This is a genomic window from Novosphingobium sp. LASN5T (assembly GCF_003856955.1).
Classification (GTDB): domain Bacteria; phylum Pseudomonadota; class Alphaproteobacteria; order Sphingomonadales; family Sphingomonadaceae; genus Novosphingobium.
This window is the reverse complement of record NZ_RQSI01000016.1, coordinates 55,513-106,502: the sequence shown is the minus strand read 5'-3', so window position 1 is coordinate 106,502 and position 50,990 is coordinate 55,513. Positions and strand designations below refer to the sequence as shown.

Below are 50,990 nucleotides of genomic sequence, written 5' to 3'. Positions count from 1 at the left end.
TGGCGCCGGTCGCGCCGGTGGTGCCCACGCCGCCTGCGGTGGGGGCGGCGGTGCCGGTGGCCGTGCCCGACGAGGCCCCCGGCGCGGTGGCCGTGGCGGTCATCGTGTTGGCATTGACCGTGCGGGCCGAACCGATGTTGGTCAGCCCGAAATTGTTGCCGTTGAGCGTTCCTGCGAAAATGCCCGGATTGGTCGCGGCCGCGCGGTAAGAAAACAACGTGTTGATATCACCAAAATTCTGGCCGCAGGCGGGATCGTCGGCAACGCTGAAGCACGTCTTCGTCGCCGAGGTGGTAACATCGGACAGTACGGTGGTGCTGTTCGGGTTGGCGAAGGTGATGGTGTGCCTGACGACATCGAGGAAGTAGAACCGGGTCTCTTTCGTCTGCAGGGCCAGCGAATCCGAAAGGAAAGTGGACGAGGCGTTAGCACCGTTGAGGTTGATGGTGCCGGCGGACAGCGTACCGCCGACGTTTTCCACCCGGCTGAATCCGTTGACCGACAGCGAGCCGCCCGAAACGACCTGCGGCGCATAAGACGGCCCCGACAGCCCATTGGCAAACGACTGGACATCGAAGCGGTGCATCTGGCGCCGGAAGATCTGCTCGTCATTGCAGACCGAGGGTGTTGCGTTGGTGCAGCTTCGCGCCCCCACGCTGACCAAGACCGAAGCGTCGGAGGTGGTCTGGGAAGACGTGGTCCGGGTCCAGTCGCCCGGGGTCGAGTTTGTAAAGTTCGTGGTGTTGATCGTGATGTCGCCCGACGCGTTGATCTGGCTATAATTGGCGATCGTACCAACAAAACCATACGTGGGGATGCTGGTCGTCAACGTGATCGAGCCACCGGAATCGATTGATCCGGCAAAGCCCGCCGAGGCGGAGGCGACGTCGCTTGTGCCCTTGTTGATGATCGCGCCGCCAGCCGTGATGTTGACCGCGGTGGCGCCGTAGATTTCGCCCGAGTTGATGACCTGCCCAACCTGGCTGACAAAGGCTGGACGCGCCACGATCGTGGTCGCACCACCCGACGCGATTGCCCCCGTGCTAGACACAACCAGAGGCTGATCGCTGCGCACCTCCAGGTTGAGCCCGCCGCCGCCGTAAATCAGTCCGTTTACCGTCAGCGGACCGAAGGTGGTGAGGCCCGACACCCCGCTGCCGCCCACTAACCTCGAACCCGCCCCCTGCATGGCGAGACTGTCCACCCCGATCAGGAACGAATCCGACGCGGAGATCTGCGCCCCGTCGGCCAATTGCAGCAGCGTTCCGCTCAGACCCGAATCGTTGGGCCGCATGGTGAACAGCCGCGAAGTGCTGCGTCCGCCGGTTTGGAAAACGAACTGGCGAACCTGGTTGGCGAGGATCGTGTCGGCGGACAGCAGGCCAGCATTGATCACCTGCGCGCCACTGCCCGGTGTGGCGAGGGTCAGCGCATCGTTGGCCACGATCTTGCCGCCCGCCGCGTTGCTGATGCCGTTGGTGCCGTTGAGGGCTAGTCCCGTCGCCGCCTCGATATCTCCGGTGCCGCCGTTGGTGATCGTGTCCGCGCTGATAGTGACGGCAGGGAATATCCCGCTCGCTGCTGGCACGAAGTAGATCGCGCCCTGGTTGAGCAACGCGCCCGAAAGCCCGATCGACGACCCCACATCGCCCTGGATCGTTCCCGCGTTGCTGATCGAGGCGATGCCGAGGTCGAGCCGCCCGGCCAGCAGCGTCGAGCCCGCACCGATGCCGAACGCCAGCCCACCCGCCTTGGCATCGAGCATGCCGACCACCTGGAATAGCCCATCGGTCCCGGTCGATCCGCCCGGCCCCGCAGTGAAGCGGTTGTCGAAGGCGATCGCGCGGTTGTCGCCGTTGATCGCGCGCAGCGCCAGGTTGCCGGCGACATAAACCGTGCCGGCGTTGGTCAGGTCGGTGCCGAGCGTTATCGTGCCGTTGTCGGGCGCGAAGACCGCGCCGAGCCGGTTGTCGAGCGAAGCCGCCGTCAAACCCAGCGTGCCACCGGTGAAGACCTTGCCGGTATTGGTCAGCGTGCCAGCGATCGTCAGGGTGGTCGCGCCGCTGCCGGTGACGAAGCGGCCCGCATTGACGAACGAGCCGAGTGTCAGGCTGGCCGCATCGGCGGCGATTGCCGCACCCGCATCGGTCGCAAGCACAGTGGCAGGCCCATCGATGGTCAGGCGGGCCGGCGTGGCTCCTGCGGCGGCCTGTGCGGCGATCACGCCGCTACCTGTCGCGGAAACGGAAAGGGTCGCGCCGGTGCCATGAATCGCGAGGTCGCCCGCGGCGATCACTGTGCCGCTGTTGACGAAGCCGCTGCCCGAAAGGTTGAAAGTGGCGTCCTTGCCGGACTGGATGGCCGAGCTGTTGGCCAAGTTCGCCGCATTGACCAGCAGCGTTCCCGCGCCGTCGGTCGATCCGATCAGCGTGCCCGCATTGTTCAGATCCCCTGCGAGCGTGAATGTGGCGCCCTTGTCAGCCTGGAACACGCTGCCGGCCAGGTTGGTGAACCCAGCGGCGGTGATCGCGGCGGTCCCGCCTTGCGCGTAGATCGTTCCCGCGTTCTGCCCCGCACCGCTGTAGGCCAGCGCCAGGTTGCCGCGGCTCTGGATCGTGCCCGGGTTGTCGAGCGAGGCGAAGCTCCAGTCGAGCCCGTTGCCGAGCACGAGGCCCTGGTTAATCAGTACGGTGCCGCTACCATCTAGCGTGATCCGCCCAGTGGCGGTGGGGCTGGCGGGCGCCGTCTGAATCGTGCCGGTGAGGCGATTGGTAAGCGCGATGCCTGTGCCGGAAAGCGTGATGTCGTCTTGCGCCGAGATCAGGCCAGCGTTGTCGAGCGTGGGTGCGCCACCGGCAAAGGTTAGTGCCAGTTTGCCCAGCGAAACCAGCCGCGCGCCCTGCTGCACCTTGAGCGACCCGAGGGTAAGCGCGGCATTACCGCTGGAGTTGGCCAGGAAGATCCGCCCGGCATCGTCCAGCAGACCCGCGATCGTGATTGCGCCGCCGATTTCCGACTGGATCTGCCCTGCCGAGGCATTGTCCAGATTGCCCGCAGCCAGTGTCAGCGTGGCATTGGCGCCGATCGTTCCGCTATTCGCCAGCGCACCCGAAACGGTCAGTCCGAGATTGCCGTTCGCCACGACCGTGCCCGTGTTGGCCAGGCTGGCGAGCGTGACCGCCACCGTCTGCCCGGTCACTTGGCCTGACTGGTCGGAGAAAGCGGCGTTGGCACCGCTGATTGACAACGCGCTGCCAGATACAATGCGTCCGGCGGCGGAATTGGTGAACGCAGCGGCGTTGCTGCCCGCGATCAGCGAAAGGTTGCCCACCGCCTGCAAAGCGCCACTGTTTGCCAGCATCGTCCTGAGATTGACGGTGAGCTCCCCGTTCGAGGCGAGGCTGCCGCTGTTGGTCAGCGAAGCGGCCGTGACCGTGCCGCTCCCTCCGGTATCGGCCGAGAGCACGAGGTTGCCGCTGTTGGCGAGCGTGCCCGCCACGTTTATCGTGTTCGATCCTGCTGTCGCGCCGATCGCGCCCGCGTTGTCGAGTGACGCAAGCCCAAGCGTCAGCCGATCGGCGGTGAGCACGCCGCCGGCGATGTTTACCAGCGAGAGTGCACCATCGCTCGTCAACGTGACCGGTGCCGCGCCCGTGGCCGCCTGTGCGGCGACCACGCCTGTTGCCGCGTTGGTGAGGATCACCGCATTGGTGCCACCGTGAAGCGCCACACCCCCGACGCCGAGCAGCGTGCCAGCGTTGCGAGAGCCAGCCGTGGCGAGGGTGAGCGAAAGCAGGCCATCGGCCTGCACGATCGCGCCCGCGGCGTTGTCGAGTGCGCCGCCGAGCGTGATTGCGCCGCCGTTGCCCTTGGTGGTGAGGATCGTGCCTGCGTTCTCCAGTGTGCCGCTCGCCGAAAGGGTCACGCCGGTACCAGCCTGGATGCCGCCCGAGGCGCTGTTCGCAACGCTCGCCGCCGTGCCGGTCACCGTGGCCCCCGCGATCAGCACGCCCGAATTGCTGGCCGCGCCGGTGGCGGTGAACGCCAGCGCGCCATTGGCGTTGAGCGCGCCGGCATTGTCGAGCGACGCAAGGGTGAGCGCGATGCCGTTACCGGTCAGCACCGAATTGGCCGCGGTGGTCAAATTGACCGCGGTGCCGCCGATGGTCACAGACTTGCCTGCAGCGGACCCCGCCTGGATGAACGCCTGTCCGGCATTGGTCACCGCCAGCGCGGTGCCGGTGCCGGTGATCGCCAGGTTGCCCTGCGCGAGCAGGTTGCCCGCGTTCGCCAGCGTGGCACCGCCGATCCGCAGCGCGAGATCAGCCTGCGAGACGATCTGCCCGCCGGCCTGGTTGTCGAGCGTGCCTGCGCTGATCGTGCCGCTTCCGCTGGCGTTGGCGAGATATACCGCGCCGGCGTTGACCAGCGCGCCGGTGGCGGACACGCTGCCGCCCATGCCCGATTGCAGCGTGCCCGTGGCAGCGTTGCTCAGCGAACCCGCCGTCACAACCAGCGTGCCGTTGGAGCCGACGGTGGCGCGGTTGGTGAGCGTACCCGTGGTAGCCAGGGTCAATGCGCTGCCGCCAACAACCGTGCCCGCGTTGTCGAGGCTAGCTAGCACCGCGTTGACCGTTGCGCCCGAGATGGCAGCGCCCGCTGCATTGGTTGCCACGGCACCACCGTCGATCGTCAGCCCGCGCGCGGCGCTGGTCGTGCCGTTGTTGGCGAAGCTGGTCGCCAGGTGCAGCGCCAGATCGCGAGAAGCCTGGAGCGTGCCGACGTTGGTCAGACTTCCTACGGTGATCGCAGCATCAGCGGCGGGATCGGTCGCGGCTATGAACAGTCCGGTGTTGGCCAGATTATCGGCGGTCGCGATAGTCCGGGCCGCCTGGACGGTCCCGTCATTGCGCAGCACGGCCGCCTTCATCGTCAGCGAACCGGAGGTGAGCAAGCGCCCGCTAGCGGCGTTGGTGAACGCCTCACCACCGCCGCCGCTGCGATCGGCCAACGTCAGATCGCCTTGCGCAACGATTGTGCCGCTGTTGGCGGATGTGCCGCCGAGCTGAAGCGCGATTCCTCCGGCATTGGCAGCGATCGTGCCCGCATTGTTGAGGCCTGCCCCGGCGCGGACCGTCACCGCGCCGTTGTCGCTGACCACCGTGCCATTGCCTGCACTGCTGACGAAACCCGCGGCATCGAGCGTCAGCGCGCCCGGGCTAGTGACCGCGTAGCCGCCGAGATCGAGATTGCCCGTGCCCGCGGTCAGCGTGAGGGCGCCGCCGTTGCTGTAGACGAACCCGCTGCCGGTGGTAGCCAAGCTGCCGACGAGCCCCGTCAGCGAACCTGCCGCACCATAGCTGGTCCCGCCCAGCGTCGCGGCACCGGCGATGTCGAAGGACATTGCGCCGCCGGCATAGCGCTGGTTGGCGTTGGCCAGCGCGGTGGCGGAAGCGGTATCGGCCAAAGCCGCAGACGTTAGCGACAGGTTGCCAGACGCGATGATCGCGCCACCGGTCAGGGTTGTCTTGCCCGCTGCGGCCAGCGCCAGGTCGCGCCCTGAGGTGAGGCTGGTATCGCTCGCGGTCAGGTCACCGGCGCCAGCAGAACCGGCAGCGATGGCGAGGTCGCGCGCGGCGGAGATACTGGCACGCAATTCGAGATCGCCCGCGGCGGTGATCGTCAAATCGTCTGCCACCGCGGCCGCATCGCCCAGCAGCCGAACGCCGACCCCGGCCTCGGTCGCGATCAGCCGGATGCGGTTGGCGTAGATTCCGCCGACAGCGGTCGAATCGATGGCGTAGTCGGGCGCCGCTCCAACGCCGGCCAGCGCGGAGGCGGTTCGTGCCTGGTAGTCCCAGCGGTGAGCGCCGCCGACGACATCGAGCACCTTCCCGTAAGCCGGCCCGCCAAGCGCGATCTTGCGGCCAAGCAGCGCAGCATAATCGGTCGTCTGGGCATCGAGCCCTGCTCCGGTTAACGCAATCGTCCCACCGGTCACGTCGAAGCCGAGCAATTGTCCTGTGCCGTCGATCCGCGAACGTCCGGTGGTGAGCGTGAACGCGGCAGTGTTGATCACTCCGCACCCGCCGCAGGAGATCCCGTTGGGATTGGCAACGATTACGTCCGCCCTCTGCCCGGCCACCTCCAGGTAGCCGGCGAGCACGGTTGGGTTGGTCGAGGTCACCTCGTTAAGGATCGCCCGGGCCGGCGCGGTGAGGTTGCGGTTGATGTCGACCAGCCCGGCCAGCTGGGTTGTCACCCGGCCTTCGGCATTGGCGTCGGCGGCGGTGGCGTTGTTGAGGACGACGCCCCGGCTGGAAACGTTGAAGGCGTCGTAGGTGTTGACCGAGATCCCCGCCGCATTGGGATTGGCGATCTGCACCACCGGCACCCCGTTATCGGCATTGCGGACCTGGGTGGCGGCGCTGTTCGGCGCCACTTGCGCCAGCAGTTGGCCGCCGGGAGCGGAGACCAGCATTGCTGCCAGCGCCAGCGTGGAGACCGAGCTGGCCGAACGCAGGCGGCGGGAGGGACTGCGGGTTGCCGTCAACGCGCGCATGGTTCGCATCCTAGAACGAGAGTGAGGCCCTGACGAAAGCCAGCGTGCCTTCGTCGGGAAGCGGCCCGCGAGCGATCGCGCGCGACGCGGTGAAATCGAGATTGACCGGCCCGGCGCTGACGCCGACCCCGCCGGAGACGCCCGCGATGGTGCCACTCGGTCCGCCCGGCGAGGCCGAGCCGACAAAGCCTCCATCGAGCCCCAGGTGCGGACGGATCAGCCCGCGCAGCGGGCCGATCTGAACGGGCAGCAGCGCTGTCAGGTCGTTTTGCAGAAAGGCGCCACGATCGGCCACGAGGCTGCCGACGAGAAAGCCGCGGACCGTGAACGGTGATCCGATCACCATCTGCTCGCTGCTGTAGAGCGGATCGAAAGCGTATTGCGCTTCCACCTCGCTCGAGAAGACCAGGCTGGTGCGGCCCGCGGGAAGCGCGATCGAGTAGTAAGCATGCGCGGTAAGCTTGGTGAACTGCGCACGCGGGCCTCCCGGCCCGGTCTGCGCAATCGCGTCATCCAGCGCGCCAAGCGCCTTCAGCCCTTTGACCGCGCCCATGCCGAGCTTCAGCGAGCCGCGTCCCACCAGGATCGACCAGTTGGCATCGAATTCAAGCACGGTAAGCACGCGCGAGCTGACCGGCAGATAGATGCCGTTTATGTAGTTGCGGTTGCGCTTGTTCGTGATTTGCGCCGACAGTTCCACCTTGTTGTGGCTATCGCGGTATACTTGGAGATCGGCGCGGCCAAAGGCGGTGGCGTTGTGCCCTGTCAGCACGAACACCGTACCGCCGCCGGTCACCGTCTGCGAGGTATAGTCCGAATCGTTGTAGCCCCCGCTCAGCGTCAGGGCGTTGCGCGGCACCGAGAACAGCACGCTGTTCGAGCGGGAGTCGCGGTTCGGTCCCCCCGGGAGCACGGTCTGCCGGCGTGAATAGCTGATCAGGTCGTTGATCCCGAGCGCATTGTCCAGGATGACCGTCCCGGTTGCCTGGTTGCGGCCGGTGGAAGGCTGTCCGGTGTTGTCGTAGGATCCGCTGACGTGGAGGCGCGATCCCACGCGGTTGGATATGCGCACCACGCTGTACCCGGGCTGGGATCCCGGCAGGATGTCGAGCGTCGCATGGTTCGAGGCGAGGCGGTTGACCTGGTCGAGCCCCTGTTCGAACACGCGCAGGTTAAAGGCCTTGTTGGCCACATTGCCGAAGGCGCCGGTCATATTGATCGTGCCCTTGGCCTTGTCGTCAAGCACGACCTTCTCGACCTTGCCTTCCACCACATCGAGCACAAGCACGCCCTGCTGCAGGCTTTGCGGCTTGATGTAGACCCGCGTCGTCGGCCGGCTCTTCTCGATGTAGAAGCGGGTGATGTCGGACAACAGGTTCTCGAAGTCGCCAAGCCCGAGACAGCGGCCGATGTAGGGCGCGGTGAGTTCGCGGCGGCGGCCTTCGTCCAGCAGCGGACTATGTTCGAATTCGATCGCCTTGATCTCGCGGCAGGAGCCTTGGCTGGCGACCGCCTTTTCGTGGGTCGGGACCTCGATCACCGTTTGCGGCTGCGGGCTGGTCAGGATGCGGGTGACATCCTGCTGGATCTGTTCCTGCTGCTGGCGCTGCAGGACCTCTCCCTGCCTTGCCGCGTCCACGGGGGGCGCAGGCGGCGCTGCTTGGGCCGCCGCTGGTTCCGCACCAAGGCCCGCGTGCAACGCCAAGGCCAGCCCGAGCGAGCTCAGCGGCCCGCCATTCCCGATCTTAATCCCCCGCATCCACTTCGGATACACCCCGCGACAAGTGCAGGAAATCACGACATTTTGACTGCTGAGGCACTGAGACTAGTCAAAATGTAGGGTGCAATTCCCAGCGCGGGACAGTACTCGCTGGGGAACCGCTCAGGGCCATCGACACTCACCCCGAACTACGAGGCGATCGGGCGAATCCGTTTTGATTGTCCGGACTTGCGTTAGGGAAATTCGAAGGCTTGTCGCCAAACGGATTTTCGATGATGAGGTCGCATCGATGGCGAGGGGGCCGTCGGGGTTACAGTTCGAGCGGGGGCGAGTGTTGTCCAGTCCCAACTTCCTATTGATTGACGACCACGGCTTGTTCAGTTCGGGAGTGGAACTGATTATCCGGCAAGGCTTTCCCGGCGCGCGGCTCGCTTCGTTCGCGGCTCTCGGGATGGCGCTGGAATGGAATGAGGCGATTCCCGACGTCGTGCTGCTCGATATCAATCTGCAAGGCATAAGCGGCATCGAAGCCGTGCCGATGCTGCGGCTGCGGTGGCCCGCCTGCCGCATCGTGTTCGTCACCTCCGAGCAGGACCAGGCGGTGCTGGCGCGCGCTATGGCCAGCGGCGTCGAGGCCATGGTCGCCAAATCCGAATCGCCCGAACGACTTGTCTCGGTCCTGCGGCGGCAGGTGCCTGGAATCCAGCCTGAGGCCACCAGCTCGCCGGACTTCAGTCCGCGCCAGGTTGAAGTGCTGAAACTGCTGAGCCAGGGCCAGTCGAACAAAGCGATCGGCCGGACCCTGGGCCTTTCCGAATTCACCGTGCGCGGGCATGTCCAGCTGATCCTGAAATCGCTTGGCGTAACCAACCGCACTGCCGCGGTGTTTCGCGCGCGGGCGGTGGGTTTGTTGTGACGCCAGGTATCGCTGCGGCTTCGGACCAGGACCTAATGGCTTCCCCGCAACGCGCGGTGCTCGTGGAACAGGTGCGCCTGATCTATGGCGTGCTCGGCCGCTCGTCATGGTCCACCTTGGCGCTATCGCTGTTCGTCGCCTGGGTGCTGCGCCAGTTGGGAATGCCGATTGCGATCTGGCTGGCCACGCAAACGCTGCTCAAGCTGGGCGAGCAGATCGAGATTCGCTGGTTCATTCGTGACGAGGCGATCGCCGCGCATCCCGAGCGAATGGTGCGGCGGCTGATGGTAACCCAGTCTCTCCACGCCGCGGGATGGGGTGCGCTGCTGTGGATTGCCGCGGCCAAGGCGCAGCCCGACCAGTTCATATTCGTGGTCATGGCGATCGGTGGAGTGCTGAGCGGCGGCATCACCTCGTACAGCCCGCTGCCGCGCGTGCACCTGGCTTACATCTGCACGTTCATCGTGGTGGAACTGGTCTCGTTCATGGCTCTTTGGCTGACGGCAGGCAGCAACCCTTACTTTACCTACATGCCGCTGCTGATGATCATCTATTGCCTTGGCACTTATTCCAATACCACGGTGGCGGGGCAAACGTACCAGCGCACCATCGAGCTGAGTTTCCGCAACGCTGAACTTGCCCGCAGCCTCGAGCGCGAGGTGGACCATGCCCGGTGCGCGCAGGTCGAGGCGGACGCCGCCAATGCGGCCAAATCGACCTTCTTGGCTTCGGCCAGCCATGACCTGCGCCAGCCGATTCACGCGCTCGGCCTGTTCCTCGCCTTGCTCGATCGCAGCCGGCTTGACGACTTGCAACGCGACACGATGAATCAGGCTCTTGCCGCCCTACGGGCGTCATCCGAGATGCTCGACGCCCTGCTCGATTTCTCGCGCGCCGAAGCGGGCGTGATTGTTCCGCAATGGCAGTCCTTTGCCATCGGCCCGGTCCTGCGCCAAATCGAGGAAGAGACCGGAAGCACCGCTGACGATCGGCAGTTGTTTTACCGGACGCGCGACAGCGATCTGTGGGTTCGGTCCGACCCGACCCTGGTCAAACTGATCCTGCAAAATTTCGTGACCAATGCGATCCGCTACACGGTCACCGGAGGCCTGCTCGTCGGTTGCCGCCGGCGCGGCACGGTAGTGCGGGTTGAGGTGTGGGACACCGGCATCGGCATTCCCACGGATCACCACGAGGCCATTTTTGCTGACTTTCTGCAATTGTCGAACCCGGAACGTGACCGTCGCAAAGGTCTCGGATTGGGCCTTGCCATCGCGCGCCGGCTCGCAGACCTGATCGGTGCACGGATTACGCTCAGCTCGAAGCCCGGTCAGGGAAGCGTGTTCGGACTCGAGCTTCAGGCAAGTGTGGCGACGTATACTCTCGAAACGCCTCTTCAGCCGACAGCAGTGCCTGCGTTCGGGCGAGCGGGTGGCCGCGTACTGATCCTGGAGGATGACGAGGCAGTGCGCCAAGGCTTGTGCGCCCTGCTTGCCGATGCCGGCTTCGATGCGGTCGGCTGTGAAACCATTGCGCAAGCCTGTGAGGCAGCGCGGCGAGAAGCGCCAGATCTTGCGATCTGCGATTTCCGGCTGCGCAATGGTGAAAACGGGATAGAGGCCACGCACCGGCTCCGCGCTCTAGCGGGCCAGGAACTCCCGGTTCTTTTGATTACCGGCGATACCCATCCCACGCGTCTCGCCGAGGCAGCCCGTGCTGATTTGATCGTGCTGCATAAGCCGGTGCCCGCCGATTTGCTGCTCAAAACGATAGGCAATTCAATTTCAGTTCCTCTTCCAATGCATGCAGCTGCCGAGAACAAATAGTTTAGGGTCGGCATTCGCAGCTCATCAACCCGGGGCTTGCCGCGGCTCTTGGGGAAATAGGCCGGCAGACGCGCCATCTGCGCGTCCGTCAGCCAATACAGATCGCTCATGCTCGGTCTGAACCTATGACCGGTTTCGACGGCGCTGCCCGCAGCTTTGAACGACCGTTATTGCGGCGCTAGCGTTCAGGATGGCCAGAACGCACGCCGCGGACAAATGCGTCGCTGAAGTGGGCAAGGTCGGCCGGGTCAAGATCGGATACCGCCAGAAACTCCAGCCCGTCCATCTGCCAGCGCTTGATACCAAAGCCCGCTTGAGGGGGGACATCGCGCCATGCGGCGGAGGACGATGGGCCAGACCGCACAAACAAATTGATCGTGTGCAAATGCCGCCGATAGACCAGCACCGCCACGTCATGCCCCTCGATCACATCGAGCCGCCCACCGCTCAGCGCGAAGCCGTCGGCCGACAGGTCGGGCACCGGCGGCGCAAAAGCGAGGCGACCGTTGAACCACGGCTTGACCACATGCCGGTCCGACACGGAAACATCCGTAAGATGCCCCGCCTGAAGCGAGCGAATATGGCTGTCCACCAATGCCTGACGCAGCGCTGGCCCCTCGGCGCCGGGCGTGATCAGCCAGAAGGCCAGACTGGCCGCGATCGCCCCCCCGAAGGCTCCGCCCAGCCATGCGCGGACCGGTTGCGACGGCCGCGCGGAGACGGCCAGCCTCACCGTTCGCGCGGAGAGGGCTTTGGGCGCCGCATCGCGCAGCTCCGGCGCGCGCAACAAGCCGCGCAGACGGTCCAGCCTGTCGAACTCGCGACGGCAGGCCGGGCAAAGGCGCAGATGGTCTTCCAACCCGATAACCCCGATGGCATCGAGTTCCCCATCCAGCATGGCGTGCAGCGCAAGGATACGGTCAGGGCAAGCGGCGTCGGTCATGATCGTTTCTCTTGCCTCGTCAGGCGTCCCGGCGCTTCATCAGGCCTGAGCACAAGGTCCGCCAGCATCGAGCGGGCGCGGGCAAGGCGCGACATTACCGTGCCCAGCGGGGCCTGGGTGATGTCGGCGATCTCGCGATAGGACAACTCCTGCAATTCCCGCAGCACGATGGCCTCACGGAAGGGTTCCGGCAATTGCTCGATCAACTTGCGGACCTCGCCCACCGTGACATGGCTCTCCATCGCGCGCATCGCGGCGACATCTTCATGCTCGTCTTCGGGCTCGGCAGGAAGCTCGAAGCGCCGCGCGCGCCGCCAGTCGTGATGGCAACGGCGCAGGATCGCCATGAGCCATGCCTTCTCGTTGCCCCGGCAATCGCTCATCGCTTTCAGGGCACGGGCAAAGGCTTCCTGCACGATATCCTCTGCCGCCGCGGTATCGCGGGTAAGATAGCGCGCGTAAGTGTAGGCGGCATCGAGATGCGGTACGATCGCGGCGCGAAACCGCGCGGCTTGATCGGGCTGCGGACTGTCGAAAGCCGCACCAGGCCTCTGCGGTATGCGCAAGCGGGGAATAGACCGGCGGCTGAACATCGGGAGGCCCTTGGGTCCAGTGCTATTTCTGGCGGGCCAGATAGGCAATGAGATCGGCCCGATCCTGCGACCGGGGCACGGTGTAATACATTTTGGTCCCCGGCACGAAAGCTTGCGGTCCGGCCAGCCAGCGGTCGAGATTCGCGCGCGTCCAGGTTAACCCAGAGGCGCGAAGGGCGCCCGAATAAGCATAGCCGGCGACTGTGCCAGCCCGTCGCCCCACCACGCCGCGATGGCGCGGACCGACATCGTTTTCGTCGAGCGAATGGCATCCCATGCACGCCTGATAGAGATGCATGCCGCGAGCGAAGTCGCCTGCTGTTTCCTTGCGGGCGGCCACCGTATTGTTCGCATACGCCGCTATCGGCAGCAGCGTCAGCAGCACGACCAGGGTTCTGGCTGGAATTTGCCATTTCACTATCGCCCCCTCCCTCAGCCCAGTGCCAGATCGGTGACGGCTATGGGCGCATCCACCATTGTCACGCTCAGCGAGGTCATGCCGATATGGGCAGGCAGTTCGGCGGCGGGCACGACCAAAGGGCCTGGCCCAGCCCCTTGCCCGGGCGCGGGTTGGGGATAGGCGGTGGAGCGTGCCGCGTGGAACAGCAAATGACCTTCCACCTTGCGCTGGATTTGATGGATGTGGCCGTTGAGCGCGGTCACCGAGCCAAAGCGTTGCAGCAGGCTGAAGGCCTCTTCGGCATCGGCGGTGCCCCAGCCCCAGTCCGGGTAGAGGGGCCACAACGGGAAATGCGACATCAGAACAACGGGCATGGAGGCGGACAAGCCCGCAAGATCGGCCTTGAGCCAGTCCAGTTGCGCACGCCCCAGCGTGCCCTGCCCACTGGCACCGAGCAGGGCCGCGTTGACCAGGCCGATGAAATGCACCCCATGCCGGTCGAAACTGAACCAGCCATCCCCGACGATGCCTTTACCGAAATGCGCGTTGAAGGCGCGCGGATCAGCACCGTCGACCATGTCATGCTCGCCCGGCACCGCAAAGACCGGCACGCCGATTTCGGAGAGCAATTGTTGCGCGGAATCGAATTGAGCCGCTGTTGCCAGATGGGTAACATCGCCGGTGTGAAGGACGAAATCCGGCTGTCGGGGCAGCGCCCGGATGCGCGCGATGGTCTGGCGCAGGCTGGCCAGCGGATCGGGATTGGCGGCCTTGGAAAAGCCGATATGGGTATCGCTGATTTGCACAAAGCTGAAGGCCGCAGCGCTGTTGCCGGCGCTGGACGTGCCGTCCAGTACCCGCGAATGGGCGATGCCGCCGCTCAGCGTGAAAAGCGCGCCGGTTCCGGCCCACCCCATGCAACGCAGGGCCTCACGGCGATCAAGAGGGGCAATCGGGGAATCTGCGGTCATTTGAGGGATGCTCCGTCGCTGTTCCCTGTTGAGACGGTGCGGCGGATCGATTTATTCCCATGCCCGCACAAATTCTCGTCATCGCGCCTTGGACGGCTGGAATGCGTTGGGCCAAATGGTTCGGATGTCGCGCGGCATGGCTCTTGCCGCTGAGGTAACCATCATCGGCCTGTAGTTTATTGCGGCATGGGCAGGATGCGCGCCGCATCGAGATGTTCGAGGTGGTGGGCATAGCGCGCCAGTTCAGCCCGTCGCGCCTCCTCGTCCATGCGATTGGGACCATAGACCGCAAACGGCTCCAGCACAGTACAGCCGGTAAAGCCGAAGATGCCGCGATGGATGGGGAACAGGATCTGCTCGACCTCGTCATACAGGCCGTCGGCGCTATAGACCTCGCGCGGGCCGCCAAGGGTAAGCGCACACATGGCGCGCTTGCCGCTGAGCGTGCCAGTGCTGAAATAGCGCCCGCCGCCATAGGCCATGCCACAGGCGAACACCCTGTCGATCCAGCCCTTGAGAATGGCGGGCATTCCCAGCCACCATATCGGAAATTGCAGGATCAGCAGATCACACTCCAGCAGACGGTCGATCTGCTCCTGCACATCAGCAGCGAAGCCGGCCGTGGCGGTGGCATGCAATTCCTCGGCCTGCATCTTCAGACGCGCCGGATCGACCTGACCCAGAAAGTTGCGGCGATCGGAAACGGGATCGAAGCCCATCCGGTAGAGATCCGACACCACCACCTTATGGCCAAGGCTTTGCAAGGTTTGCACCGCCTGTCGAGTCATGGCCGCGTTGTAACTGGTCGGTTCGGGATGGGCGTGAACGATGAGCACTTTCATGCCGGCTGCGCGCTCCAAAGTGCTTGATCGAGCAGGAAACATCCAACTCCGCGCAGGATCGGCAAAAGCAGTCTGGCGGCTGGAACCGGCGGCATTAGGGACAGAGCATGCGGCCGGTGTCCCTGAATTCGGAAACCAGCGTCAGCGCTCCCTCCAAAAGAGAATGGCCCGAGCGCGACGGCGGTGCGGATCGTTGTCATGCTTGTTCTTCCCGATGCGGCAGGGCTATCTCAGCCCGACCATATCCTTCGTTCGCATGCCGAAGGCCCAGGGTTACAGGTGGCCAATTCTGACGACGGGGGGAAGGACCGGATCAAGGAAGGGACGTCTGTCGGCGGCTATCTCCATCCCTGCACCGCAATCCGCCTATCCGGTCATGCGGCGACAATAGCCGCCGGTTATCGCTTCTGCCAAAAGGGAGAAAAGGCCCGCTAGGGGCCGCATCGTCCCTTCCCGCAATTCTTCGCGCGGCAACGCCACGCCAAGCGTGACCACGCCTTCGCGGGTACCCGAAGGTACCCGCTTCTCGCGAACGGCGTGCATCGGCCTCAGGCCGGTTGCAGATTGATCGCATGAGGCTCGGCAGGCGGCAGGCCGGCGCTTTCCGCCTGCGCCATCAGTTCCTGCTTGCGCGCCAGCATCGCGTCGCGCAGTGCCACCAGATCGGCGTCGGCCTTGCGGCACTGGGCGAACATGCCTTCGGCTGGCATCTCCTCCTCGTGGACGTGGTGCTTGATTTCTTCCGACAGCACCTTGACCTTCGCGTCGTAGAAATCGTCGCCGGGCGCCCCGGCCTCGATGTCGTTGATAAGCACTTTGGCACCGTCATGCTCGACATAGGCTTCATCGAGCGTGTCGTCCTCGATCTTCCCCCGGAAGGCGGGATAGAAAATCTCCTCCTCGAGCGCGGTGTGTATCTTGAGCTCGACACAGATCCGGTGTGCGAGTTTCTTCTTCGCACTTGCCCCGCTCGCCCCTTCATATTGTGCGAACAGGTCTTCGACCGTGCGATGGTCTGCCTTCAGTAAGGCGATAGCGTCAGTATAGGTTTGGTCCGGCATACGATGTCTCCTTGCAGACGTGTCAATCGCGGAGCCCGCAGACGCTGGCCAGTTGACCTCCAGCGTCGCGCCAACCGCGGGTATGCGGTTCGGGGTCGCGCACCACCCATGAACAACTCAACCTGGGATGGGTTGCGCGTGAGCGCTCTTCACTAACATGCATCACAGCAAAAATCGGACGACGCGGGATCAGCGGACGCCGAAGCGAGTTCCACTACAGTCCGCGGCGTCTGTGCCCTGGAGCGCCGGATGGCAGCCATGCAGCCAAAGAGACCTCGATATGGTCGCGTGACTCAATTGCAATGGTCTCCGGAAAAGCCGGGGCGGTTCAGATCGGCGGCATAAACCGACCATCGTATGTAGTTGCGCCATCCCTAGTAGAATGGTGGGGCATCGCGACAAGGCGCATCCCGACGTCAGCAAACCTGAACGAGGAAAGCGATGTCCTACACGCCTAGCAACCCGGCCTATGCCGATCCGTCCGACCCTGCGCTTCCCCCGAGCAGCTTCGTGTTCGACAGGAACAAGGCCGCGCTCGTGATCACCGATCCGCAAATCGACTTCTTGGGCGAGAACGGAGCCGCCTATGGGGTTTTTGCCGAGAGCATCGCAGAGCAAGGCACTGTCCCGAACCTGCGTCGACTGATGCTCGCGGCGCGTGACGCCGACATCCCGATCATTATCTCCCCTCACTACTATTATCCGCACGACGATCGGTGGCAGTTCAACGCTCCTGGCGAAAGCCTCATGCACAAGCTGGGCATGTTTAAGCGGCAAGACCCGCTTTCCATCGAGGGCTTCAAAGGCTCCGGCGCCGACTGGCTCCCGGTGCTGAAAGATGTGATCGAGGACGGGCGCACCATCGTGTGCTCGCCGCACAAGATTGCCGGCCCGCAGACCAACGACACGCTCTTCCAGCTACGCAAGGCGGGTGCCACGCAAGTCATCCTTGCAGGCATGGCGGCGAATTTCTGTGTCGAGTCACACCTGCGCGACTTCGCCGAGCACGGATTGGAAGTCGCCGTCGTCCGCGACGCCACCGCCGGCAGCAAGATCCCGGAAGGTGACGCCTACGCGGCCGCCCTCCTCAACTTCCGCTGGTTCGCAAACGCGCTGTGGTCGACCAACGAGGCGGTCTCGATCTTGGGGGCGGCTGCATAAGCGGCTTCCTCGGTCCCGTCTGGCTGCTCCCGCTGTATGCCAACGGTCCGTGTCCACGTCCCTGACCCGGACATCCCCGCCTTCATCGAGCGTTGATGGTCGAGCGCATCATGCCGTTCCAAGCGCTCTCATGATTGAATGCCCCGGAGCGACGCTCCGGGGCATTCTCATATCCTTCTGCCGTTGTGATCGTCCAACTGCGATCAGCGAAGCCACGCAATGACGCTGAGCAGCAACAGGGTTCAGCAGCCGGCATCCATATGCGGTTGGACAAACGGCAGGTCAGACGAGAAGCTGGTCCCTGCGCGTCGATGTCTTTGACGATCGGGGACGTTCGGGCGGCTGCCCATCGCTTCGCCTGCGGAACGGCAGATGTGAAGCCCCATTCCGTTTCCTGCGGCCTTGGTAGTGAAGAACGGATCGAACGGCTTTTCAAGGTCGCCATCGAGGATACCCGGTCCATTATCGAGGATACGGACACAGACCGCCTCACCTTGGACTACCTCTCATGCATGATAGGCCATGGCACAACTTGATCGCGCATCGCGCCGACGCGTTGCCGGCGACTTGCCGCAGTTCCACCGGACGACCCTGTACTGGGAGAACGAGTCCAGTTTCAGGATTTCGCATTCGACGTCCTCCTGCGCGAGATCGCGAGCGGGCAGTTCTCGCATCTCTCCGGCCGGCGTCTTGCGCCCGCCTGTAATGTCGCTCTCTCGCGTCCGCTGCACGACGCATGCCGCTGTCCGGCGACACGTGCGGCGCAAGCCAAGCGTCAGTTTGTGAGAACGTCGGTGCGCTTACGCAGCCTTCGCATAGGTGAATCCGGCATTCTGCAGCTCGACGATGTAGGCGACGACGCTGGGGACCAAAACCACGCCCTCGATGAGATTGTTTGTAAGGTCGGCCGCCACCATGTCCGGGTCCCCGGCGCCCGATTTCGCCACCACTCCGCGGGCGATCGCGTGGATCGAGTCGTGGCAGGCGATCATCACAGCCCCACGCCGTTGCAGGGTCCGGATGCTGTTGTTGCCGACGCCGTAAAAGCCGTCGATCTTTTGTCGATCGTCGGTCGGGGCGACCCCTTCCCGCTCGGCAACGAATGTGTTCGCCGCAAACTTGCCGCCTGCGTTCGCCGCCAGCCCATACCGATCCCACATGCTCTGATCGAACAACGTGAGATGTGCTGTCCCGTGCACCGCCGCGACCGCGAGGAAATCCGGATGCCGGTGGGCGAATACCTGACCATTCAGAGATTCCCGCATCAGGTTCAGCCAAGCCGACGAAATGTCCGACGCCTCCCACATCTGCTTCTTGTCGCCCCGAAAGGATAACAGGATTTCTGAAGCCTCATGATCCCAGTGGTCTGCGTGGTCGATCATGAAAGGGACTTTGTCGAAACCTCGTCGCCTCGGTGCGGCGGCGAGCCTGCGGGCGAGGTCCGCCAATGCGCCAGCCCCGGAGGCCACCGCATCCGGTCGCCGCATGGCATCTTGAGCAAGACTTATCCCAGGAAGTGCCGCAAGCGCAGCTGTGCCTCCCAGGACCGCGAAAGCCCGGCGCCGATCGAGCGATTGTTCCAGCATCGCCGCCGCCTCAGTAAGCGTAGACGTTCGCCGCCTGTCGGGCGACACCGTCCATGAACATCGACATCGCCGCGATCGTGGCAGAGTCTTCGATCCCGTAGCGGGCCGCGAGTGTGTCGAGGTTTGAATAGCCGACCCAGGTGCGACCGCGGGCATCCTCCCAGACGAGCATTCGCAGCGGCAGATCGAGGCCGATCGCCTGGGTCTTGTCCATGAGCTTTGTTCCGACCTTGGGGTTCCCGAACGTGATGACTGTCGTCGGACGAAGCTGGAGATCCACACCTTGCGCGTTTGCGGCGTGGTCGACGGTTGCGAACACCGGCACCTTTGCTTCGGTGAGCGCGTTCCGGATCCGCGAGACCGTCTCGGCCGGACCGTACTTGCTTTCCTGGACGACCATCTGCGCCTGATCCACGCCCGGTCCAAGGTTGGACTTGTATGCCTGAGCGATCTGACGGGCGAGGACAGTAAGGTCGACGCCCTCCTTGTTGGTCAGCAAGGTCACGCACACGAGTTCATCGGAAGCCGTGAAGCGGCTGAGATAGGAACTGAAGCCCGGGGAATCGCCCTTGACCTCCATGAAACCCGGATGATGCGTGAACTCCCAGCCCAGCATCGCCGGAACGACTGTTCCATTAGCCAGCTTGGTCGGCATGTATATTACGTCGCGATCGACCAGCTCCTTGACCAAAGCCGAGCCGGCGAGGCCAATGTCCCACTTGCTGATGTCTTCGGCGGACGACCACAGATCACCGAAGCCGAACAGGTTGGACGACGCCTCCGGCGGCACGGGCATCGCCTGTCCCCCGACGATGCGGTAACCGGTCGCCGGTTCGACCGGGTTGATGAAGGGTTCCTCGGCCTTGAAGCGCGAATGCTGATTGTCGCCCGGATGGGACGCAGGCCGGTCGATCTTCGCCTTAGCCGCGAACTCATCGGCGAACATCGTGCTATCGAGGTGCATCGGGTCGATCTGATGACGTCGAACGAATTCGCGATAGGGCATACCGCTCGCATGCTCGATCGCGAGCGCGAGCAACGCCGCATCCGTTGCGCTCAACGCGACCTGCGTGCCGCTCTTGAAACGGAGCGGTTCAGCGCGAACAAGATCCAGAAGCTCCGTCGGCTTGTATTGCTTCGCGTCGTCGAGGCGGGCTCTGTAATCAGCAATGCCGGAGCTGTGCTGCATGAGTTGCAGGATCGTGATGCGCTGCCACGCGGCAGGCAGGCCTGGCACATGTCGTGAGATGGGGTCGCTAAGGTCGAGCTTGCCCGCTTCCTTCAACTGCATCACCGCCACGGCCGTGAATGCCTGCGTTACCGGTCCGATGTTCCACATCGTCTTGGTCGATGCGAGCTCATCGAGGTCGAGGCTCGTCTTCCCATAACCCGCCGACCGAGGAATGTAGGGTGCCTGAACGATCGCCATCGACAGGCCCGGAAGCTTGTGCTTCTCGATGAAGTCGGCAACCAGCTTGTCGATCGTCTCTCCATAGGTGGCGAGCCGGTAATCACCCCGAACGATCGGCAGCACCGGTGTCGGCGCCGTCTGCGCGAAGGCCATGCTTGAGACCGAGAGAACGGCCGCCGCCGAAAGCATCAGCCGAGTATTTTGTCCGAGACGCATGATCGTCCTTCCCTGCATGTTGTCGGCGCATCCGGCGCCGGGATTCGATGGCAGGACTTTCGCAAGACGCGCTCGGACGAACTATTGGACGCTCGACGGGCCGGATCCACACTTCGGTAGGGTCCACCCTGCCGAGGGTAGGTGATTGTCAATTCACGCTTGGGGACTGCGCGACCGGCTGAGCGCTCGGAAGCAAACGTCCGCGCATCAGCAGGACCAGCGTCCCAATGGCGATGGCGATAACAAGGATGTTGGCCAAAGCGAAGACGACAGGAGCGAGAATAGCGATGGCACCTCCTGAATCGGCTGGCACCAGCTTGACCATGGCTCCGGCAAGCGCCGTCGCTCCGAAGGTGAAAGCCCAGTAACTGGGCCCGAAGGGCTGCTCCGCGATCCACCGTGACAGGCGCAAGAGCAACATCGCCTGAAGAATGCCGTATCCGATCAACATGTGCGCCACGAGGTCAGGGGCGCCTGGACCGACCGCGAGATAGCTAACCGCCCCGACTGCCGGCGGTGCGAGCTGGATGCCGAGTGTCGGACGGATCGGAGCCGGCATCGGCTCAGCTGTGTAAAGGCGCAGAAGCAGGACGGATTCCACCGCGAGCCACGTGAAGAACCCCGCGCCGAACGCAATCTGTCCCCACTCCCGCCACCCCAATGCGGCGGCGACCGTCCCGGTCACGAAGCCGCCGGCAACCATCGGAAGATAGAGCACCGGCGTCGTCGCGGCATCGCTGCGCCCGCCGCGCCAGAGGATGCCGGTGCGCCAGAGTGCGAACAACAACGTGAAACTGGCCCCGAGAATGAAAAGAACTACCGCCAAAGTCCGCGACACCGTCAGAAATCCTTGTGCGATTAACAGCGTGCTCACGCCAGCCAGCCCGATAAAGCAGCACTGCACCGGATGTTCGGCCTCCTGGGCAGCGGAAGCCGGCGCCCACACCCACTTTAGAGCGTACAGGCAACTCACCGACAGCCACGCGGCGAACGCCGCGACAAGGATCCCGTCCGCGACAGTCACCGGCAGGCCCCATACGGCGTGAGCCGCACGCCAAGCGTTAGACAGGCCAGAAAGCCCCAGAACTATGCCGAAGAACGACGCGGGGATGGACGGGTAACCGCCCGAGCGGGACAGCTGCACCATGAGGAATCTCCTTCCAGAAGCTCAGGCCATCTTCGAGCGCTAGCTTCCTACCGCGCGCACAGCCGTGCGCGTCCACTATCGGCTCTCAGGCGTCCGTCTCCAATCTGCACGCTGGTATGGCCCGATCCGCCCCGCTTTTTGACAGACTCATCGGACACCGTCAGGCTCGCAATCACGAGCCTGACGGTGTCCGATGCGGTCGTAAGCCTGGTGTCGTCCATTCACCCCCATCAGCGCCGGTCACAACATCTCGGAAGGTGCCGCCGGAACCCCGCTTACGATTGATGCCCGCTATCGGACGGAGCTTGCCGGGTGCTCGTTGCACCTTGAACAATTTCAAAGAGGCTGCTTTTAATCGCGCAATTAAAATCAATGATTGAGGTTGAGGATGGCGAGCCGCACTCCGCGTGAACTGATCGAGCTCTACTGGACCGAGGTTTGGAATAACCGCAACGCTGACCTTATCCGCGAGCTTTGCTCTGATCCCATCATTCGCCATGATCCCAATAGCACGACTGCCCTTTCGCTCGAAGACCAGATTGCCCGGGTGAAGCAGCAGAGCGAAGCAGCGGAGCCCTATTTTGAACACGAGGTGCTTCTGGCTGACGATACGTATGTCACCTCGGTATGGAACATGCATACCCGCAAAGGTGACAGGGTCGAGCTGTGCGGGATCGAAGTCTTCAAGGCGGTTGACGGCAAGTTCACCGATTGCTGGAACTCAAGCTACGTAGCGGGCCGATGGGGACGCGAAGGTGACGTTTCGGTTCCGCAAAACCTGCCGGCTCCCACGATGATTTCCAGCCTTGATCAAGTGACTCCCGAATGGTTGCAGGCGGTATTCCAGCATGCGGGCATCGACTCTCCGCGGATCTCGCTGAGCCGTTCGGTGCCGATCGGGCACGGCAACCTGTCGGTCACCGGGCGCACTGCGATCACCTACAATGCCAATGCCGAAGAGGGGATCCGGTCGGTCGTTTGCAAGATAACCACCGACATCGCCGCCGCCGCCGATATCGCTGCCACACAAGATGTCTACCGGCGCGAAGCATCGGCTTACGCGTTCTTTGGTGCGCAGACCCCGTTTGCGACACCCCGATGCTATTGGAGCAAGGCCGGGGCTGATGGGCGGACGCTTAACCTTGTGTTGCAGGATCTTTCACAAACAACCCGGGCTGTCAGCCAGGTCGAAGGATGCAGCCCGGCCGAAGCTGTGGCGGTCGGTGCCGAACTCGCCAGGCTCCATACCGCGTACTGGGATCATCCGGACCTGGGCTCGGCCGCGTGGCTGCTCGATCGCAAGCGGGGTGCCAGCCACTCCGCAGACGTCCAGCTTGCGGCGGCGGCAGCCTTCCGCGATCGTTTCGGTAATCGCGTGGCAAGTGGCTGTCTCGATGCGATCGACCATTTCGCGCGGCGGGCTGAGCAAGACATCCTGAACTTGCCGGTGGGCAAAGCGCTGATCCATGGAGAGCCGCGGGTCGATAACGTGCTGTTCGAGGACCTGCCCAGCGGCCCGCGAGCCTGGCTGATCGACTGGCAGTTTGCCTCGCTTGGCAGCCCAATGTTTGATCTGGCCTACTTTCTATCGGGTTCTCTGGAGCCTGCAGACCGACGCGCGGTTGAAGAAGGCATGATCAAGGCGCACCAGGCAGCGATTGCCGTTTGTGATCCGGCATACTCGCTCGATCAAGCCCGCCGGGAATTCAAGGCTTCTCTTCCGATTGCACTCCATTTTTCGGTCGGCGCCGTTCTCGCAATCCCACCGGGAGATTTGGAAGACCGCCTGCTCTCGACTTTAGTCGAACGCAATGTGTCGGCCCTGATTGACTGGGACTGCCTCGCATCTTGAGCCACGGGCCATCATACGGAATGGACGGCCGCTTCAGGGATGTCGCAACAGGAACGCGAGTGTCAGCGGCAGAGGCGGGACCCTGATCGAAAAGAAGGCGCGCCGCGCCGGCATCAGATCGGCAGATGCGGCTTGCCGGTATCGATGGTGATCCAGCGCAGTTCGGTAAATTCGGCAATGCCCGCCTCGCCGCCGAAACGGCCATAGCCGGAAGCCTTGGTGCCACCGAACGGCATCTGCGCCTCGTCATGCACGGTCGGGCCGTTGATATGGCACATGCCCGCCTCGATCCGCTCTGCCACGGTCAGCGCGCGCGCGATGTCGCGGCCGAACACCGACGATGTCAGCCCGTATTCGGTGTCATTGGCGATGCGCACCGCATCGTCATCGTCCTTCGCGCGCAGGATCGTGGTGACCGGACCGAACGATTCCTCGGCATAGATCAGCATGTCAGGCGTCACGTTGACCAGCGCCACGGCGGAAAGCAGCGTGGCGTCGTCGCCCGCCTCGCCCAGCATCGTTGCGCCCTTCCCCACCGCATCCTCGATGAAATGGCGGATGCGCTGCGCCGTGCCGGTATCGATCACCGACCCCAGCGGTGCCGCGCCCTGACGCGGATCGCCGGCGCGCAGGGCCTCCACACGGGTGCGGAACCTCGCGATGAAAGCATCGGCCACGGCCTCATGCACGATGATCCGTTCGGTCGACATGCAGATCTGACCGCTGTTCATGAACGCGCCGAAACCGGCCGAAGCCACCGCTGCATCAAGGTCGGCATCGTCCAGCACGATCATCGGCGCCTTGCCGCCCAGTTCCAGCAGGACCGGCTTCAACTGTTCGGCCGCCAGCGTCGCGATGATCCGGCCCACCTTGGTCGATCCAGTGAAATTGATCCGCCGCACCGCGCGGTGGCGGACCAGCGCGGCCACTACCTCGGCCGCATCGGCCGGGGCATTGGTCACCACGTTGACCACGCCTTCCGGGAAGCCCGCATCGCGGAACACATCGCCGATCAGCCGGTGGGTCGCCGGGCACTGCTCGGATGCCTTGAGCACCACGGTATTGCCGCAGGCAAGCGGGGCGGCCACCGCGCGCACGCCCAGAATCACCGGCGCGTTCCACGGCGCGATGCCCAGCACCACACCGGCCGGGCGGCGCACCGTCATCGCGTGGCAGCCAGGCCGGTCGGAGAGAATCGTCTCGCCCCGCACCATCGTGGTCAATGCCGCCGCCTCGCGCAGCATGCTTGCGGCCAGATGCACGTTGAAGTGCGCCCACCCTGCCGATGCGCCGGTTTCGGCAGCCATCGCGGCGGTAAAGGCTTCCCCGCGCGCCTCCATGATGTCGGCCGCCGCCAGCAGCAGGCGCCGCCGCGCATTCGGCCCTTGCGCGGCCCAGCCGGGAAAGGCCCGTGACGCCGCCTCGGCCGCCGCGATCGCATCTTCCGCACGCCCCGCCGCAGCGCGGCTCGCCACCCCGCCCAGCGGCCCTGCGCGCTCGAACATGGTGCCCGAGGCGGCCGCCACGTCCCGGTTCGCGATCAACAACTTCACGTCCATCTGATCCTCCGGATCGATTGTGGGGAACCGGCGTATGGAGCGCGCCGGCCTTCGGGCTCGTTGCCATAATAGAATTATGTGCTATCTGACAGAATAAAATTCAGACCGAGGATGAACATGACCCAGTATCCCGCGCTCCACATGATGATCGACGGAGAGCGCGTCACCGGCGGCGGACGCAACACGTTTCCCGTCGTCAATCCGGCCACCGGCATGAAACTCGGCGACTTGCCGCTCGCCACGCAGGCCGATCTCGACCGGGCGCTGGATACCGCCGCGCGCGGTTTCGCCCGCTGGCGTCATTCGACCTCACAGGAGCGTGCCGCAGTGCTGGAAGGCGCGGCGCGGCTGATGGAGGAACGGCGCGAGGACCTGGCCCGCATCGCCACCATGGAACAGGGTAAGACGCTGCCCGAAGCCCGCATCGAAGTGATGATGAACGTCGGCCTGTTTCGTTTCTATGCCGGCGAGGTGTTCCGCCTCTATGGCCGCGCGCTCGTGCGTCCGTCGGGGCTGCGCGCAACGGTCATCCACGAACCGGTCGGTCCGGTTGCCGCCTTCGCTCCGTGGAACTTCCCGCTGGGCAATCCGGGGCGCAAGCTGGGGGCGCCGATCGCGGCGGGCTGCTCGGTCATCCTGAAGGCGGCGGAAGAAACCCCTGCCTCCGCGCTGGGCGTGCTGCAGTGCCTCTATGACGCGGGCCTCCCGCAGGAGGTCGCGCAGGCGGTGTTCGGCGAACCGGCGGAAGTTTCGTCCTATCTTCTGCGCTCGCCGGTGATCCGCAAGCTGAGCTTCACCGGATCGACCCAGGTCGGCAAGCTGCTGATCAAGCTCGCCGCCGAAGACCTCAAGCGCACGACCATGGAGCTTGGCGGACATGGCCCGGTGCTGGTGTTCGACGATGTCGATGTCGATCAGGTGCTCGACGCCGTGGTCCCACACAAGTTCCGCAATGCCGGGCAGGTCTGCGTCGCACCGACGCGTTTCATCGTGGAGGAAGGCATCTACGACCGCTTCCTCGAAGGCTTCGTCCGCCGCGCGCAGGCGATCCGCGTCGGCAACGGACTGGAGGACGGCGTACAGATGGGGCCGATGGCCAACGCCCGGCGGCCCGAGGCAATGGAGCGGCTGATCGGCGATGCTGTGCGGGCCGGCGCCACGCTTCACACCGGCGGCGCACGGATCGGCAACCAGGGCTTCTTCTTCGCGCCGACGGTGCTGTCCGACACCCCGCTTTCGGCCGAGATCATGAACGAGGAACCGTTCGGTCCCGTCGCGCTCATCAACCGCTATGCCGGTGAAGAAGCCATGATCGCGGAGGCCAATCGCCTGCCCTACGGCCTTGCCGCTTACTGCTGGACCAGCAACGCCAAGCGGCAGAAGACAATCCAGAACCGGCTCGAAACCGGAATGCTGGCGCTCAACACCACTACCATCGGCGGGGCGGACGCGCCGTTCGGCGGCGTGAAATGGTCGGGCCATGGCCATGAGGACGGCCCGGAAGGCCTGGCCGCCTGCCTCGTCACCAAGACCGTCCACGAAGGCTGATCCAGCCGCTGCAACCGGGATAGACACGATGTCTCACGAACTCAGGACCGGCGGCGACCGCGGCTATCTGCGCATCGCCACCGAAGAAGCCTTCGCCACGCAGGAACAGGTCGATCTGCTGATCCGGCTGGTGAAGGACGGCGAGGCCGACCGGGGCATTACCTCGCTCTGGGGCTTCTACGGCATGAACAGCGACGGTCGCGCGCGCCAGACGCTCGATCGCCTGCTCGATCTTGGCGCGGGACGCATCGCCGACATGGACGCCAGCGGCATCGACGTGGCCGTGCTTTCGCTGACCAGCCCCGGCGTGCAGGCCTACGTCGACGTGGAAGACGCCCGCCGTGTCAGCGCCTCATCCAACGCCCTCCTGGCCGAAGCTGTCGCCGCGCACCCCGACCGCTACGTGGGCATGACCGCGATCGCGCCGCAGGACCCGGAATGGAGCGCGGCGGAAATCCGGCGCGGGGCGGAACTCGGCTTCCGGGGCGTGCTCGTCAACAGCCACACCCATGGCGAATATCTCGATCATCCGAAGTTCGATCCGATCTTCCGCGCGCTGGCCGATACCGGCCATCCGCTCTACATCCACCCCACCACGCCGCCCGACAGCATGATCGGCCCGATGCTCGAAGCCGGGCTGGACGGCGCGGTGTTCGGCTTCGGCGTGGAGACCGGGCTGCATCTGCTCCGCCTCATCACCTCGGGCATTTTCGATCGCTATCCCGATCTCCAGATCATCGTCGGCCATGCGGGAGAAGCGCTGCCCTACTGGCTCTATCGCCTGAATTTCATGCACGGCGCTGGCGTGCGTTCGCAACGCTACGCATGCCTGAAGCCGCTGCGGCACGACCTGTTCCATTACATGCGCAACAACGTGCTGGTGACCACCAGCGGGATGCCGTTCGAACCGGCGATCAAGCTGTGCCTCGATGTCCTGGGTGAAGACCGCGTGATGTACGCGATGGACTATCCCTACCAGTACGTGCCCGAAGAGGTGCGCATCCACGACCTGCTCGACATAGCCGACGGCGCGAAGAAGAAGCTGATGCAGACCAACGCCGAACGCGTATTCCGGCTCTGAAAATCCTGTCGCCTCCGGCGCCCGACGCGGCTCCGGGGGCGGCGGGTCACATGCCGCCGAACCGCTTGCGGAACGCTGCGAAAAGGCCGCCATCGCGCAGCATGGCGAACTGGCTGTCCGACCAGACATCGGCCCGCGCATCCAGGCGGAGCGGTTCGTCCTGCCCCGGCTCGAGGATTTCGACCACCAGCGTCCGGTCCGCCTCCGAAAGCGCTGCAACGCCGCGCAGCGCGATCCTCGCCCCGGCGCTCACGCCCGAAAGATCCGCCTCAACGACTACCGGCAGCACGCCCAGCGCAATCAGATTCGCACGATGGATGCGCTCGAAGCTGCGGGCGATGACCGCGCGAACACCCAGCAGCGCCGTTCCCTTGGCCGCCCAGTCGCGCGCGGAACCAGTGCCGTAGTTCTCGCCCGCCAGCACCACCACGGGCACGCCCAGCGCCGCGAACGCCATGGCCGCGTCATGGATCGCGCATTCCGCCCCGTCTGGCCCGACGGTGCGGTTGCCCGGTACGCTGGCCAGGCGGTTTTCCAGTCGCGCGTTGTCGAACGTGCCCCGCAGCATGACGTGATGGTTCGCCCGCCGGTCGCCATAGCTGCCGAAGCTGCCCTCGGCAGCGCCGGTCGATCGCAGATAGGCGGCGGCCGGCGTATCCGGCGGGATGCGCCCGATAGGGGAGATGTGGTCCGTGGTCACGTTGTCGCCCAGCACCAGCAAGGCGCGTGCATCGACGATGTCCCCCAACAGCCCCGTGCGTGGTTCGTCGAAGAACGGCGGTGGCTGAATGAAGGCGGATAGCGCATCCCAGGGGAATTGCGGTGTGCAAGCAGCGTCCAGCGCTCTCCAGGCTTCCGTGTCGCCAGCTTCGGCAGTGCTATCGCGCCAGTGCGTCATCGCGCGCGCGATCTCATCCGGATCGGGCCATATGTCGCGCAGGAACACCGGCTGGCCGTTCCGGTCATGCCCCAGCGGATCGGCGGAAAGATCGGCATGGAGGTTGCCCGCCAGCGCTCCCGCCACAACCAGCGGCGGCGAGGCGAGATAGTTCGCGCCGACCGCGGGGTGAATGCGGTTCTCGAAATTGCGGTTACCCGAAAGCAGCGAGACCAAAAGGTCCGGCGCGTCCGGTCCGGTCAATGCGGGCTTGAGATCGCCCGAATTGCCGACACAGGTGGTGCAGCCGAAACCCACGACGTGAAAACCCAGCGCGTCGAGCGCGTCCTGCAACCCCGCCCGCCGCAGTAGCGCGGCAATGCGGCGCGAGCCTGGCGCAAGCGAGGTCTTGACCCAACCGGGAACCGACAGCCCTCGTGCGATGGCCTTGCGCGCCACCAGCCCCGCCGTCAGCATCACCTCGGGATTCGCGGTGTTCGTACAACTGGTGATCGCCGCGATGGCCACCGCCCCATTGCCCGGACGGGCACGGTCGACCGGCGGCGCCAGCGCGGGAAACCGGCTTTCGAGACTGGCGCGGACCTCGGACAAGGTCCGCACCTGTTGCGGACGATGCGGCCCCGCCATGACCGGCCGGACCTCGTCCAGCGCGATGGCAAGCGAGCGCGAATAGCGTCGCGCCGGCCCTGTCCCGCGCCATAGCCCCGTTTCCAGCGCATAGGCGCGATAGGCCGCCAGTACGCTGGCATCGCGGCCCATCGTCTCCAGATAGGCCAGCGTTTCCTCGTCCACGGGAAACAGTGCGGCCGTTGCCCCGTATTCAGGGCACATATTGGCGATGGCCGCTCGATCGGGGAGCGAAAGCCAGGAAAGTGCATCGCCATCGAATTCCACGATCTGGTCGATCACACCCTCCGTGCGCAACCGCGCGGCCACGTGCAGGGCGATATCGGTCGCCGTCACGCCAATGGGCCGGGCGCCGGTCAGCATCACTTCGCACACGCGCGGCAGCGGGATCGGCACCGGCGCGCCGAGCGCGGCCAGCTCCGCCTCGATCCCGCCCACGCCCCAGCCAAGCACGCCCAGTGCGTTGACCATAGTGGTGTGGCTGTCCGTACCAATGACCGCCTCCGCCATCCAGCCGCCGGGCATTTCCGGCGCGGGAACGGCACCGTTGGTCAGCATCTCCAGGTTGATCTGGTGGCAGATGCCCTGCCCCGGCGGCACCACGCGGAATTTGGGAAAGGCGTGCTCGGCCCATTTGAAGAAGCGGTAACGCTCACCATTGCGGGCGTATTCGAGCGCCAGATTGCGCGTCGCCGCTTCCGGTGTGCCACTGTAATCCACGCGTACCGAATGATCGATGACCAGATCGATCGGAATCGCGGCGTCGACCTCGCCCGGGGCATGGTCGTGCGCCGCGGCATGATCGCGCAACGCGGCCAGGTCGGCCATCGCCGCGACACCGGCGGTATCCTGCATCAGGATGCGTGCCGGGCGGAACGGCAGTTCCGCCATCGCCTCGCCGCGTTGCAGCCATTCCTCGAACCGCGCGACCAGCGGCGCCGGCTCGGCCTCGTGCGCCAGCACGTTTTCGAGCAGGATGACCAGAGATCGCGGCAAGTGCGCCAGCGCGGCGCTGCGGATGGCGGAAAGCCGCGAAAGCGGCGTCAGGCAGGCATTCATCGGTCGGGCTTTCGCGAAGATCAGGCGAACATCACGACGCGGCGATGCGCGAACGCAGCGCGGCAAGGCTACCGCCGGTCTTGACCTTGCCGGGCAGCGGATGGCCGACGATCTCTTCCGCCAGCCTTGCGCATTCGGACAGTTTTTCCAGATCGACGCCGGTCTCGATACCCATCTCCTCGCACATCAACACGAAATCCTCGGTGCAGATGTTGCCGGCCGCGCCGGCGTGCGCGGCGAACGGGCAACCGCCCAGCCCGGCTACCGCCGCGTCGAAATGCTGCACGCCCATCTGCAGCCCGGCATAGGCATTGGCGAGGCCCAGCCCGCGCGTATCGTGGAGGTGGAGCGAAAGGTCCACGTCTGGGTTGGCGTCCTGCACCATGCCAACCACGCGACGGATGCGTTCGGGCGTGGCCCAGGCCATCGTGTCGCCCAGCCCGATCAGCGAAAGGTCTTCCCCCTGATCGCGCGCGATCGCGCGCATCTCGTTCACCAGCGCGACAATCTTGGCCGGGGCCACGTCGCCTTCGAAATTGCAGCCGAACGCGGCGGTGACGAAGCCGGTGCGCACCGGAATTCCATGCGCCTGATACATCTTCACCAGTGCCGGCTGGGCGGCAAGCTGCTGCTGCGGATCCCGGTTCTGGTTGCGCTTGAGGAAAGCGTCGGACGCGTAGAGCGTCAGCTTGCCCTCCAGATAAAGCCGGCCCGTAGCGATAGCGCGGATCAGCCCCTGCTGGTTCAGCCACAGCCCGGCATAGCGCACCCCATCGCGCGGGGTCATCCCGGCGACGACCGCTTCCGCATCAGCCATGCCCGGCACCTTGCCGGGATGAACGAACGAAGTGACCTGGATATAATCCAGCCCCGTATCCGAAAGCGCATCGACCAGCCGGATCTTTCCCGTGGTCGGAATCAGGCGCTTCTCGATCTGGAAGCCTTCTCGCGGCCCTTCTTCCTTGATAAACACGCGCGAGGGCAGATCGGTCATGTGCTGGTTCCTTCACCGAACATTTGTTTTCGCCGCAAATAGCCATTGACAGATTGAACCGACGTTCTGCTAAATAGAACAACCAATAAGGCTTAGGCGGGGCATCCCAAAATCATGAATTCCAAGGCAGGCGTCGCGGCGGTCGATCGCGCATTCGATATCCTTCACGCCTTCCGGCACGACAAACCGGTCCTCACCCTTGCGGAAATCTCGCGCATTACCGGCCTCTACAAGAGCACCATCCTCAGGCTGATGGGATCGCTCGAAAAGTACGGCTTCGTCTGGCAGCGCGCGGATGGGAGCTATCAGCTCGGCGCAGGCCTGCTGGCCTTGTCCACCGTGTTCCAGGACGCCTTCGACCTGCGGCAGTTCGTCGATCCCGTGCTGGACGATCTGGTGGCGCAGACTGCCGAAGGCGCATCGTTCTTCATCCGCGACGGCGAATACCAGGTCTGCCTGTTCCGCGCCGAAGGGCGCCATACCGTGCGCGACTATTCGATCCGCCAGGGCGACCGGCGCGAACTCAACCGCAGCGCCGCGTCCACCATCCTGCGCGACTATGAAGCAATGCCCTATGCCCCGCTCACACCGGACAATGCCTGCGTCATCTCGATCGGTAGCGTCGATCCGGAAATGGCGGCGGTCGGCGTCCCCGTGTTCGGCGCCGGGCACAAACTGATGGGCGCGATCACGCTTTCCGGCCCCAGCGCGCGCTTCACCGACGATTACGTCGAAAAGCTGCGCCCGATCGCGATCGACGCCGCCGCGCGGCTCTCGATCAATCTGGGCGAAACGCCCGCCCGCTTCGCGCAGGTTCGCGCTGACTGATCCGGCGCAGGGCGACGGAATTTCCGCCGCCACCGCGCCGGACAACAAGCGGGCGCTCAAATCGCGCCTCCGGCCTTCAACGTCTCCAGCACCGCCGTGTCCCGGCCCAGCGCGCCGAATATCTCGGCATTGTCGGCCCCCAGCAAGGGCGGTGCGGAGCGTGCGGCCGGCTGGCTGTCGCCCAGGCTGTAACCTGCGCGGCAGACCTTGACCGTTTCGAGCCCCGGCTGGCCCATGGGGATTTCATGGATCAGGCCGCGCGCCGCGATCTGCGGGTGCGCTAGGATTTCGGGAATGGACAGGATGCGACCGGCGGGAATGCCGTTGGCGTTGAGCAGGTCCTCCCATTCCGCCGCCCCCCGCGCGCCAAGCGCCTCGTCCAGAAGCGCGTTGAGCGCCGCGCGATTGGCCTTGCGCGCCTCGCGCTCGGCAAAGCGCGGATCGGTCTTGAGCGCGGAAAGCCCCACCAGATCGCACAACCGCTCGAACTGTTCCTGCTTGTTCGCCGCGATGTTGATCTGGCCGTCGGCGCATCGGAACGCGCCGGAAGGCGCAGCCGTCGTGTTCTGGTTGCCGATCGGCTGCGCCTCGACACCCGCGATCAGGTAGTTCGATACCGCCCAGCCCATGGCCGAAATCGTCGCATCGAGCATGGCGAGGTCGATATAGGCCCCTTCCCCGCTGTGCTGGCGCCGGAACAGCGCGCTCACCACGGCAAAGGCCGCGGCCAGCCCGCCCAGCGTATCGCACAACGGATAGCCGACGCGCAGCGGCGCGGACTGCGCATCGCCGGTAATGCTCATCACCCCCGACAAGCCTTGCACGATCTGGTCGTAGGCCGGGTTGGCGCTGAGCGGCCCTTCCTGCCCGAAGCCCGAAATCGCGCAATAGACAATGCGCGGGTTAATCGCCCGCACTTCCTCGTAACCGAAGCCCAGCCGATCCATCACGCGCGGCCGGAAGTTCTCGACCACCACGTCCGCCGTCACCAGCAGATCGCGAAACAGTGCCTTGCCGTCCGGATGCTTGAGATCGATCGTCACCGACTTCTTGCCCGCGTTCTGCGCCAGGAACGAGGTGCCGAGCATCATCGCATTGAGCGCCGGGGACGCGCCGAGCTTGCGCGCAAGATCGCCCTCTTTCGGATTCTCGACCTTGATGACCTCCGCACCCAGCATGGCCATCTGATAGGTGGCATAGGGGCCGGACAGCACGTTGGTTAGATCGAGCACCCGCACGCCCGCCAGAAGGTCGGCAGGCGGACGGGCGGCAGAAGCGGCAGCCTCCGTCATGCTCAGATCTCGGCGGTCAGAACGTCGTAGCGATAGAGCCAGTCGTAGCGATCGTTGATCGGATCACGGCTCCATTCGCTTTCCATGTACTTCACCGCGCCTTCCTCGGTCGCCAGCGCGGTTTCGTGGAAGCGGGCGGTGTTTTCCTTGGCCCCGCGCACCATGCGGCTCGTGCGGTCGACGCGCGCGGCCTCGTAGCGCAGCAGGGCTTCTTTCGGATCGTCGTACTGGTCAAGGCAACGGCCCAGCACCACGCCGTCCTCGATCGACATCACCGCACCCTGTGCCAGGAACGGCAGCGTGGCGTGGCAGGCGTCGCCCAGCAGCGTCGAACGGCCCTCGCTCCACTTCTGGCGCGGCGTGCGTTCCATGAACGCCCACTTCATTACCGTCGGCGCGGACCGGATCAGCGTCTGCACGTCCTCGTGCCAGCCGGCGAAATCGTTGGCGCATTCCTCGATGCTGCCCTGCGTATACCAGGATTCGACCTGCCAGTCATTGCGCTCGATCGTGCCGATCATGTTCATCAGCTTGCCGCCGCGCAGCGGATAGTTGACCATGTGGCCCCCTGGCCCGATCCACGTCCAGCCTACCATCTGGCGCATATGTTCGGGCAGACGCTCCATGGGGATCACGGCGCGCCAGGCGATCATGCCGGTGAAATTGGCTTCGTCATCGCCGAACAGGCACTTGCGCACGGTGGATTTCACGCCATCGGCACCGATCAGGATATCGCCTTCCACGGTCTTGCCGCCGGCCAGGTGCAGCGCCACGCCGTCTTCCCGGTTGGTCACGTTCTCTACCGCCGCGCCCAGATGGATCGCTTGGGGCGCCATCGCACGCACCGCATCGACCAGCGTTCCCAGAAGGTCCGGCCGATAGACTGTGAGATAGGGATAGCCGTATTTCTCGATCGCCATCTGGCCCAGATCGAACATCGGCCACGCCCGCCCGGTGTTCCACAGGCGGAATTCCTTGCGGCGCGGCGCGCAGGACGCGGCCTTCAGCGTCTCGAACACGCCCAGCGCATCGAGCGCGCGCGCGCCGTTGGGGCTGATCTGAACGCCCGCGCCCACCTCGCCCAGTTCGGGCGCCTGCTCGTACACCTCGACGTCATAGCCGCGCCGCAGCAGGGAAAGGGCGGCCGCCATGCCGCCGATGCCACCACCGGCGATAAGGATCTTGGGCGATTTGGTCATGCCATGCTCCGGAATGAAAGTTGGTTGCGATGCCGCGCGATCACGGCGTTTCGGTCCTCAGCCAGCCAAGCTTGGCGAGGACGGGTTCATCGGTGACCTGGAGAAGCACCGCATCTTCGGCGGCGTGGTGCGTGAACGGGCGCCACGCCGGAATCGCCACGGTATCCCCGAAGCGCCATTCCATCGTCTGCCCGTCCACCACGGTCGTGCCGTTGCCACGCACGACGGCAAAGATGTTGTTCGCGGTCGTGCGCAGGGACGCGGTTTCTACCCCCGCGGGTATCCGCATCATGCGCAGGGCGATCGTATCGAGCTGCGCCGGCCCCAGCGTCACCGATGCCGGTGTGCCCTCGCCCACCCGCGCCTGCTCCGCATCCAGGGCGGCGAGCGTGTCTTCCCAGCGGAACGCGATCGGCGCTTCGGCCAGTTCGGTCACGTCCGCTTCCAGCCCCGCCGGATGCGGCTGGTAGAACATCGGCTCCATCAGATGCACCAGCGGCACATCGAGGAAATCCATCCAGTAGCAATCCTCGCCGCCGCCATTGGCGTGCGAGTGCCAGGCCCAGTTTGGCGTCAGCAGCACGTCACCTGGCCGCATTTCCACCTGGCTGCCGTCGACCACGGTATAAGTACCGCGCCCTTCAAGGATCAGCCGCAGCGCGTTGGGCGTATGGCGATGGGCGCGGGCGACCTCGCCCGGCCGGATCATCTGGTAAGCCGCCACGATCGTGCGCACCGTGGAATAGACGTTGCCTTCCACGGGGTTGAACATCGTCAGGTTGCGGCGTTCCGCCTGTGCGGTATCGACCAGCCGCCCGGCGCGGTCGAGGATCGGCTTGACCTCGGCATAGCGCCAGACGTGCGGCAGGAAATTACGCCGCGGCTCGGGCCAAAGCGCCGGGAATTTCCGGTGCCAGCCGCCCTCCATGTTCATGCTCGCGAAGGCGCCGTACAGCGCCTCCAGCGAATCCGCTTCCAGAGCCGCCATGGTCAGGCCTGCTTGATGATCGGCGGCACGTAGGGCTGCGCGAAGACTTCGGTCATGCCGAGATCGCCCTGCACCACGTCCACGTTCATTTCGCCGATCTGGTCGATCACGATGCGTATGCGATCACCGTCCACCACGGGACCGACGCCTTCAGGCGTACCGGTCGCGATCACGTCACCGGGATAGAGCGTCATCACCGCCGAGGCGGTTTCGATCATGCCCGGAATATCGAGCACCAGATCGCGCGTATTGGCGGACTGGCGCAGGTCGCCATTGACCCACAGCTTCATGTCGAGCGACGCCGGATCGGGCACTTCGTCGGCGGTCACCACCCAAGGCCCGATCGGGCAGAAGCTGTCGTATGCCTTGCGGAACACGCGCTCCTCGCGCCCGCGCACCACCATGTCGAGCAGGCAGGTGTAGCCGAACACCGCCTCGCGCCAGTTCTCGCGCTGAAGGCCGCGCACTTCCTTGCCGATGATGATGCCCAGTTCGCTTTCGTGGTGCACTTCACGCCCCGGCACCCGCGGCAGCACCACCGGATCGGACGGCCCCGAAAGCGACGAGCACGGCTTCAGGAAGAAGCCCTGGTTGGTCGCACGGTACTGCGCCTGCATTTCGCGCCCATGCGCGTGATAGTTCACCGGATAGGCGATGACCTTGTTCGGCCACGGCACCGGCGTTTCCAGCCGGACATCGGCCAGCGGCTTGCGCGCAGCGGCGGCGAGCGCCGCCTCGATCTTGGGGCGCCGCGCCTCGAAATCACGGATCAGCCGCAGCGGACCGACCGCCGGCCATTCCGCAGGATCGATGCCGCAGACATCGGTGACATCGACGATCTCGTCGCCAAGGCACACCCCGATCCTGCCACCATCAAATCTCGCGAGCCGCATAATCCCTTCTCCGTTCTATTTAACAGAACATCGTTCTTTTATTAACATAGGCAGATGTGAAATCAATTGTATTCGCGCGCTGAGACCGCATTTTTTCGGAATCGGAAGCGTCCCGCCGTTCCCGCTCATCCGGCTCGCCGTCCCGCATCGTGCCGCGGGATTTCCCGAGGCGCGGACACACGACGGGCGCGGACGACATCTGCCTTCCGCGCCCGTTGCCGGAACCCCGCACCGGGGCGGCGGCCTCATCGCCCCCCGGCCTGCCCCATCAGAAACGGGCGCGGAAACGGGCGCCCCACGTGCGGGGCGGCGCGATGTCCTGGCCGTTGTAGTTGGCGATGAACGGATACTGCTGCGTGCCGGTGTACACCGCCTTGTCGCCGATGTTCCGCACGAACAGCTGGACCGAGTACCTGTCCTCGGGCGAACGGTATGTGAGGCTGGCGTTGACCAGCGCATAGGCCGGCGCGCGCGCGTTCTCGACGAATTCCGCACTCAACCAGCGCGACGAGGCAAACGTCATGTCAGGCGCGAACTCGATCTTCGCGCCGTTGGCGAGATCGAAGGTGTGGGTATAACCCACCGTGCCCGACCACTTCGGCGTGCGCGGCAACTGGAAGCCGTTGCAGTTGATGTTCCAGAAGCCGATCTGGGCGTTGCCGCCGGTGATCGCCGTGACATCGCACGCCGTCGAGGCCGACGGATTGCCCGCCCTGTAGTTCCGGTAGCTGAATTCCTTGTACTTGCTCTCGGTGTACTCGATGCCCACCCGCAGGCTGTCGTTGGCGGTCGGACGCAGCGTCACGTCGGCGCTGACGCCCTTGGCCACGGCCTTGCCCGCGTTGAACAGCGAGGAAACCTGCGCGCCGCCGCGATCGAGCTGCGAGAAGTTTTCCTGGCGGTTCTTGTAGTCCATCCAGAACAGTTCGAGGTTGAGCTGCAGCAGCCGGCCGAAGAAGCGGTTCTTCGCGCCGATCGTATAAGCCGTCACGTCCTCGGGCTTGTAGGGATCGATGTCGGCGTTCGACTGGCCGCCCGACTTGAAGCCAGTGACCACGCTGCCGTAGATCATGCTCTGCGGCCCTGCATCGAATTCAAAGCCAGCCTTGTAATTGACCCGATGCGCCGAATAGGTGCCACGCACGTTGGTGCCCGCCGCCGTCTTCAGTTCACAGCTGCCGCCGATCGCCGTGCCGCCATTCGGGCAGGCCAGGCTGCCCGCGATGGCATAGCGATAGCCATCGACGCTCTTGGTTTCGTCGGTGTAACGGATGCCGCCGGTCAGGCGGAAACGGTCGGTCAGCGAATAGGTCGCCTCAGCAAAGGCGGCGTAGGCGCGAGTGTTGAGCGTGGCCACGAAAGCCGTGTCGGACGCGCGGCCAAGGCGGACGGCGTTGAAGCTGTCCTGATCCTCGTTGAAGAAATAGCCGCCCAGCACCCATTTGAGCTTCTCGTTCGCATTGCCGAGACGGACTTCAACCGTTTCCGCATCAGACGTGGAAGGCGCGCCGGTGAAGTAGTTGGTGGTGCTGAAATAGAGCGCCGGCATCACCAGCGAATCCAGCTTGACGTGCTGGTAGGCCGGGATGACGGTCAGCGTGGCCGGGCCAAGGTTCCATTCCAGATGACCGTTGATGCCCCAGATATCGATGTTCTGGTAGGTCTTGCTGGTGTCGAGCGGATAGATGCCCGGAGGCGCGACAACCTTCGAGATCAGGCTGTTCAGCGTGCCATTGATCGATGTCCAGCGATCGGCGGGGATGATCGGCTGGCTGTTGGTCAGGCCTGGCGCGGTTGGCGCGGTCGGCTCATAGACCACCTTGCCGGGACCACGCCCGCCGAGGTGCTGGTAGTTGAAGCCGAGGCGAAGGGTCAGATCCTCGGTCGGCTCCGCCTTCAGTTGCAAGCGGAACGAATGGTGCTTGTCGTCGTCGGTGCCGTCGCTGATGTAACCGTTGCGCGAAACACCCTGGAACGCCGCGCGGATGGCGACCTTGTCGCCCAGTGGGATGTTCAGCGCGCCTTCGGCCGAGAAGCCGTTGTAGTTCTGGAAGCCGGCCGACATGTATCCTTCAAACACGCCCAGCTTGGGCTGCACAGGAAGGATATTCAGCGCGCCGCCGGTGGCGTTGCGGCCATAGAGCGTGCCCTGCGGACCCTTGAGCACTTCGACGCGCTCCAGATCGTAGAACACGCCGGCCACGTACTGGCTGCGCGCGGCGAACACGCCGTCATAGTTCTGCGCAACGGCCGAGTTGCTGTAGGCGGTCGTCGAGAAATCGCCGGCGCCGCGGATGTATATCTGCAGCGAACTGCCGCCTTGCGTAATCTGCACGCCGGGCGAAAGCCGCGCGAGATCGGTGGCCTGCGCCACACCGGCACGCGCCAGCGTCTCGGCCGAAAGCACGTCGATCGAAACGGCGGCCTTCTGCGCGCTTTCCTGACGGAACTGCGCGGTAACGACGATTTCGCCGTCGGACGGTGCCGCTGCCTGATCTTCGGCACCCCCCGCTTCGGCCCCTGATTCCGCGGTCGACGTTTCCGCCATGGCAGCCGTCGGCAGCAGCGCACAGGCTGCAGCGCTCAGCATGAATTTCGTGAAGCAATCGCGTCGACGCATCGATGTCCTCCCCTGATCGTCAGTTATCGGAACAAGTCCGGCAAGCCCTCCGATTCAGAGGTTCTTCCAGACAGAACGACGTTCTTTTAATCCAGAATTGCGGTGCTTGTCAACGCATAGGGCCGGCACAGGCGGCCACCGTCTCTCGATCCTGTTCATCCGATTGATATTGAACGATTCAGGGATGCCGTTTTTGCGGCTTCACAGTCACTGGACAAAGGTTGATCCATCACATAGAACATCGTTCTGTTTTTTTTGCTGCGTGGATCAGGCGCGTAGGCCCAGATTCGCACCAACGGCGCCACGCGGCCTCTGGGAGATGATGAATGACGACTTTTCCTGACGTTCCCGCGTTCACCGGTTTCAACACGCCTTCCCGCGTCGAGGCGGATGTGCATGACCTCAACGTGGTCGGCACGATCCCTGCGGAAATGGACGGCGCGTTCTATCGCGTGCAGCCGGAACATCAGTTCCCGCCCAAGCTGGGCGACGACATCGCGTTCAACGGCGACGGCATGATCTCCATGTTCCGGTTCAAGGACGGCCGGGTGGATTTCACCCAGCGCTGGGCCAAGACCGACAAGTGGAAGCTTGAAAACGAAGCCGGGCGCGCGGTGTTCGGCGCCTATCGCAACCCGCTGACCGACGACGAAGCGGTGAAGGGCAAAATCCGCGGCACGGCGAACACCAATGCCTATATTCACGGTGGCCGGCTCTATGCGCTGAAGGAGGATTCCCCGGCCCTGGTGATGGACGCCGTCACGCTCGAAACCGCCGGCTACACCGATTTCGATGGCAAGATGAAGGGCGAGACCTTCACCGCGCATCCCAAGACCGACCCCGCCACCGGCAATCTCTGCGGCTTCGGCTATGCCTCAAAGGGCATTCTCACCCGCGACATGGCCTACTACGAGATCAGCCCCCAAGGCGAGCTGCTCTACGATGTGTGGTTCGAAACACCCTACTACTGCATGATGCACGATTTCGCGATCACGCCGGACTACGCGCTGTTCTCGGTCATGGGCATGACCAGCAACTGGGATCGCCTGAAAGCCGGCAAGCCGCATTTCGGCTTCGACACCTCTCTGCCGAGCTACCTTGCCGTGATGCCGCGCAGGCCCGGCACCACCGCCGCCGATATCCGCTGGTTCAAGGGCGGAAACTGCTTCACCGCGCACGTCATGAACGCGTTCCAGGAGGGCACCAGGCTGCACCTCGACCTGCCGGTAGCCGCCAACAACATGATGCCGTTCTTCCCCGACATCGACGACGCGCCGTTCGATCCCGTCGCCGGCAGCACGTTCCTGACGCGCTGGACGGTTGATCTCAGCCAGAACGAGGAAGAGTTCAAGGCCGTCCGCCTGTCTGATATGATCGGCGAATTCCCCAAGATCGACGATCGCTTCACCGGCCAGAAGAACCGGTATGGCTGGATGGTCGTGATCGATCCCAGCCAGCCGGTCGAATTGAAGGGCGGCAGTGCCGGCGGCTGGGTGATGAACACACTAGGCTTCGTCGACCTTGAGACTGGCCAGGAACAGAAGTGGTGGGCCGGCCCCGTCTCCAGCATCCAGGAACCGTGCTTCGTGCCCCGTTCGCCCGACGCGGCGGAAGGCGACGGGTGGATCGTGATGGTGTGCAATCGCCTCGAAACCCGCAGCAGCGACCTGCTGATCTTCGACGCCACCGAAATCGCCAAGGGCCCGATCGCCACGATCAACATTCCCGTGCGCCTGCGCTTCGGCCTGCACGGCAACTGGGCGGATGCGGCGCAGATCCACACCCTCAGCGAAGCAGCCTGACAACTCTCCGCCGGAAACAGAAAGGCCCGGGAAGTTCGCTTCCCGGGCCTTCTTCTTTTCGATTCTCCAGTCTGCTGCAGTCAGGGCTTTGCGGCCAATCCGTGGCCGATCATGTCCGCCAGAATGTCCGCCGCCTCGCTCCAGTCGATCGATGCGAGATCGAACCCCATGATTCCCGCGAGCCGCTCGCCATGCGCCTGCGGATACATATAGGCGCCCAGCACCACGTTCATCGCCAGGAAAAAGCGCTTTTCGTCGAGTTGCGGCAGCGCGCGGCGTAGCAGGGCGATCAGGCGCGCGCGGACCGGTGCGGCCAACGGGCGCGTGATGCCACGCGCCTCGTCAGACGGATCGAGCAGCGCCATGCAATAGACGCGATGGCTCTTGCGCAAGGCCGCCTCTTCCCGCGCCAGCGCGGCGCCGAAGAATGCGGCGACGATCGCGCGGACGGTGATGTCCCCGCTCGCCTCGATGGCGTCGAAGCCGGCGTTCTGCGCGGCGTGGATGGGGTCGAAGTGCCGCTTGAACACTTCCTCGAACAAATGGCGCTTGCTGCTCCAGTTCCGGCTCAGCGATGCGAGGCTGGTCCCCGCCTGCGCGGCGATCGCGCGGATCGTGCAGCGGTCATAGCCATTGGCGATGAACTGGTCGTCGGCCGCTTCGAGAAAGCGCTGGCGGCTGGAGCTTTCGCGCGGGGCCTCGTCCGTTGCGGCCTCGATGGCGCGGAGCTGCTCTTCAGACATCGAAGCCAACCCGGCCATAGCGCCCGTCCAGATATGTCAGCGGCACGGTATCATCCCCCAGCATCACGCGCTCCACCAGGCCTTTCACGATGGTATGGCTGCCGAAGGCCTCTGCCTGATCGACAGCGCAGATGATAGTGGCGACGGAGGCCGACACAACCGGCACACCACGCTCCATCCGCCAGGGCATCGTCGCGAAACGCTGGTCGGCCGGCGTCGAGACGAACGTCTGGCAGCCTTCGCGCTGCTCCCATGCCAGAATGTTGACGGCGAACGCCCCCTGCGCCAGCAGCGGCGCGCACAGCGACGCGCCGGTATTGATCGCCAGCAGCATCGACGGCGGCTCCATGCTGAGCGACATGAACGCGGTCATGGCGATGCCATAGGGCGTTCCGGCCGCATCCGCCGTGGTGACCAGCGCCACCCCGCTGGCCAGGCGCCGCATCGCGCCCTTGAACAAGGCGTCGAGCGGCGGTTGCGCCGAGACGTCGGCATGCGATGTCGTGACAGTCATGGTGCGTTCCCCAAAACAGGAAGCGGCCGCCCGTTGCCCGGCGGCCGCTTCCGATGGCATGACGGAGATGCTCCGATCAGCCCGGCAGGATGCCGGACTTCTGCATGAACTCCTGCACCTGGTTCCATTCGTAGTCGCGCTGCGCGATCATGTGGTCGCCAATGCGCGCGCGCGTCTGGCTGGTCAGGTAGAACATTTCGTACAGTTCGATACGGCTGCCCAGCGCCGAACCGGCGAAATCCCAGGCCATTCGCATGATCCGTGCGCGCTCCTCGGCGGCGATGCCGTTGGAGCCGGGCAGATACTTGCGCAGCAAGTCGCCGATCTCGGGATTATCGAACAGCGCCAGCGAAGGCGTGCACAGCAGGTTGTGCGAACCGATCGCGCGAATGATCTGGTTCACGCGCGTCATCCAGCCTGGCATTACGCAGCGCAGCACCGAAAGGTCACGGTGCGGGAAGAACGCGCCTGCGCCCCAGTCGTGGGCCCGTTCCTCGGCGGCATGGATGATCGAGCGGGTCATCGACAGGTACGAATAGATCTCGCCCAACTGCACCGCCACGTCGGGCGCATGCAGACTGTTGGTGACTTTGGCGATGCTGCTGCACAGGTCATAGGCGAATTCAAGCTTCACCATCGCGCGGATGGCCGTCTGCTGCAGCGTGTTGCCCGGCGAGACGCCCTGGTTCAGCGTGTTGTAGACCGTGAGGTCGCCATCGCAGAACAGCCGCTCGTAGGGCACTTCCACATCGTCGAAGATCACGAACGAATCCTGCTCGTCGAAGCGCGATGAGAACGGGGCGTCGGCCACGCTGCGATCGACGCCATAGTGATCGCGGCAGATCTGGATCACGCCCTTGGTGCTGACCGGGATCGAGAAGATCAGCGCATACTGTTCCGCGCCCGAAGGGATCGGGGCCGAGGAATAGACGTAAAGCTCGTCGGCAATCGGGCCGAGCGTCGCCAGCACCTTGCCGCCCCGCACGATCACGCCGTTTTCATTGCGGCCGACTACGCGCAGCGTCAGGTCAGAGTTCATCCCCGCGAGCGGCGGCGCGCCCTTGTCGATATTCGCGTGAACGATGGTGTGCGTCATCGAAAGATCGCCGTCGATGACTTCGCGATGGAAGTTCTTCAGCCGCTCATACCCCTCGGGCTTGCCCTTCGCCCATATGTCCGCGCGCGCGGTGTGCCCCGCCAGCACGACGTTCACATAGTCGGGCGTGCGACCGAGCATGCCGTTGGAATAGCGCGCCAGTCGCTCCAGACCACGATGGCGCACCATCAGGTCTTCCTTCGACTTGGGCAGCATCAGGCTGACGTTCATCTTCTCGCCGGGGCGTTCCGGATCGTCGATGAGGCATTCGTCAGCGTATTCGTTCTGCCAATCGAAATAGCCGGCCATGCCGTTCAGCGAGCCCGCCAGCAACGGGTCTTCCGCGACGCTGACCTTGCCTTCGCCGAGCCAAACCACCCGGCCGTCATTCAAGCCTGCCTTGTACTGGTCGCCAGTCCGGACTGCCATAGCCTCTTCTCCCCAATCGAAAACACATGTATTCACGAATCAACTGGCTAGATGCAAATGAAACATCATTCTGTCAATCAGAACTTTGGCATTGACCAATGCAGGCGGCGAGAGGTAAAAATAGAATGTTATTTTTCATAACAGAATGCGTCTGCGCCCGGCTCCGGCGAAACCGGTCCCGGCCGTAAAACCCCGGGAGATGCGATCCATGCCCATGCAAGCCGTTCCTGCCGTCACGCCCTCCCCCGCGCTGATCGAACGCGCGGCCGACCGCTTCACGCAACTGCTGGGAACCGATGCGGTCCATCGCGAAGGTCGCAATCTCGCCGAATTCCGCGATCCGTTCGAAGGCCCCGCGGCGACGGCACACCAGCCCTCTTTCGTCATCCAGCCGGAAACGGTGGAACAGGTGCAGGCGGCCGTGCGGATCGCCGCCGAACTGGGCGTCCACCTTTGGACATCATCGATGGGCCGCAACTTCGGCTACGGCGGATCGGCGCCTGCCGTCAGCGGCGGCATCGTGCTCAACCTGCGCCGGATGAACCGCATCCTCGACATCGATGCGAAGCAGGGCTTCGCGCTGATCGAACCAGGCGTCACCTTTCACCGGCTTTACGAGGAACTGCGCGCGCAGGACGCCCCGCTGATGATGTCGGTTCCCGATCTCGGATGGGGCAGCATCATCGGCAATGCGCTCGAACACGGCTACGGCTACAACGTCCACGGCGATCATGCCTCGGCGCTGTGCGGGTTGGAGGCTGTGCTGGCCGACGGCACGCTGCTGCGCACCGGTCAAGGCGCGATCAGCAACAGCCCGGTGTGGTCGTGCCATCGACGCGGCTTCGGTCCTTCGCTCGATGAACTGTTCAAGCAATCGAACTTCGGCGTGGTCACCAAGGCCGGCCTGTGGCTGATGCCGCGCCCGGAAACGATCGTCACCGGCACCATCCGCTGCGAGGGTGACGGCGATATCGTGCCGATGATCGACATGCTGCGCCGACTGATGCACGAAGGTGTGCTGCAAGGCGTGCCCATGATCGTCGGCACGCCCGCCGATACCGAAAACGAGGAAGCCGGCAACGGCGCCTTCACCATGCGCAACCTGCGGCAGGTACTGCGCCCGGGCCGCTGGAACGCGCGCATCGGCCTCTATGGCCCCGCCCGCATGGTCGAAGCGCGGCGCGCCCTTCTGGAAGAAGCCTGCGCCACCCTGCCCGGCGCGGTACTGGAACTGCGCACTTATTCCGGCGAGGCCGGCCCGGACGAGGTGGAACCGCGGGACCTGATTTCGGCGGGCATTCCCAATCAAGTCCTGCTCGAACGCCTGCACGGCATTTTCGGCCCGCGCATCGGCCACATGGATTTCTCGCCGGTCCTGCCCTTTACCGGTGAAGCGGCGCTGAAAGCCGAAGCGCTGGTGCGCGAAACGCTGGACCGGTACGGACTGGTCGGCCCGTTCGGCCTGCTGCTGACCGGCCGCAGCATGGTCAGCGCCAGCATGATCCTGTTTGACACCGCGGATGCCGAACAGGTGGAAACCACCCGCAACGCGGTGCGCGAGATGTACGATCGCGCCGCCGAGTGGGGCTGCACCGGCTATCGCGCGCACGTTTCGCTGGTCGACCACGTCGCCGCAAAGTTCGATTTCAACGATCACGCGCTCGGCAAGATCTACGCGCGGCTGAAGCAGGCGTTCGATCCGGCAGGTATCCTTTCGCCCGGCAACCACGGCATCTGGCCCGCCGGCCAGTCATCACGCGATGGCTGACCGGCCATGCCCCCTGTCGGCGGAACTCCGGCCCCTGCGTCGGAGCCTTTTGCCTCCAGTCGGATTGACTCGTCTGCGCACTAAAAATAAAAGAACGATGTTCTGTATGAAAGAACGATCTGCACGACGGATCGTCGGAGACATCACGACCGGCGCGCCACCAGGGCGTCACACGGTGACGAGGAGATAATGATGACGGGTGGGGAGCGGATCGCGATCGCGCAGGTCCGGCGCTATGCGCGCATGAATATCGTGGCCGGTTTCCTGATCTGGGGCATCGCGCTGGCCGGCGTCTCGATGATGATGCCGATCATGTACAACACGATCGCCAAGGACATGGGCTGGAGCGTCGCGCAGACCACCAGCTTCATGGCGATCAAGTCCGCCGTGTCGGCGGTGGGCGGGTTGTTCGCGGGCGGCATGTTCGTGCGCTTCGGTCTCAAGCGCGTATTCATGCCCTCGGTCGTCACGATCGGCATCGCCACCACGCTGCTCTTTTTCGTCCGCAACCTGCCGGTCTACTATGCGCTTGCCGCCGTCTCCGGCTTCGCCTCGATCCTGGCCCTGATTGCCATCCAGGTCACACTCGCACGCTGGTATTCGGCGAGCCTTGGCCGGATCACCGGCATTGCCATGCTGGGCGGCGCCGTTGCCGGCACGGTCGTGCCGATGGCGACGACCCTGGGCCTGCGCCAGCTCGGCTGGCACGCCACCGCCGGAACGGCGGGCCTTATCGTGCTCGTGGTGCTGTCGCTCGCGGTCAACTTCCTCGTCCACGAGACGCCCGAAGCTTACGGTTACACCGCCGACGAACTGGACCCTGGCAAGGCTGCTCCCGGCAAGCCCGGAGTTGCGGGGCAGGCCCCCGATCCGGGGCCGGAGTTTTCCTCGTTCCTGCGCAGCCGCCAGTTCATCCTGCTGATCGTCGCCGCGGCGATGTCGGGCGTGATCAGCAACGGCATCAACGAATACATCCCGCTGTTCATCGAACGCCACACCAGCCTTGGCGCTTATGTCGCGGCGCTGGGTTTCACCATCGTCATCGTGATCTCGGGCCTCGGCAAGATCCTGTTCGGCTGGGTGTTCGATCGCCTTTCCACGCGCGGCGTGGCGCTGTGCTGGGCGCTGTGCGGCGTTGCAGCGCTGCTCACCTTCCCGCTGGCCGGCCTCGCCACGTTCCTGATGTTCACGATCGTGCGCGGCGTGTCGCACGGCGGCGTGATCGTGCAGGCCCCCGTCCTCGCACGGCACATGTACGGCGTGCGATCGCTGCCGCAGGTCATCTCGCTGCTCAGCGCCGCGTTCCACCTCGGCGCTTCGGCGGGTATTGCGGCGATTGGCTTCGGCGTCGACCTAACCGGCGGCTTCACCCTGCCGTTCGTCGTGGTGACGTGCATCGCCTTCGCCGCCGCCTTCATCGCCCTCAGCTTCAAACCCCGCTACTGGGCCGGCTATACGGAGCGCTAGGTGCAGGAACCAACGCGGTTGCTGCTGCTTGCCGGGGCAAGCTTCGCGGCCTCCTTTCTCAGCGCCTGCTTTTCGGTCGGCGGCGGCTACATCCTGTTCGGCGCGACGACGTGGATTCTGCCGCTGCCGAGCGCGATCGCGCTGCAATCGGTGCTGTCGTTCGGTTCGCTGTTCTCGCGTACCCATGCCTTCTGGGCTGATATCGACTGGGCGATCGTGCGCACCTTCACCGCCGGTTCGCTGGCCGGTGTGGCGGGCGGCATGTGGCTGTTCAGCCGCGCGCCGGAAAACCTGCTGGCAATATTGCTGGGCGTCCTGCTGCTGGTGCTGGCATGGCTGCCGCCGCTCCGGCTGCGCATCTCGCCCGGCAAGTCGTTCTTCTCGGTCGGCGTCCTGCATGCCGTGGTGGGAACGCTGTTCGGCCTCGGCGCGATCCTCCAGCCCGCGCTGCTGCGCACGAAGCTGACCCGCACCGCGATCGTCGGCACCTTCGCCAGCTGCATCATCGTGCTCGAGGTGCTGCGGACGGCGGGCTATTCCGCAGCGGGCTTCGACTACCGGCAATACGTGCCAGAAATCCTCGTTGCGACGGTTACGGGCCTGGCCGGCACCTACCTCGGCAAGCGCGCTACGCCGATCATTCCGGACCATGTTTTCCGCACGGCCTTGCGCCTGTTCATCAGCGTGCTCGGCATACGGTTCATGCAGAAGGGAACGGCCGGATGGACCGCCTGACAGCCCCCCTTCCTGTCCGTGGCACCGCCATGACCGTTGACAGGCCCCGGCGACTGCCATACGCATTTTTATAGAATATCGATCCGTCAGACAGAATATTCCTCGCGCACTGGAGCCTGCCTCCGCCGCGTGCAAGCAAATCATCAGGAGTGGATATGGCCTCCTTGCTCCCCAAGGGCGTAGGCAGCACCGGGTTCCAGAAAGCCCTCGCCGGATTTCGCGCCGCCATCGGCAACCAGTGGGTGCTCGACAGCGAAGAGGACCGCGCGTCCTATATCGATCCCTATGCCATGGGCGACGGCATGGATCACGATTGCTCCGCGATCGTGGCGCCGGCCTCGGTCGAGGAAGTGCAGGCGATCGTGCGCGTGGCCAACGAAACCAAGGTCGCGCTCTGGCCCGTCGGGCGGGGCAAGAACCTGGGCTATGGCGCGGCCTCGCCGGCGGAAAAGGGCGATGTCATCCTCGATCTCAGCCGCATGAACCGCGTGCTCGAGGTCAACGACAAGCAGGCCTATTGCCTGCTGGAACCGGGCGTCGGCTATTTCGACCTGTTCCGCCACCTCAAGGAAAACAACCATCCGTTGTGGATGTCCGTTCCCGGCAACTCCTGGGGCAGCGTCATCGGCAACGCGCTCGACCGGGGCATCGGTTACACGCCCTATGGCGATCACTGCGAACAGATCTGCGGCATGGAAGTGGTGCTTCCCGATGGCTCGGTCGTCCGCACCGGTATGGGCGCGATGCAGGGTTCCGCCGGGTGGCAAGCCTACAAGTACGGATATGGCCCCGGTTGGGACCAGATGTTCATGCAGTCGAACCTAGGCGTAGTCACCAAGGCCGGCGTCTGGCTCCAGCCGGAACCGGAAATGACCGCCAAGATCGAACTGGCCCTGCCCAATTTCGACGATGCCGCGTGGGCCATCGACATCCTGTGCGACCTGCGCCGGCGTGACGTGATCCAGCACAATATCGTGTTCGGATCGCCGGTGCGCGCGGCCTCCACCATGTCGCAACGGGCGGACTGGTACGACGGCCCCGGGGCGCTGCCGGATTCGGTCAGCGAGACCATGATGAAGAAGCTCGGACTCGGCTGGTGGAACGCCAAGATCAGCCTGTTCGGCCACGAAGGCACGGTGACGGCGCAAGTGGACCTGATCCGCAAGCTGTTCGAGCCGAAGCTGGGCCGTCCGCTGGAATTCGAGCTGTGGAAGAAGGGCGATCCCGAGGAGAAGTCTGCCCAGGGCGTTCCCACCACGATGGGGCTTCAATGCGTCAACTGGTACGGCGGACGCGGCGGCCACCTCAGCTTCGCGCCGGTGCTGCCGCAAGACGGCACGCTCGCCTTCAACTACGCCAAGAAGATCAAGGCCTATTACGAGGAAATCGGCCAGGACTATTACGCCAGCTTCACCATCGGCCGGCGGCACATCAACAACGTCAGCCTGATTCTCTACAACCGCGATGAACCGGAGATGGTCGCCCGCGCCGACAAGCTCTATCGCCACCTGCTTGCCGAAGCCGCAAGCCAGGGCTTCGCCGAATATCGCGGCCATATCTCCTACATGGATGCTGTGGCGGAAACCTACAATTTCGGGGGCGGCGCGCTGCGCAGGCTCAACGACAAGGTCAAGGCCGCGCTCGATCCCAACAACATCATCGCGCCCGGCCGCAACGGCATCGGCACCCGCCGCTGAGCAGAGGGAGAACGCCCATGAAACTTTCGCGATCGCTCCTGCCGCTGGCCGGGCTCTCCGCGCTGCTGGCGGCATCGTGCGGCACGGCGGGAGATGTCCCTCCTCCGCCCGCGCCGAAGCCCGCGTCCCCGATCGCCGCCGCGCTGTTCGGGTCGGGATCGAAGGACGAGGGCGAACGCCTGTTCGGACAGGAATGCGCTTTCTGCCATGTCGGCAAAAGCACCGGCGCGATGATGCTGGGCCGCCGGCTGGGCAAGGACAAGGCCGAGCTGATCCACCGCACCGACCTTGACGCCGACTACGTTAAGGCCGTGGTCCGCAACGGGCTGATGAACATGCCGGCCTTCTCGCGGGTCGAAGTGACCGACGCGGAACTCGACAAGATCGCCGCCTATCTCGCGCGGAAGAAATCGTGATGCCGCTTCGTCGCAATATCCTGAAAGGCGGCGTGACGCTGGGGGCGGCCGGCCTTGCGGGCCTGCCCGGCCTGGCGTCTGCACTCGATCTCTCCGGCGATCCGCGCTTCATCGTCGATGGCAGACTGCCGGAAGCCCCTCGCCTGATCGCGCAGGCCCGCGCGGGCGGGCACACGCTGGCTGATCCGCAGGGCGAAGTCGTGGCGCTGCTGCTTGCCCCGCATGGCCGCTGGCTGTCCGCCAATGGCATGATCGTGGGGCTGACCGGATATTCCGATTTCGTGCTGGCGCGCGATGTCCTGCGCGGAACATCGCGCCCCGTGCGCCATGCCGTTTCCCTCAACGGCATGGCGCAGATGGAAACCACCCTGGACGGCGGCAAGCGCACCACCCGCACGCTGGACGCTTTACTGGGTCCGGCGCCGTGGCGCGAAAACACGCGGGCGACCAGCTTTCTCTGGCTGGCCTGACCGGTTTCGCATTTTCAACAAAAGGCTTGTGGCCGTGGACACCCTGGAATTCGATTTCATCGTCATCGGTGCCGGTTCGGCCGGTTCGGTACTCGCCAACCGGCTTAGTGCCGATCCCGCCGTGCGCGTGCTGCTGCTCGAGGCGGGCGGCGAGGCGAACCATCCCTATGTGCGGATGCCGCTGGGTTTCCTCCAGGCGTTGCGCAGTTCCGACCTTGCCTGGCAATTCGCCTCCGAACCCGAAACCCATGTGGGCGGCAAGAGCTTTCCCCTGCCGCGCGGGCGGATGCTCGGCGGATCGTCGTCGATCAATGGCATGGTCCATTTCCGGGGGCATCCGCGCGATTTCGACGATTGGGCGGCGGCGGGGTGCACCGGCTGGGACTATGCCAGCGTGCTACCCTATTTCAAGCGCTCGGAAGACCACTGGACAGGCGGCAACCGCTGGCGCGGGCGCGGCGGGCCGATCTCGGTCCAGCCGGTCGATACCTCGCGCCTGATGGCGGACGAACTGCGCGCCTCGGCAGCACTCTGCGGCTATCCCTACAATCCGGACTATGACGGCGAGAGCAACGAAGGCTGCGCCGACGTGCAGATCGCGCTACGCAACGGCGAACGCTGCGGATCGGCGGCGGCGTACCTCAAGCCCATCCGTTCGCGCCGCAACCTCAAGGTGATGACGCGCGCGCATGTTCACCGCATCCTGTTCGACGGCAAGCGCGCCACCGGCGTGGAGTTCGAACGCCATGGAGTGCGCCAGCAGGCGACTGTGGAACGCGAAGTGCTGCTCTGCGCCGGTGCATACGGCTCGCCACAGATCCTCATGCTGTCGGGCATCGGGCCGGGCGGAGAGCTAGCCAGCCACGGCATCTCTCCGGTCCACGAGCTGCCTGGCGTCGGGCAGAACCTGCAGGAGCACGTCCGCCTTGCCCACCAGTACGACGCGGCTCCGCCCCACAGTTTCGCGCGCGAACTGCGCTTCGACCGCGCGACCGTTTCGTTCCTGCGCTGGTATTTCACCGGCACGGGCCGCTTCGCCAACCAGATCGCCGCCGGCTGT

37 protein-coding genes and 2 pseudogenes (1 of these 39 running past the window's edge) are annotated in these 50,990 nt (G+C 64.7%); 15 read left to right on the top strand and 24 right to left on the bottom strand.

Going from position 1 to position 50,990, the window contains the following annotated elements; genetic code table 11:
- Together EH199_RS12615 and EH199_RS12610 are read right to left on the bottom strand one after the other, a co-directional pair.
- Positions 1 to 6,562 (bottom strand): filamentous hemagglutinin N-terminal domain-containing protein (locus tag EH199_RS12615; protein WP_190287256.1); only part of this gene is annotated, 6,562 nt, incomplete at its 3' end.
- Positions 6,563 to 6,572: 10 nt separating this feature from the next.
- Positions 6,573 to 8,201: a ShlB/FhaC/HecB family hemolysin secretion/activation protein gene (locus tag EH199_RS12610; RefSeq protein WP_190287255.1), complete on the bottom strand. Its 1,629-nt coding sequence runs from the start codon at positions 8,199 to 8,201 to the stop codon at positions 6,573 to 6,575.
- Between the two features lie 370 nt (positions 8,202 to 8,571).
- Here EH199_RS12610 and EH199_RS12605 point away from each other — a divergent pair, with 370 nt between their 5' ends.
- On the top strand, positions 8,572 to 9,198 hold the full coding sequence (locus tag EH199_RS12605; RefSeq protein ID WP_124809640.1) for a response regulator transcription factor: 627 nt from the start codon (positions 8,572 to 8,574) through the stop codon (positions 9,196 to 9,198).
- A 35-nt stretch (positions 9,199 to 9,233) separates the two neighbouring features.
- Positions 9,234 to 11,024, top strand: coding sequence for a hybrid sensor histidine kinase/response regulator (locus EH199_RS12600; RefSeq protein ID WP_124809639.1), 1,791 nt, complete (start codon positions 9,234 to 9,236; stop codon positions 11,022 to 11,024).
- 11 nt (positions 11,025 to 11,035) lie between these two features.
- Here EH199_RS12600 and EH199_RS12595 read toward each other — a convergent pair.
- The 7 genes and pseudogenes from EH199_RS12595 to EH199_RS12565 form a co-directional block, all read right to left on the bottom strand.
- A pseudogene (locus tag EH199_RS12595) lies at positions 11,036 to 11,134 on the bottom strand (IS5/IS1182 family transposase); the annotation flags it as partial.
- A gap of 68 nt (positions 11,135 to 11,202) precedes the next feature.
- On the bottom strand, positions 11,203 to 11,967 hold the full coding sequence (locus EH199_RS12590; protein WP_124809638.1) for an anti-sigma factor: 765 nt from the start codon (positions 11,965 to 11,967) through the stop codon (positions 11,203 to 11,205).
- Positions 11,964 to 12,560 (bottom strand): sigma-70 family RNA polymerase sigma factor, encoded by a 597-nt coding sequence (locus EH199_RS12585; RefSeq protein WP_124809637.1) that lies wholly within the window; start codon positions 12,558 to 12,560, stop codon positions 11,964 to 11,966. The genes EH199_RS12590 and EH199_RS12585 overlap by 4 nt, the downstream gene beginning before the upstream one ends.
- 22 nt (positions 12,561 to 12,582) lie before the next feature.
- Positions 12,583 to 12,978 carry a cytochrome c family protein gene (locus tag EH199_RS12580; RefSeq protein WP_223806643.1) on the bottom strand — a complete coding sequence of 132 codons (396 nt, stop codon included), beginning with the start codon at positions 12,976 to 12,978 and terminating at the stop codon, positions 12,583 to 12,585.
- A gap of 14 nt (positions 12,979 to 12,992) precedes the next feature.
- Positions 12,993 to 13,931 (bottom strand): metallophosphoesterase, encoded by a 939-nt coding sequence (locus EH199_RS12575; RefSeq protein ID WP_223806642.1) that lies wholly within the window; start codon positions 13,929 to 13,931, stop codon positions 12,993 to 12,995.
- 176 nt (positions 13,932 to 14,107) lie between these two features.
- Positions 14,108 to 14,773, bottom strand: coding sequence for an NAD(P)H-dependent oxidoreductase (locus EH199_RS12570; RefSeq protein ID WP_124809636.1), 666 nt, complete (start codon positions 14,771 to 14,773; stop codon positions 14,108 to 14,110).
- A gap of 548 nt (positions 14,774 to 15,321) precedes the next feature.
- Positions 15,322 to 15,834, bottom strand: a complete 513-nt coding sequence (locus tag EH199_RS12565) for a hemerythrin domain-containing protein (protein WP_124809635.1) — start codon at positions 15,832 to 15,834, stop codon at positions 15,322 to 15,324.
- A gap of 441 nt (positions 15,835 to 16,275) precedes the next feature.
- Here EH199_RS12565 and EH199_RS12560 point away from each other — a divergent pair, with 441 nt between their 5' ends.
- Positions 16,276 to 16,995, top strand: coding sequence for a cysteine hydrolase (locus EH199_RS12560; protein ID WP_124809634.1), 720 nt, complete (start codon positions 16,276 to 16,278; stop codon positions 16,993 to 16,995).
- 242 nt (positions 16,996 to 17,237) lie between these two features.
- Here EH199_RS12560 and EH199_RS25065 read toward each other — a convergent pair.
- From EH199_RS25065 to tehA, 4 genes and pseudogenes are all read right to left on the bottom strand, one after another.
- Positions 17,238 to 17,477, bottom strand: a pseudogene (locus EH199_RS25065) (ATP-binding protein); the annotation flags it as partial.
- 318 nt (positions 17,478 to 17,795) lie between these two features.
- The gene (locus tag EH199_RS12550; protein ID WP_124809633.1) at positions 17,796 to 18,581 is read right to left on the bottom strand and encodes a transcriptional initiation protein Tat; all 786 of its coding nucleotides are present in this window, start codon (positions 18,579 to 18,581) and stop codon (positions 17,796 to 17,798) included.
- Between the two features lie 10 nt (positions 18,582 to 18,591).
- Entirely contained in the window at positions 18,592 to 20,208 is a 1,617-nt protein-coding gene (locus EH199_RS12545; RefSeq protein WP_190287254.1) for a serine hydrolase, read from the bottom strand.
- 148 nt (positions 20,209 to 20,356) lie between these two features.
- A complete protein-coding gene (tehA, locus tag EH199_RS12540) occupies positions 20,357 to 21,355 on the bottom strand; it encodes a dicarboxylate transporter/tellurite-resistance protein TehA (RefSeq protein WP_124809631.1) in 999 nt (332 codons plus the stop codon).
- Positions 21,356 to 21,743: 388 nt separating this feature from the next.
- Here tehA and EH199_RS12535 point away from each other — a divergent pair, with 388 nt between their 5' ends.
- Complete coding sequence (locus tag EH199_RS12535) at positions 21,744 to 23,207, top strand: phosphotransferase (protein WP_124809630.1); 1,464 nt, start codon at positions 21,744 to 21,746, stop codon at positions 23,205 to 23,207.
- A gap of 113 nt (positions 23,208 to 23,320) precedes the next feature.
- Here EH199_RS12535 and EH199_RS12530 read toward each other — a convergent pair whose 3' ends face one another.
- On the bottom strand, positions 23,321 to 24,766 hold the full coding sequence (locus tag EH199_RS12530) for an aldehyde dehydrogenase (RefSeq protein WP_124809629.1): 1,446 nt from the start codon (positions 24,764 to 24,766) through the stop codon (positions 23,321 to 23,323).
- 117 nt (positions 24,767 to 24,883) lie between these two features.
- Between EH199_RS12530 and EH199_RS12525 the strand changes: the two genes are divergently transcribed.
- The gene (locus tag EH199_RS12525; RefSeq protein ID WP_124809628.1) at positions 24,884 to 26,314 is read left to right on the top strand and encodes an NAD-dependent succinate-semialdehyde dehydrogenase; all 1,431 of its coding nucleotides are present in this window, start codon (positions 24,884 to 24,886) and stop codon (positions 26,312 to 26,314) included.
- A 28-nt stretch (positions 26,315 to 26,342) separates the two neighbouring features.
- Positions 26,343 to 27,395 (top strand): amidohydrolase family protein, encoded by a 1,053-nt coding sequence (locus EH199_RS12520; RefSeq protein ID WP_124809627.1) that lies wholly within the window; start codon positions 26,343 to 26,345, stop codon positions 27,393 to 27,395.
- A gap of 46 nt (positions 27,396 to 27,441) precedes the next feature.
- Here the strand turns inward: EH199_RS12520 and EH199_RS12515 are convergent, their stop codons facing one another.
- On the bottom strand, positions 27,442 to 29,979 hold the full coding sequence (locus tag EH199_RS12515; protein WP_124809626.1) for an aconitate hydratase: 2,538 nt from the start codon (positions 29,977 to 29,979) through the stop codon (positions 27,442 to 27,444).
- A 31-nt stretch (positions 29,980 to 30,010) separates the two neighbouring features.
- A complete protein-coding gene (locus EH199_RS12510) occupies positions 30,011 to 30,973 on the bottom strand; it encodes a hydroxymethylglutaryl-CoA lyase (protein ID WP_124809625.1) in 963 nt (320 codons plus the stop codon).
- Between the two features lie 114 nt (positions 30,974 to 31,087).
- Between EH199_RS12510 and EH199_RS12505 the strand changes: the two genes are divergently transcribed.
- The gene (locus tag EH199_RS12505) at positions 31,088 to 31,801 is read left to right on the top strand and encodes an IclR family transcriptional regulator (protein ID WP_124809624.1); all 714 of its coding nucleotides are present in this window, start codon (positions 31,088 to 31,090) and stop codon (positions 31,799 to 31,801) included.
- A gap of 56 nt (positions 31,802 to 31,857) precedes the next feature.
- On the opposite strand, the gene EH199_RS12500 is transcribed toward EH199_RS12505, so the two are convergent.
- From EH199_RS12500 to EH199_RS12480, 5 genes are all read right to left on the bottom strand, one after another.
- On the bottom strand, positions 31,858 to 33,093 hold the full coding sequence (locus EH199_RS12500; protein WP_124809623.1) for a CaiB/BaiF CoA-transferase family protein: 1,236 nt from the start codon (positions 33,091 to 33,093) through the stop codon (positions 31,858 to 31,860).
- A gap of 2 nt (positions 33,094 to 33,095) precedes the next feature.
- Positions 33,096 to 34,292 (bottom strand): FAD-dependent monooxygenase, encoded by a 1,197-nt coding sequence (locus EH199_RS12495; RefSeq protein ID WP_124809622.1) that lies wholly within the window; start codon positions 34,290 to 34,292, stop codon positions 33,096 to 33,098.
- Positions 34,293 to 34,332: 40 nt separating this feature from the next.
- Positions 34,333 to 35,280 (bottom strand): cupin domain-containing protein, encoded by a 948-nt coding sequence (locus tag EH199_RS12490; RefSeq protein ID WP_124809621.1) that lies wholly within the window; start codon positions 35,278 to 35,280, stop codon positions 34,333 to 34,335.
- A gap of 2 nt (positions 35,281 to 35,282) precedes the next feature.
- Entirely contained in the window at positions 35,283 to 36,173 is an 891-nt protein-coding gene (locus EH199_RS12485; protein ID WP_124809620.1) for a fumarylacetoacetate hydrolase family protein, read from the bottom strand.
- A 268-nt stretch (positions 36,174 to 36,441) separates the two neighbouring features.
- Positions 36,442 to 38,793: a TonB-dependent receptor gene (locus tag EH199_RS12480; protein WP_124809619.1), complete on the bottom strand. Its 2,352-nt coding sequence runs from the start codon at positions 38,791 to 38,793 to the stop codon at positions 36,442 to 36,444.
- 326 nt (positions 38,794 to 39,119) lie between these two features.
- Between EH199_RS12480 and EH199_RS12475 the strand changes: the two genes are divergently transcribed.
- Entirely contained in the window at positions 39,120 to 40,595 is a 1,476-nt protein-coding gene (locus EH199_RS12475; RefSeq protein WP_124809618.1) for a carotenoid oxygenase family protein, read from the top strand.
- 80 nt (positions 40,596 to 40,675) lie between these two features.
- Here EH199_RS12475 and EH199_RS12470 read toward each other — a convergent pair whose 3' ends face one another.
- The 3 genes from EH199_RS12470 to EH199_RS12460 form a co-directional block, all read right to left on the bottom strand.
- A complete protein-coding gene (locus EH199_RS12470) occupies positions 40,676 to 41,338 on the bottom strand; it encodes a TetR/AcrR family transcriptional regulator (protein WP_190287253.1) in 663 nt (220 codons plus the stop codon).
- On the bottom strand, positions 41,331 to 41,852 hold the full coding sequence (locus tag EH199_RS12465) for a flavin reductase family protein (RefSeq protein WP_190287252.1): 522 nt from the start codon (positions 41,850 to 41,852) through the stop codon (positions 41,331 to 41,333). Before EH199_RS12465 ends, EH199_RS12470 begins: the two co-directional genes overlap by 8 nt.
- Before the next feature lie 76 nt (positions 41,853 to 41,928).
- Complete coding sequence (locus EH199_RS12460; RefSeq protein WP_124809615.1) at positions 41,929 to 43,377, bottom strand: 4-hydroxyphenylacetate 3-hydroxylase N-terminal domain-containing protein; 1,449 nt, start codon at positions 43,375 to 43,377, stop codon at positions 41,929 to 41,931.
- A 208-nt stretch (positions 43,378 to 43,585) separates the two neighbouring features.
- Here EH199_RS12460 and EH199_RS12455 point away from each other — a divergent pair, with 208 nt between their 5' ends.
- The 7 genes from EH199_RS12455 to EH199_RS12430 form a co-directional block, all read left to right on the top strand.
- Positions 43,586 to 45,145: an FAD-binding oxidoreductase gene (locus tag EH199_RS12455; RefSeq protein WP_190287251.1), complete on the top strand. Its 1,560-nt coding sequence runs from the start codon at positions 43,586 to 43,588 to the stop codon at positions 45,143 to 45,145.
- A 189-nt stretch (positions 45,146 to 45,334) separates the two neighbouring features.
- On the top strand, positions 45,335 to 46,612 hold the full coding sequence (locus EH199_RS12450) for an MFS transporter (protein WP_124809613.1): 1,278 nt from the start codon (positions 45,335 to 45,337) through the stop codon (positions 46,610 to 46,612).
- On the top strand, positions 46,613 to 47,347 hold the full coding sequence (locus tag EH199_RS12445; protein WP_124809612.1) for a sulfite exporter TauE/SafE family protein: 735 nt from the start codon (positions 46,613 to 46,615) through the stop codon (positions 47,345 to 47,347).
- 155 nt (positions 47,348 to 47,502) lie between these two features.
- On the top strand, positions 47,503 to 49,044 hold the full coding sequence (locus EH199_RS12440) for an FAD-binding oxidoreductase (protein WP_124809611.1): 1,542 nt from the start codon (positions 47,503 to 47,505) through the stop codon (positions 49,042 to 49,044).
- Positions 49,045 to 49,061: 17 nt separating this feature from the next.
- Positions 49,062 to 49,460, top strand: a complete 399-nt coding sequence (locus tag EH199_RS12435) for a cytochrome c (RefSeq protein WP_124809610.1) — start codon at positions 49,062 to 49,064, stop codon at positions 49,458 to 49,460.
- On the top strand, positions 49,457 to 49,930 hold the full coding sequence (locus tag EH199_RS24405; protein ID WP_190287250.1) for a hypothetical protein: 474 nt from the start codon (positions 49,457 to 49,459) through the stop codon (positions 49,928 to 49,930). Before EH199_RS12435 ends, EH199_RS24405 begins: the two co-directional genes overlap by 4 nt.
- A gap of 34 nt (positions 49,931 to 49,964) precedes the next feature.
- Positions 49,965 to 50,990: the 5' portion of a GMC family oxidoreductase gene (locus tag EH199_RS12430; protein WP_190287249.1), read on the top strand. It continues 600 nt past the right edge of the window; 1,026 of the gene's 1,626 nt are visible here — the first part of the coding sequence; it begins with the start codon at positions 49,965 to 49,967; the stop codon falls past the right edge of the window.

Bases quoted from the DNA above. Each gene is read 5' to 3' on its own strand.
- EH199_RS12500 (WP_124809623.1), bottom strand. From the start codon at position 33,093: ATGACGGAGGCTGCCGCTTCTGCCGCCCGTCCGCCTGCCGACCTTCTG.
- EH199_RS12455 (WP_190287251.1), top strand. From the start codon at position 43,586: ATGCCCATGCAAGCCGTTCCTGCCGTCACGCCCTCCCCCGCGCTGATC.
- EH199_RS12575 (WP_223806642.1), bottom strand. From the start codon at position 13,931: ATGACCGCAGATTCCCCGATTGCCCCTCTTGATCGCCGTGAGGCCCTG.
- EH199_RS12530 (WP_124809629.1), bottom strand. From the start codon at position 24,766: ATGGACGTGAAGTTGTTGATCGCGAACCGGGACGTGGCGGCCGCCTCG.
- EH199_RS12605 (WP_124809640.1), top strand. From the start codon at position 8,572: ATGGCGAGGGGGCCGTCGGGGTTACAGTTCGAGCGGGGGCGAGTGTTG.
- EH199_RS12470 (WP_190287253.1), bottom strand. From the start codon at position 41,338: ATGTCTGAAGAGCAGCTCCGCGCCATCGAGGCCGCAACGGACGAGGCC.
- tehA (WP_124809631.1), bottom strand. From the start codon at position 21,355: ATGGTGCAGCTGTCCCGCTCGGGCGGTTACCCGTCCATCCCCGCGTCG.
- EH199_RS12485 (WP_124809620.1), bottom strand. From the start codon at position 36,173: ATGCGGCTCGCGAGATTTGATGGTGGCAGGATCGGGGTGTGCCTTGGC.
- EH199_RS12510 (WP_124809625.1), bottom strand. From the start codon at position 30,973: ATGACCGATCTGCCCTCGCGCGTGTTTATCAAGGAAGAAGGGCCGCGA.
- EH199_RS12495 (WP_124809622.1), bottom strand. From the start codon at position 34,292: ATGACCAAATCGCCCAAGATCCTTATCGCCGGTGGTGGCATCGGCGGC.
- EH199_RS12535 (WP_124809630.1), top strand. From the start codon at position 21,744: ATGGCGAGCCGCACTCCGCGTGAACTGATCGAGCTCTACTGGACCGAG.
- EH199_RS12505 (WP_124809624.1), top strand. From the start codon at position 31,088: ATGAATTCCAAGGCAGGCGTCGCGGCGGTCGATCGCGCATTCGATATC.
- EH199_RS12565 (WP_124809635.1), bottom strand. From the start codon at position 15,834: ATGCCGGACCAAACCTATACTGACGCTATCGCCTTACTGAAGGCAGAC.
- EH199_RS12560 (WP_124809634.1), top strand. From the start codon at position 16,276: ATGTCCTACACGCCTAGCAACCCGGCCTATGCCGATCCGTCCGACCCT.
- EH199_RS12490 (WP_124809621.1), bottom strand. From the start codon at position 35,280: ATGGCGGCTCTGGAAGCGGATTCGCTGGAGGCGCTGTACGGCGCCTTC.
- EH199_RS12550 (WP_124809633.1), bottom strand. From the start codon at position 18,581: ATGCTGGAACAATCGCTCGATCGGCGCCGGGCTTTCGCGGTCCTGGGA.
- EH199_RS12475 (WP_124809618.1), top strand. From the start codon at position 39,120: ATGACGACTTTTCCTGACGTTCCCGCGTTCACCGGTTTCAACACGCCT.
- EH199_RS12460 (WP_124809615.1), bottom strand. From the start codon at position 43,377: ATGGCAGTCCGGACTGGCGACCAGTACAAGGCAGGCTTGAATGACGGC.
- EH199_RS12480 (WP_124809619.1), bottom strand. From the start codon at position 38,793: ATGCGTCGACGCGATTGCTTCACGAAATTCATGCTGAGCGCTGCAGCC.
- EH199_RS12585 (WP_124809637.1), bottom strand. From the start codon at position 12,560: ATGTTCAGCCGCCGGTCTATTCCCCGCTTGCGCATACCGCAGAGGCCT.
- EH199_RS12520 (WP_124809627.1), top strand. From the start codon at position 26,343: ATGTCTCACGAACTCAGGACCGGCGGCGACCGCGGCTATCTGCGCATC.
- EH199_RS12545 (WP_190287254.1), bottom strand. From the start codon at position 20,208: ATGCGTCTCGGACAAAATACTCGGCTGATGCTTTCGGCGGCGGCCGTT.
- EH199_RS12440 (WP_124809611.1), top strand. From the start codon at position 47,503: ATGGCCTCCTTGCTCCCCAAGGGCGTAGGCAGCACCGGGTTCCAGAAA.
- EH199_RS12570 (WP_124809636.1), bottom strand. From the start codon at position 14,773: ATGAAAGTGCTCATCGTTCACGCCCATCCCGAACCGACCAGTTACAAC.
- EH199_RS12525 (WP_124809628.1), top strand. From the start codon at position 24,884: ATGACCCAGTATCCCGCGCTCCACATGATGATCGACGGAGAGCGCGTC.
- EH199_RS12590 (WP_124809638.1), bottom strand. From the start codon at position 11,967: ATGACCGACGCCGCTTGCCCTGACCGTATCCTTGCGCTGCACGCCATG.
- EH199_RS12435 (WP_124809610.1), top strand. From the start codon at position 49,062: ATGAAACTTTCGCGATCGCTCCTGCCGCTGGCCGGGCTCTCCGCGCTG.
- EH199_RS12515 (WP_124809626.1), bottom strand. From the start codon at position 29,979: ATGAATGCCTGCCTGACGCCGCTTTCGCGGCTTTCCGCCATCCGCAGC.
- EH199_RS12600 (WP_124809639.1), top strand. From the start codon at position 9,234: ATGGCTTCCCCGCAACGCGCGGTGCTCGTGGAACAGGTGCGCCTGATC.
- EH199_RS12465 (WP_190287252.1), bottom strand. From the start codon at position 41,852: ATGACTGTCACGACATCGCATGCCGACGTCTCGGCGCAACCGCCGCTC.
- EH199_RS12450 (WP_124809613.1), top strand. From the start codon at position 45,335: ATGATGACGGGTGGGGAGCGGATCGCGATCGCGCAGGTCCGGCGCTAT.